Source organism: Streptomyces sp. SS1-1 (assembly GCF_008973465.1).
GTDB lineage: Bacteria > Actinomycetota > Actinomycetes > Streptomycetales > Streptomycetaceae > Streptomyces.
This window is the reverse complement of the sequence record NZ_WBXN01000004.1, coordinates 2892501-2950171: the sequence shown is the minus strand read 5'-3', so window position 1 is coordinate 2950171 and position 57671 is coordinate 2892501. Positions and strand designations below refer to the sequence as shown.

Annotated in this window: 49 protein-coding genes and 1 pseudogene (2 of these 50 cut by a window edge); 29 read left to right on the top strand and 21 right to left on the bottom strand. The window is 72.2% G+C overall.

The window, feature by feature from the left end; genetic code table 11:
- Both F8R89_RS14550 and F8R89_RS14545 read right to left on the bottom strand, forming a co-directional pair.
- Window positions 1–255, bottom strand: partial view of an RICIN domain-containing protein gene (locus tag F8R89_RS14550; protein WP_151784378.1) — the start only. Its footprint begins 1326 nt before the window's first position; only the first 255 of its 1581 coding nucleotides appear in the window; it begins with the start codon at window positions 253–255; the stop codon falls past the left edge of the window.
- Window positions 256–489: 234 nt separating this feature from the next.
- Window positions 490–1452: an RNA polymerase sigma factor SigF gene (locus F8R89_RS14545; RefSeq protein WP_192806127.1), complete on the bottom strand. Its 963-nt coding sequence runs from the start codon at window positions 1450–1452 to the stop codon at window positions 490–492.
- A gap of 239 nt (window positions 1453–1691) precedes the next feature.
- On the opposite strand from F8R89_RS14545, the gene F8R89_RS14540 reads away from it, so the two are divergent.
- The 3 genes and pseudogenes from F8R89_RS14540 to F8R89_RS36710 all read left to right on the top strand — a co-directional run.
- Window positions 1692–2078: an STAS domain-containing protein gene (locus F8R89_RS14540; protein ID WP_151784376.1), complete on the top strand. Its 387-nt coding sequence runs from the start codon at window positions 1692–1694 to the stop codon at window positions 2076–2078.
- A 232-nt stretch (window positions 2079–2310) separates the two neighbouring features.
- Window positions 2311–2892 (top strand): ATP-binding protein, encoded by a 582-nt coding sequence (locus F8R89_RS14535; RefSeq protein WP_151784375.1) that lies wholly within the window; start codon window positions 2311–2313, stop codon window positions 2890–2892.
- A 129-nt stretch (window positions 2893–3021) separates the two neighbouring features.
- A pseudogene (locus F8R89_RS36710) lies at window positions 3022–3395 on the top strand (peptidase); the annotation flags it as partial.
- 68 nt (window positions 3396–3463) lie between these two features.
- Here F8R89_RS36710 and F8R89_RS14525 read toward each other — a convergent pair.
- Complete coding sequence (locus tag F8R89_RS14525; RefSeq protein ID WP_151784374.1) at window positions 3464–4960, bottom strand: oligopeptide:H+ symporter; 1497 nt, start codon at window positions 4958–4960, stop codon at window positions 3464–3466.
- A 495-nt stretch (window positions 4961–5455) separates the two neighbouring features.
- On the opposite strand from F8R89_RS14525, the gene F8R89_RS14520 reads away from it, so the two are divergent.
- Both F8R89_RS14520 and F8R89_RS14515 read left to right on the top strand, forming a co-directional pair.
- Window positions 5456–6133 (top strand): response regulator transcription factor, encoded by a 678-nt coding sequence (locus tag F8R89_RS14520; protein ID WP_055624243.1) that lies wholly within the window; start codon window positions 5456–5458, stop codon window positions 6131–6133.
- A gap of 48 nt (window positions 6134–6181) precedes the next feature.
- Complete coding sequence (locus F8R89_RS14515) at window positions 6182–7456, top strand: ATP-binding protein (RefSeq protein ID WP_151784373.1); 1275 nt, start codon at window positions 6182–6184, stop codon at window positions 7454–7456.
- A 21-nt stretch (window positions 7457–7477) separates the two neighbouring features.
- On the opposite strand, the gene F8R89_RS14510 is transcribed toward F8R89_RS14515, so the two are convergent.
- On the bottom strand, window positions 7478–8029 hold the full coding sequence (locus F8R89_RS14510) for a GtrA family protein (RefSeq protein WP_151784372.1): 552 nt from the start codon (window positions 8027–8029) through the stop codon (window positions 7478–7480).
- Between the two features lie 152 nt (window positions 8030–8181).
- On the opposite strand from F8R89_RS14510, the gene F8R89_RS14505 reads away from it, so the two are divergent.
- The 4 genes from F8R89_RS14505 to F8R89_RS14490 all read left to right on the top strand — a co-directional run bounded on the left by F8R89_RS14505 (window position 8182) and on the right by F8R89_RS14490 (window position 12279).
- Complete coding sequence (locus F8R89_RS14505; RefSeq protein WP_151784371.1) at window positions 8182–9321, top strand: 5-(carboxyamino)imidazole ribonucleotide synthase; 1140 nt, start codon at window positions 8182–8184, stop codon at window positions 9319–9321.
- Window positions 9318–9845 (top strand): 5-(carboxyamino)imidazole ribonucleotide mutase, encoded by a 528-nt coding sequence (purE, locus tag F8R89_RS14500; RefSeq protein WP_151784370.1) that lies wholly within the window; start codon window positions 9318–9320, stop codon window positions 9843–9845. The genes F8R89_RS14505 and purE overlap by 4 nt, the downstream gene beginning before the upstream one ends.
- A 5-nt stretch (window positions 9846–9850) precedes the next feature.
- Window positions 9851–11035, top strand: coding sequence for a dipeptidase (locus F8R89_RS14495; protein ID WP_192806126.1), 1185 nt, complete (start codon window positions 9851–9853; stop codon window positions 11033–11035).
- Between the two features lie 131 nt (window positions 11036–11166).
- The gene (locus tag F8R89_RS14490; RefSeq protein WP_151784368.1) at window positions 11167–12279 is read left to right on the top strand and encodes a dipeptidase; all 1113 of its coding nucleotides are present in this window, start codon (window positions 11167–11169) and stop codon (window positions 12277–12279) included.
- Window positions 12280–12291: 12 nt separating this feature from the next.
- Here the strand turns inward: F8R89_RS14490 and F8R89_RS14485 are convergent, their stop codons facing one another.
- Together F8R89_RS14485 and F8R89_RS14480 are read right to left on the bottom strand one after the other, a co-directional pair.
- Entirely contained in the window at window positions 12292–12678 is a 387-nt protein-coding gene (locus F8R89_RS14485; protein ID WP_151784367.1) for a VOC family protein, read from the bottom strand.
- Window positions 12679–12692: 14 nt separating this feature from the next.
- Complete coding sequence (locus F8R89_RS14480) at window positions 12693–13052, bottom strand: VOC family protein (RefSeq protein ID WP_151784366.1); 360 nt, start codon at window positions 13050–13052, stop codon at window positions 12693–12695.
- A 126-nt stretch (window positions 13053–13178) separates the two neighbouring features.
- Here F8R89_RS14480 and F8R89_RS14475 point away from each other — a divergent pair, with 126 nt between their 5' ends.
- Window positions 13179–13679, top strand: coding sequence for a CGNR zinc finger domain-containing protein (locus F8R89_RS14475; protein WP_151784365.1), 501 nt, complete (start codon window positions 13179–13181; stop codon window positions 13677–13679).
- 140 nt (window positions 13680–13819) lie between these two features.
- Here F8R89_RS14475 and F8R89_RS14470 read toward each other — a convergent pair whose 3' ends face one another.
- Window positions 13820–15163 carry a UDP-glucose dehydrogenase family protein gene (locus F8R89_RS14470; RefSeq protein ID WP_151784364.1) on the bottom strand — a complete coding sequence of 448 codons (1344 nt, stop codon included), beginning with the start codon at window positions 15161–15163 and terminating at the stop codon, window positions 13820–13822.
- 191 nt (window positions 15164–15354) lie between these two features.
- On the opposite strand from F8R89_RS14470, the gene F8R89_RS14465 reads away from it, so the two are divergent.
- Both F8R89_RS14465 and F8R89_RS14460 read left to right on the top strand, forming a co-directional pair.
- A complete protein-coding gene (locus tag F8R89_RS14465) occupies window positions 15355–16512 on the top strand; it encodes an acyl-CoA dehydrogenase (protein WP_151784363.1) in 1158 nt (385 codons plus the stop codon).
- A gap of 217 nt (window positions 16513–16729) precedes the next feature.
- Window positions 16730–17092 carry a four-helix bundle copper-binding protein gene (locus F8R89_RS14460; RefSeq protein ID WP_151784362.1) on the top strand — a complete coding sequence of 121 codons (363 nt, stop codon included), beginning with the start codon at window positions 16730–16732 and terminating at the stop codon, window positions 17090–17092.
- A gap of 65 nt (window positions 17093–17157) precedes the next feature.
- Here F8R89_RS14460 and F8R89_RS14455 read toward each other — a convergent pair whose 3' ends face one another.
- A complete protein-coding gene (locus F8R89_RS14455; RefSeq protein WP_151784361.1) occupies window positions 17158–18426 on the bottom strand; it encodes an LCP family protein in 1269 nt (422 codons plus the stop codon).
- Window positions 18427–18545: 119 nt separating this feature from the next.
- On the opposite strand from F8R89_RS14455, the gene F8R89_RS14450 reads away from it, so the two are divergent.
- Window positions 18546–19103, top strand: coding sequence for an acyl-CoA thioesterase (locus F8R89_RS14450; RefSeq protein ID WP_151784360.1), 558 nt, complete (start codon window positions 18546–18548; stop codon window positions 19101–19103).
- A gap of 42 nt (window positions 19104–19145) precedes the next feature.
- On the opposite strand, the gene F8R89_RS14445 is transcribed toward F8R89_RS14450, so the two are convergent.
- Window positions 19146–20597 (bottom strand): LCP family protein, encoded by a 1452-nt coding sequence (locus tag F8R89_RS14445; protein WP_151784359.1) that lies wholly within the window; start codon window positions 20595–20597, stop codon window positions 19146–19148.
- A 144-nt stretch (window positions 20598–20741) separates the two neighbouring features.
- Between F8R89_RS14445 and F8R89_RS14440 the strand changes: the two genes are divergently transcribed.
- Window positions 20742–21779, top strand: coding sequence for a glycosyltransferase family 2 protein (locus F8R89_RS14440; protein ID WP_151784358.1), 1038 nt, complete (start codon window positions 20742–20744; stop codon window positions 21777–21779).
- A gap of 57 nt (window positions 21780–21836) precedes the next feature.
- On the opposite strand, the gene F8R89_RS14435 is transcribed toward F8R89_RS14440, so the two are convergent.
- From F8R89_RS14435 to F8R89_RS14415, 5 genes are all read right to left on the bottom strand, one after another.
- Complete coding sequence (locus tag F8R89_RS14435; protein WP_151784357.1) at window positions 21837–22304, bottom strand: hypothetical protein; 468 nt, start codon at window positions 22302–22304, stop codon at window positions 21837–21839.
- 212 nt (window positions 22305–22516) lie between these two features.
- Window positions 22517–24121: an LCP family protein gene (locus F8R89_RS14430; protein ID WP_192806365.1), complete on the bottom strand. Its 1605-nt coding sequence runs from the start codon at window positions 24119–24121 to the stop codon at window positions 22517–22519.
- Between the two features lie 325 nt (window positions 24122–24446).
- Entirely contained in the window at window positions 24447–26201 is a 1755-nt protein-coding gene (locus F8R89_RS14425) for an LCP family protein (RefSeq protein ID WP_151784356.1), read from the bottom strand.
- A 225-nt stretch (window positions 26202–26426) separates the two neighbouring features.
- A complete protein-coding gene (locus tag F8R89_RS14420; protein ID WP_151784355.1) occupies window positions 26427–27566 on the bottom strand; it encodes an LCP family protein in 1140 nt (379 codons plus the stop codon).
- A 163-nt stretch (window positions 27567–27729) separates the two neighbouring features.
- The gene (locus F8R89_RS14415) at window positions 27730–28485 is read right to left on the bottom strand and encodes a TIGR03089 family protein (RefSeq protein WP_151784354.1); all 756 of its coding nucleotides are present in this window, start codon (window positions 28483–28485) and stop codon (window positions 27730–27732) included.
- Between the two features lie 140 nt (window positions 28486–28625).
- Here F8R89_RS14415 and F8R89_RS14410 point away from each other — a divergent pair, with 140 nt between their 5' ends.
- Both F8R89_RS14410 and F8R89_RS14405 read left to right on the top strand, forming a co-directional pair.
- Window positions 28626–30386, top strand: coding sequence for an N-acetylmuramoyl-L-alanine amidase (locus F8R89_RS14410; RefSeq protein ID WP_151784353.1), 1761 nt, complete (start codon window positions 28626–28628; stop codon window positions 30384–30386).
- Window positions 30387–30641: 255 nt separating this feature from the next.
- Window positions 30642–31724 carry a sugar phosphate nucleotidyltransferase gene (locus F8R89_RS14405; protein WP_151784352.1) on the top strand — a complete coding sequence of 361 codons (1083 nt, stop codon included), beginning with the start codon at window positions 30642–30644 and terminating at the stop codon, window positions 31722–31724.
- A 116-nt stretch (window positions 31725–31840) separates the two neighbouring features.
- Here the strand turns inward: F8R89_RS14405 and F8R89_RS14400 are convergent, their stop codons facing one another.
- The 4 genes from F8R89_RS14400 to F8R89_RS14385 form a co-directional block, all read right to left on the bottom strand.
- The gene (locus tag F8R89_RS14400; protein ID WP_151784351.1) at window positions 31841–32842 is read right to left on the bottom strand and encodes a DNA-3-methyladenine glycosylase family protein; all 1002 of its coding nucleotides are present in this window, start codon (window positions 32840–32842) and stop codon (window positions 31841–31843) included.
- Between the two features lie 73 nt (window positions 32843–32915).
- Complete coding sequence (locus tag F8R89_RS14395; RefSeq protein ID WP_151784350.1) at window positions 32916–34226, bottom strand: coenzyme F420-0:L-glutamate ligase; 1311 nt, start codon at window positions 34224–34226, stop codon at window positions 32916–32918.
- Window positions 34223–35182 (bottom strand): 2-phospho-L-lactate transferase, encoded by a 960-nt coding sequence (gene cofD, locus F8R89_RS14390; protein ID WP_151784349.1) that lies wholly within the window; start codon window positions 35180–35182, stop codon window positions 34223–34225. The genes F8R89_RS14395 and cofD overlap by 4 nt, the downstream gene beginning before the upstream one ends.
- Before the next feature lie 33 nt (window positions 35183–35215).
- Window positions 35216–35737: a cysteine dioxygenase gene (locus F8R89_RS14385; RefSeq protein WP_151784348.1), complete on the bottom strand. Its 522-nt coding sequence runs from the start codon at window positions 35735–35737 to the stop codon at window positions 35216–35218.
- Between the two features lie 650 nt (window positions 35738–36387).
- Between F8R89_RS14385 and F8R89_RS14375 the strand changes: the two genes are divergently transcribed.
- The 3 genes from F8R89_RS14375 (at window position 36388) to F8R89_RS14365 (ending at window position 42244) form a co-directional block, all read left to right on the top strand.
- Window positions 36388–36651 carry a WhiB family transcriptional regulator gene (locus F8R89_RS14375; protein ID WP_003975777.1) on the top strand — a complete coding sequence of 88 codons (264 nt, stop codon included), beginning with the start codon at window positions 36388–36390 and terminating at the stop codon, window positions 36649–36651.
- Between the two features lie 242 nt (window positions 36652–36893).
- A complete protein-coding gene (locus F8R89_RS14370; protein ID WP_151784347.1) occupies window positions 36894–40709 on the top strand; it encodes a glycosyltransferase family 2 protein in 3816 nt (1271 codons plus the stop codon).
- The gene (locus F8R89_RS14365; protein WP_151784346.1) at window positions 40706–42244 is read left to right on the top strand and encodes a DUF5719 family protein; all 1539 of its coding nucleotides are present in this window, start codon (window positions 40706–40708) and stop codon (window positions 42242–42244) included. The genes F8R89_RS14370 and F8R89_RS14365 overlap by 4 nt, the downstream gene beginning before the upstream one ends.
- 42 nt (window positions 42245–42286) lie before the next feature.
- On the opposite strand, the gene F8R89_RS14360 is transcribed toward F8R89_RS14365, so the two are convergent.
- Window positions 42287–42727, bottom strand: a complete 441-nt coding sequence (locus tag F8R89_RS14360; RefSeq protein WP_151784345.1) for a metallopeptidase family protein — start codon at window positions 42725–42727, stop codon at window positions 42287–42289.
- Window positions 42728–43019: 292 nt separating this feature from the next.
- On the opposite strand from F8R89_RS14360, the gene F8R89_RS14355 reads away from it, so the two are divergent.
- From F8R89_RS14355 to F8R89_RS14325, 7 genes are all read left to right on the top strand, one after another.
- A complete protein-coding gene (locus tag F8R89_RS14355) occupies window positions 43020–43448 on the top strand; it encodes a DUF3499 domain-containing protein (RefSeq protein WP_079033994.1) in 429 nt (142 codons plus the stop codon).
- Between the two features lie 168 nt (window positions 43449–43616).
- A complete protein-coding gene (locus F8R89_RS14350) occupies window positions 43617–45233 on the top strand; it encodes an L-lactate permease (RefSeq protein WP_151784344.1) in 1617 nt (538 codons plus the stop codon).
- A gap of 114 nt (window positions 45234–45347) precedes the next feature.
- Window positions 45348–46712, top strand: a complete 1365-nt coding sequence (locus tag F8R89_RS14345) for a phosphomannomutase/phosphoglucomutase (protein WP_151784343.1) — start codon at window positions 45348–45350, stop codon at window positions 46710–46712.
- Window positions 46713–46844: 132 nt separating this feature from the next.
- Window positions 46845–47015 (top strand): Trm112 family protein, encoded by a 171-nt coding sequence (locus F8R89_RS14340; RefSeq protein ID WP_078883827.1) that lies wholly within the window; start codon window positions 46845–46847, stop codon window positions 47013–47015.
- A gap of 134 nt (window positions 47016–47149) precedes the next feature.
- Window positions 47150–48277: an SIS domain-containing protein gene (locus F8R89_RS14335; protein ID WP_151784342.1), complete on the top strand. Its 1128-nt coding sequence runs from the start codon at window positions 47150–47152 to the stop codon at window positions 48275–48277.
- Between the two features lie 163 nt (window positions 48278–48440).
- Complete coding sequence (gene manA / locus F8R89_RS14330) at window positions 48441–49592, top strand: mannose-6-phosphate isomerase, class I (protein ID WP_151784341.1); 1152 nt, start codon at window positions 48441–48443, stop codon at window positions 49590–49592.
- Between the two features lie 170 nt (window positions 49593–49762).
- Window positions 49763–50743 carry a cation diffusion facilitator family transporter gene (locus tag F8R89_RS14325; protein ID WP_151784340.1) on the top strand — a complete coding sequence of 327 codons (981 nt, stop codon included), beginning with the start codon at window positions 49763–49765 and terminating at the stop codon, window positions 50741–50743.
- Between the two features lie 79 nt (window positions 50744–50822).
- Here F8R89_RS14325 and F8R89_RS14320 read toward each other — a convergent pair whose 3' ends face one another.
- Window positions 50823–52928 (bottom strand): fructose-specific PTS transporter subunit EIIC, encoded by a 2106-nt coding sequence (locus F8R89_RS14320; protein WP_318841299.1) that lies wholly within the window; start codon window positions 52926–52928, stop codon window positions 50823–50825.
- A gap of 437 nt (window positions 52929–53365) precedes the next feature.
- Between F8R89_RS14320 and ahcY the strand changes: the two genes are divergently transcribed.
- Both ahcY and F8R89_RS14305 read left to right on the top strand, forming a co-directional pair.
- Window positions 53366–54823 carry an adenosylhomocysteinase gene (gene ahcY, locus F8R89_RS14310; RefSeq protein WP_151784337.1) on the top strand — a complete coding sequence of 486 codons (1458 nt, stop codon included), beginning with the start codon at window positions 53366–53368 and terminating at the stop codon, window positions 54821–54823.
- A 188-nt stretch (window positions 54824–55011) separates the two neighbouring features.
- On the top strand, window positions 55012–55626 hold the full coding sequence (locus F8R89_RS14305) for a hypothetical protein (protein ID WP_151784336.1): 615 nt from the start codon (window positions 55012–55014) through the stop codon (window positions 55624–55626).
- A 20-nt stretch (window positions 55627–55646) separates the two neighbouring features.
- Here F8R89_RS14305 and F8R89_RS14300 read toward each other — a convergent pair whose 3' ends face one another.
- Window positions 55647–56570 (bottom strand): RDD family protein, encoded by a 924-nt coding sequence (locus F8R89_RS14300; protein ID WP_151784335.1) that lies wholly within the window; start codon window positions 56568–56570, stop codon window positions 55647–55649.
- Between the two features lie 129 nt (window positions 56571–56699).
- On the opposite strand from F8R89_RS14300, the gene F8R89_RS14295 reads away from it, so the two are divergent.
- Window positions 56700–57671: the 5' portion of a stage II sporulation protein M gene (locus tag F8R89_RS14295; RefSeq protein WP_151784334.1), read on the top strand. Its footprint extends 36 nt past the window's final position; only the first 972 of its 1008 coding nucleotides appear in the window; its start codon is at window positions 56700–56702; the stop codon falls past the right edge of the window.

The following is a 57671-nucleotide window of genomic DNA, read 5'->3' as shown; positions in this document are numbered from 1 at the left end:
GCCGCGCGCCACCCGCCGGGCCGCCGACGTGACGGCCCCGGCGGCGAGTTGACGGGCCAGGGCGTCGTCGGGCGCGCACAGCCGGGCGTAGGCGAGGACGCGCGGGAGGTGGCGGGCGCGCAGCTCCTGGAGGGCGGGGTACGCCGTGGTCGTCTGACCGCGCAGCAGCTCGGTCAGCCGGGCGTCGGAGGTGTCCGCGTGGAGCCGGGGACCGGTGTCCTCACGGTCGTGGCCTGTGCCGTCGGCCCCAGTCATCCCGCCGCCTCCTCGCAGCCGTGCGACCCGCGCGGAGCACGGGCTACCGGCGGGTATGACGGCTCATAGTGGAGGAAGGGAGGCCCTGGGGAAAGGGTTTCTGCGGGTAACCCCCGCAGTCGCCACGGGACCCCCACAGCGGCACTGTGCCCGGTGCCCGGCCGATCCGTTTCGGCGGGGCACCGGGCACAGTCCCGGGGGTCCGGAGGCGTGTCGTCGCCCTCCGACGGCCCGTCACTCCTCGATCGTCAGGCCCTTTCTGAGCCGGACCAGGGTGCGCGACAGCAGACGCGAGACATGCATCTGGGAGATGCCGAGCTCCTCGCCGATCTCCGACTGGGTCATGCCGGCGACGAACCGCAGGGACAGGATCTTGCGGTCGCGGGGCGGGAGTTCGGCGATGAGCGGCTTGAGGGAGGCGACGTACTCGATGCCCTCGATGCCGTTGTCCTCGTAGCCGATCCGGTCGGCCAGCGCGCCCTCGGCGTCGTCCTCCTCGGGCTGGGCGTCCAGCGAGGAGGCGGTGTAGGCGTTCGACGCGGCCATGCCCTCGACGACCTCGTCACGGGTGAGGCCGAGACGCTCGGCGAGCTCGGCCACCGTGGGGGCGCGGTCGAGCTTCTGGGCGAGTTCGTCGCCGGCCTTGGCCAGGTCGAGCCGGAGTTCCTGGAGGCGGCGCGGCACGCGCACGGACCACGAGGTGTCCCGGAAGAAACGCTTGATCTCGCCGATGATGGTCGGCATCGCGAAGGTGGGGAACTCCACTCCGCGGCTGAGCTCGAAACGGTCGATCGCCTTGATCAGGCCGATCGTGCCGACCTGGATGATGTCCTCCATCGGCTCGCTGCGCGAGCGGAAGCGGGAGGCGGCGAACTTGACCAGGGCGAGGTTGAGTTCGACGAGCGTGTTGCGGACGTACGCGTGGTCGTGGGTGCCTTCCTCCAGCGACTCCAGCCGCTCGAAGAGGGTCTTCGACAAGGCCCGCGCGTCCACCGGCCCCACCTCGTCGTACGGCGGGATCTCCGGAAGCCCGGCGAGTACGTCGTCGTGGGCGAAGTCCTGAGCGAAGTCCTGGCCGAGGGCCAGTTCGGCGGATACGCCGCCGCGCTCGATGGGATCCAGATGTTCCGGTCGGGATGCCGACGTCGCGACGGGGGTATGCGATGCGTCGAGCCGGGGTGACATGATGTCCTCCATCGTTCTCGGCATATGGCTGCCGAAGCCTTTGCGTGCACTGCGGTGTGCGGCGCCTCCAAAGCCGGCCGAGTCGGTTGCGTGTCTCTACTAGCCCTATCGGCTTTCCAGAGCCCACCGCAAGTGCGTTCTGTTCTGAAATGTCCGTTTGTGGGTGGATGTTCGGGTGTTGGAGGGCGTAGGGAAGGCGTAGTGTTCGACAGCGTCAGTCAGCAGCCACGACGTCGGGAGTGAGAGACGGCATGGACCGCGGGACGGTCGGCAGCGCACAGTCTGGCCGACTTCTGGTGGAGGTTCGCGAAGAGGGCTCCAGCGCCGTCGTGACCCCGGTGGGTGAGTTGGACCACCACACCGCAGACTTGTTGCGTGAGCCACTCGAGGAGTGCCTCACGAAGGGTTTCAGCCGACTGGTGGTCGACTGTTCCCGGCTGGAGTTCTGCGACTCGACAGGGCTGAACGTGCTGCTCGGGGCGCGTCTGAAGGCGGAGGCCGCCGGTGGCGGGGTCCATCTGGCCGGAATGCAGCCCGTCGTCGCGCGCGTGTTCGAGATCACGGGCGCGGAGGCCGTCTTCACGGTCCACGACAGCCTCGTGGACGCCCTGTCCGACGGGACCGCCGGCTCCGGCTGACCCCTCGTGCCGCCTTCGCAACGGACGTCACATCATTCGGCCGAAGAGAAGGGGTGTTCCCCCGCCCGGGTCGGGCAGGAGACATCCTGGAACCGTCGGCTGTGACGTCGGCCACCGGCGAGGGCCCGTGACCGGCGCACCCGGCACGGATCGTGTACTGGTGTACCGACTCCACGTACAGACCGTTGAAGAGTTGAACGATGAACTGGTGAATCGGTGAGGTGAAGCGCTGATGAGCACCACCCGGCCTTTCTCGCCGGGCGACCGCGGCCCAGAGCCCAGCGGCGCTTCCGGGGTGTCCGGGGCCGCCGCTCCGGCGCCGGACGGCCCCACGGGGGGCTCACCGGCCGCGGGGGCCTCCGGGGCGTCCCTGGCGCCCGTGGAGCCCGCGCAGCCGTCCGCGGCGCGTCAGGTCCGCACGCTGGACTTCGCGGACCAGAGCGGTGTCGTCCCGCTCGCCCGTGACTTCGCCCGTCAGGCGCTGTACGCGTGGGGCTGGCTGCCGGCGGCCTCCGCGGACCGGCGGGCCGCCGCCGAGGACGTCCTGCTGGTGGTCTCCGAGCTGGTCACCAACGCCTGCCTGCACGCCGAGGGGCCCGACGAGCTGCTGATCGCCTACGACAACAAGGTGATCCGGGTCGAGGTGTCCGACAAGGGCACCGGTCAGCCCGCCCCCCGTACACCGCACCGCGCGGGCCGCCCCGGCGGTCACGGCATGTTCATCGTGCAGCGCCTGTGCCTGGACTGGGGCGTCGTCCGCACGCCCGGGCAGGCAGGGAAGACCGTGTGGGCGGAGCTGGGCGCACCGTCCTGATCCGTCCGGCCGCGGGAAGAATCGGTTTTCCCGTGGCCGTTCCTCTGCGGGGCCCCGCCCCCTCCGATCCCCTCCCCATCGCCACGACTCCGGCGTGCGCCGTGTCTTCCGGCGATCTGATACGCCGTCTGGCAGAAGGGCGTCTCGTCCGGCCCGGTCGAGCTCGGCAAGGGCGCGATGAGCCCGAGCGCCACCTCCGGATCGGCGGCGCCGGCAGCGGCACCCTGAACGTGACCGGCCCGGCCGACCAGGAAGCGATACCGGCCGACACCCCCATCGGAGTCAGCGACCTGACGGGCATTCACACCCCGGAAGACCGGCAGGCTCACCTTCACCGCGGGCGTGCTCACCATCAAGGCGCTCGGCACGACGACCACCTGCACGCCGACCGACGACCCCGGGCCGTCGCTCCCCTCGACGTGACGGCGTCGGGCGGCGGGGGAGCGGGCGGCACCTCCACCGCCGGCGGCGAGCAGGCGGACGGGCTCCCGCGCACCGGCCCGGGGAACGCCGGAGGGCCACCGCACGCCATGCGTGCGGTGGCCCTCCGGGCGGACTCGGGGGACGGACGTCAGTTGACGCTGCCCATGAGCTCCTTGACCTTCCTGCGGTACATCCAGACCGCGAACCCGGCGATCACGGCGAGCGTGGCCTCCAGGGTGACGATGCCCGTCTTGTTCAGGTCGACGCCCGCGATGGAGAGCAGACCGGTGGTGGCGTCACCCGCGGTGACGGCCAGGAACCAGACACCCATCATCTGGGAGGCGTACTTGGCCGGAGCCATCTTCGTGGTGACCGACAGGCCGACCGGGGACACCATCAGCTCGCCGACGGTCTGCACGAAGTAGATCGCCGCCAGCCACAGCGCGGCCGCCTTGTGGCCGCCGTCGGCGATCGACAGCGGGGCCAGGAAGAGGAAGAAGGACGCGCCCACCAGGATCAGGCCCATGGCGAACTTCACCGCGGTGCTCGGCTCCTTGCCCCGCTTGGCCAGCGCGAGCCACGCCCAGGCGAAGACCGGCGCCAGCGCCATGATCATGACCGGGTTGACCGACTGGTACCAGGAGACCGGGAACTCCCAGCCGAAGACCGAGTTGTCGGCGGAGGACTCGGCGAACAGGGAGACGGTCGAGCCACCCTGGTCGTAGATCATCCAGAACACGGCGGCGGCGACGAAGAACCAGATGTACGCGGTCAGCTTCGACTGCTCGCCGCGGTCGAGCTGCTTGTCGCGCTTCATCCGGCCGATGACCAGGACGGGGATGATCAGACCGGCGATGGTGATCGGGACCAGCAGCCAGTTCAGTGTGTAGACACCGGAGAAGCCGACGATCGCGTAGAACACCGCGGCCACGGCGGCCCAGAGGAACGCCTTGCGCAGCGTCGCGGCCTTCTGCTCGGCGGTCAGCGGCGTGGGGACGACGTCCGACTGCGGGCTCAGGTGGCGGCCGCCCAGCAGGAACTGGGCCAGACCCAGCGCCATGCCCAGCGCGGCGAGCGCGAAGCCCAGGTGCCAGTTGACGCTCTCACCGATGGTGCCGATGACCAGCGGGGCGGCGAAGGCGCCCAGGTTGATCCCGATGTAGAAGATCGTGAATCCACCGTCGCGGCGCGGGTCCTCGGGGCCCTTGTAGAGGTGGCCGACCATCGTCGAGATGTTGGCCTTCAGCAGACCGGAGCCGATCGCCACCAGGCCGAGGCCCGCGAAGAAGCTGCCGGACCAGGGCAGGGCCAGCGTCAGGTGGCCGAGCATGATGACGGCACCGGCCACGGCCACCGTCTTGCGCGGGCCGAGTACGCGGTCGGCGAACCAGCCGCCGGGCAGGGCGAGCAGGTAGACGAGCGAGAGGTAGACCGAGTAGATCGCCGTGGCCGTGGTGGCACTGAGGCCGAGGCCGGCCGGAGCGACGAGGTACAGCGGGAGCAGAGCCCTCATGCCGTAGTAGGAGAAACGCTCCCACATCTCGGTCATGAAGAGAGTGGCCAGTCCGCGGGGGTGGCCGAAGAAGGTGCTTTCGGAACCGGGGATTCCGGTGGGGGCCGAGTCCTTCGTCAGGCTGGACGCCATGGTCGTTCCTTGCTGTCGGGACGCGCATGCGACATGGAGCGGTCACGCGCCCGGTGGGGGGCGGCCGGCACCGGCGGACGAAACCGTCGCCCCCACGCCCTTGGGGAGTCCGTCCGGATGAGGAGCGGAAGACGGCGACCGTCGGGATCCACGCCCCCGCCATCGGAGGCCCGGCCACAGGTCATTGCTGCACGGGACCGGGAACGGTCCCTACGCAAGAGAGACCCCCGGCGTCAAGTGGCCGGAGGTCCCCGCAGTGCTACAGGCGTAGATTCACCATACGTCACGACACCGCCCCATATGGAAGGGTTTGAGACGCGAATCACAGGTTTACGTGCAACCGTGCACATGCATTCGAAGGCCCTTCCAGGGTCGCACCTTCCATGCATGGTCTGTACCAGCCCCCGAAGAAGGTAAGAAGAGCGCTGGAGGACGGTAAGAGCCACGGGTCCGATCCCACCCCGGCGCCCGACGCGGGCGGACTACCATCAGCTCATGACCCGAGTACTGCTCGCCGAGGACGACGCGTCCATTTCGGAGCCGCTGGCCCGCGCACTGCGCCGGGAAGGGTACGAGGTCGAGGTCCGCGAGGACGGGCCCACCGCCCTCGACGCCGGGATGCAGGGCGGTATCGACCTCGTCGTGCTCGACCTCGGGCTGCCCGGCATGGACGGCCTCGAGGTGGCCCGCCGGCTGCGGGCCGACGGTCACGCCGTGCCCATCCTGATCCTGACCGCGCGCGCCGACGAGGTCGACACCGTCGTGGGACTGGACGCGGGCGCCGACGACTACGTCACCAAGCCGTTCCGGCTCGCCGAACTGCTCGCGCGCGTCCGGGCCCTGCTGCGGCGCGGCTCCGCCGAGCCCCAGCAGCCGCCCGCCACGCACGGCGTGCGGATCGACGTCGAGTCGCACCGGGCCTGGATGGGCGACGAGGAACTCCAGCTCACCGCCAAGGAGTTCGACCTGCTGCGGGTGCTGGTACGCGACGCCGGCCGGGTGGTCACCCGCGACCAGCTGATGCGCGAGGTCTGGGACACCACCTGGTGGTCCTCGACCAAGACCCTCGACATGCACATCTCCTGGCTGCGTAAGAAGTTGGGCGACGACGCGGCGAACCCCCGCTACATCGCGACCGTGCGGGGCGTCGGCTTCCGCTTCGAGAAGAGCTGAGCCACGGGCCCGTACCGGTTCCCGAGCCCGACAGGTGAGTAACACGCCATGCGCCGCCGACTGATCCAGTCCACCCTCGCCGTCGTCCTCGTCGTGATCGCCGTGTTCGGGGTGTCCCTGGTGATCGTCGAGACCCGGACGATCACCAACACCGCGCAGGAGCGGGTGGACACCGAGGCGGTGCGGCTCGCCAGCATCGTCGACAGCCGGCTGCTCGGCGACGAGACCGTCGACGCCGACGTGCTGCGCGATCAGATCCAGGGCGACCGCTACGCCGAGATCCGCATCCCCGGCAAGCCCGTGATCGAGGTCGGCGACCGGCCCGACGGGGACGTCATCAGCGCCCGTCAGCGGGGCGAGGAGGGCGAGTCGGTCACCGTCCAGGAGCCCCGCTCCTCCGTGACCCGCGAGGTCGGCCGGACGCTGATGATCATCGCCGCGGTGGCGCTGCTCGCGGTGATCGCGGCCGTCCTGCTCGCGGTGCGCCAGGCCAACCGGCTGGCCTCACCGCTCACCGACCTCGCCGAGACCGCGGAACGGCTCGGCTCGGGCGACCCCCGCCCCCGCCACAAGCGCTACGGCGTCCCCGAGCTGGACCGGGTCGCCGACGTGCTGGACTCCTCCGCCGAGCGCATCGCGCGGATGCTGACGGCGGAGCGGCGCCTGGCCGCCGACGCCTCGCACCAACTGCGCACCCCGCTGACCGCGCTGTCCATGCGGCTGGAGGAGATCACCCTCACCGACGACCCCGACACGGTGAAGGAGGAGGCGACCATCGCGCTGACGCAGGTGGAGCGCCTGACGGACGTCGTGGAGCGGCTGCTGACCAACTCCCGCGACCCCCGCAGCGGCTCCGCGGTCACCTTCGACCTCGACGAGGTGATCCAGCAGCAGCTCGCGGAGTGGCGCCCGGCCTACCGCAGCGCGGGCCGGGCCATCGTCAGCTCGGGCAAACGGCATCTGACGGCGGTCGGCACCCCGGGCGCGGTCGCACAGGTGCTGGCCGCCCTGATCGAGAACTCGCTGATGCACGGCGGGGGCACGGTGGCGCTGCGCACCCGCGTCACCGGCAACCAGGCGGTCATCGAGGTCACGGACGAGGGGCCGGGCATCCCGGAGGACCTGGGGGCCCGCATCTTCGAGCGCGCCATCAGCGGCCGCAACTCCACCGGGATCGGCCTGGCGGTGGCCCGCGACCTCGCCGAGGCGGACGGGGGACGGCTGGAGATGCTGCAGACGAACCCGCCGGTGTTCGCCCTGTTCCTGTCCCGCACGGCCCCGCCGAAGAAGTCGTCCGGGGACGGCGAGCGCACGGTCCGCTAGACGGGCCGGTGGGCCGGTGGGTCAGCTGACGTGCTGGCGGGCGGGCTTGTCCGGGCCCGGGCGGGACTCCAGGAACGCTTCCTCGCCGGCCACGGGATCCTTCTGCACCGGCAGCGCGCGGAACACCCAGGTGCGGTAGGACCAGAAGCGGAACAGGGTCGCGATGCCGATGCCGAGGAACTTGAAGATGTTGCTCTGCAGCGGGCTGTCCCAGCCGAACCCGTAGGTCGCCGTGTAGAGCACCCCGTTCTCGATGACCAGGCCCGCCGCGCTGAACAGCAGGAAGAGGGTCATCTCCTTGGTACGGCGGCTCTTGTCGCGGTCACGGTAGGTGAAGTACCGGAAGCCGATGTAGTTGAAGACGATGGCGACGATCGTCGCGATGACGCTCGCCCGCACCACCTGCAGATCGGTGACCTGCCGTACGAGGTTGAACACGAGCAGGTTGACCAGCAGCCCCGCCCCGCCCACCGCGCCGAACTTGGCGACCTCGCGGGTCAGCCGGGTCAGGCGCTGCCGCACCGTACCGGGCGCCGCCGGCGCCTCCTGAAGCCCCGAGGAACCACGTTCCATGGTCGTGAAGGCTCCTGTCGGTCGGTGGTCGTCAACTCAGCCATGCTAACCACCCCCCTCGGTGATCGCCCGCGCGTGACATCCCGGGTCGGGAAGAGCCCTGGAAAAGTCCGGTAAGAGGGGTGCCCCGGCGCGGCCGATACCCTAGGGGCGTGACGTTCCCGGTAGTCGGCATGGTCGGCGGGGGTCAGCTCGCTCGTATGACACACGAGGCGGGCATCCCGCTCGGCATCAGGTTCAAGCTCCTCAGTGACACTCCTCAGGATTCCGCGGCGCAGGTCGTCGGTGATGTCGTCGTAGGCGACTACCGCGACCTCGACACGCTGCGCGCGTTCGCGCAGGGGTGCGATGTGATCACCTTCGATCACGAACACGTACCCACCGAGCACCTCAGGGCCCTGGAGGCGGACGGCATCCCCGTGCGCCCCGGCCCCGACGCGCTCGTGCACGCCCAGGACAAGGGCGTGATGCGGGCGAGGCTCGATGCGATCGGGGTGCCCTGCCCCCGGCACCGCATCGTGAGCGACCCGCAGGACGTCGCCGCGTTCGCCGCCGAGGGGGACGGCTTCCCCGTCGTCCTGAAGACGGTCCGCGGCGGCTACGACGGCAAGGGCGTCTGGGTCGTCGACTCCGTCGAGGAGGCCGCCGAGCCGTTCCGCGCCGGCGTCCCGGTCCTCGCCGAGGAGAAGGTCGACTACGTCCGCGAGCTCGCCGCCAACGTCGTGCGCTCCCCGCACGGCCAGGCCGTCGCCTACCCGGTCGTCGAGTCGCGGCAGGTCGACGGCGTCTGCGACACCGTGATCGCCCCGGCCCCCCACCTGGACGAGGCGCTCGCGCTGCGGGCCGAGGAGATGGCGCTGCGGATCGCGAAGGAGCTCGGTGTCGTCGGGCACCTCGCCGTGGAGCTGTTCGAGACCCGCGACGGCCGCATCCTCGTCAACGAGCTCGCGATGCGCCCGCACAACTCCGGCCACTGGAGCCAGGACGGCGCCATCACCAGCCAGTTCGCCAACCATGTCCGGGCCGTCCTCGACCTCCCGCTCGGCGACCCGCGCCCCCGCGCGACGTGGACCGTCATGGTCAACGTCCTCGGCGGCGACTACCCGGACATGTACTCCGCGTACCTGCACTGCATGGCCCGCGACCCCCAGCTCAAGATCCACATGTACGGCAAGGACGTGAAGCCCGGCCGCAAGGTCGGACACGTGAACACCTACGGCGACGACCTCGACGACGTGCTGGAGCGCGCCCGTCACGCTGCCGGCTATCTGAGAGGCACGATCACCGAATGAGCCCTGTTGTTGGCATCGTCATGGGGTCGGACAGCGACTGGCCCGTCATGGAGGCCGCCGCCAAGGCCCTCGACGAGTTCGAGATCGCCTACGAGGTCGACGTCGTCTCCGCGCACCGCATGCCCCGCGAGATGATCACGTACGGCGAGCAGGCGGCCGAGCGCGGCCTGAAGGTGATCATCGCCGGTGCCGGCGGCGCCGCCCATCTGCCGGGCATGCTCGCCTCCGTGACCCCGCTGCCCGTCATCGGCGTCCCCGTCCCGCTGAAGTACCTCGACGGCATGGACTCCCTGCTGTCCATCGTGCAGATGCCGGCCGGTGTGCCCGTCGCGACCGTCTCCGTCGCCGGCGCCCGCAACGCCGGTCTGCTCGCCGCCCGCATCCTCGCCACGCACGACGAGGAGCTGCTGCAGCGGATGAGCGAGTTCCAGCAGGAGCTGAACGACCAGGCGACCGAGAAGGGCAAGCGGCTGCGGGCCAAGGTCGAGGGCGCGGCCGGCTTCGGCTTCGGCTCCGGGAAGTGACGCCGGTGACCTCCCTGGAGACCGCCCGGGACCTGCTGCGCGAGTTCCCGGTCGTCGACGGCCACAACGACCTGCCGTGGGCGCTGCGCGAGCAGGTCCGCTACGACATACCGGCCCGCGACATCGCCGCCGACCAGAGCGCCCACCTGCACACCGACATCCCGCGGCTGCGCGCCGGCGGGGTGGGCGCCCAGTTCTGGTCGGTGTACGTCCGCTCGGACTTCGCCGGCGACCAGGCGGTCAGCGCCACCCTGGAGCAGATCGACTGCGTACGGCAGCTCCTCGCGCGCTACCCGGACGACCTGCGCCCGGCCCTGACGGCCGCCGACATGGAGGCGGCCCGCGCCGAGGGCCGTATCGCCTCCCTGATGGGCGCCGAGGGCGGCCACTCGATCGCGGAGTCCCTGGCCACGCTGCGGGCGCTGTACGCCCTCGGCGTCCGCTACATGACGCTCACGCACAACGACAACATCGCGTGGGCCGACTCGGCGACCGACGAGCCCGGCGTGGGCGGCCTGTCCGCCTTCGGGCGCGAGGTCGTGCGGGAGATGAACCGCGAGGGCATGCTGGTCGACCTCTCGCACGTGGCGGCCACGACGATGCGCGACGCGCTCGACACCACCGCCGCCCCGGTGATCTTCTCCCACTCCTCGTCCCGCGCGGTCTGCGACCACCCGCGCAACATCCCCGACGACGTGCTGGAACGCCTCCCCGCCAACGGTGGCGTCGCCATGGTCACGTTCGTGCCCAAGTTCGTCCTCCAGGCGGCCGTCGACTGGACCGCCGCCGCCGACGAGAACATGCGGGCGCACGGCTTCCACCACCTCGACACCACCGCCGAGGCGATGAAGGTGCACCGCGCCTTCGAGGAGAGCAACCCGCGCCCGGTCGCCACCGTGGCCACGGTCGCCGACCACCTCGACCACATGCGCGAGGTCGCCGGCATCGACCACCTCGGCATCGGCGGCGACTACGACGGCACCGCGTTCACGCCCGACGGCCTGAACGACGTCACCGGCTACCCGAACCTGATCGCCGAGCTGCTGGACCGCGGCTGGTCGAGGACCGACCTGGCCAAGCTGACCTGGCGCAACGCCGTCCGGGTGCTCGGCGCCGCCGAGGACGTCGCCCGCGACCTCCAGGCCACCCGCGGACCGTCCAACGCCACCCTCGCGGAGCTGGACGCCTGACCAGGAGGGTGGGCGGGGCCGCCGCGCCCCGCCCACCCCCGAACGCGCCACTCACCGAGAAGCCCCCGCGCCCCCGTGCGACGGTGAACCGTACCGCTGATCAGCACCGCCGATCCCGTACGGAGACCGCCATGGCAGAGCTCAAGTACGACGCCGGGGCCGAGGCCGGCGCGACGGACGACCTGCCCGCGCCGGCCGTCGGGGAACCCACCGCCCCCGTCCCGGACCCCGCGGCGGCCGACCTGCTCCAACGGGCCCGCGCCCTGCTCGACGCCCACCCCGTCGCCGACGGCTGCAGCGGCCTGTCCCGGGCGCTGCGCCCGCTGTCCTGGTTCGACCTGGAACTCGGTGAGAGCGCCGTCGGCACCGATGTGCCGCGCCTGCGCGAGGGCCGCGTCGGCGCGCTGTTCTGGGCGCTGCACCTGCCGGAAGGGACGACCGGCGACCGGGCCCTCGGCGCCACCCTGGACCAGCTCGACCTCGTCAGGACCGTCGTCCGCGGCCACCCGGACGGCCTGCGCCTGGCCTGCGACCCCGGGCCGGTCACCGATGTCCACCACACCGGCCGGATCGCCGTCCTGCCCGGACCCGCCGCGGCCGTCGCCCTCGGCGACTCCCTCGGCATCCTGCGCTCCCTGCACGGCCTCGGGCTGCGCGCCCTCACCCTCACCGGGGTGTCCTGGGCCGGCGAGGCGGGGCTCACCCGGTTCGGCGAGGAGGTCCTGCGCGAGATGAACCGGCTCGGGGTGCTGGCCGACCTCTCCGGCGCCGACCCCGACACTGTCCGCCGGGCCTGCGCGGTCTCCAAGGCACCCGTGCTGTGCACGCGCTCCGCGGCCCGTGCCCTGCGCCCGCACCCCGCCAACCTCTCCGACGACCTGCTGGCCGCGCTCGGCGCCGCCAAGGGGCTGTGCATGGTGCCGCTCACCGCCGAGCAGACCGGCCCGTCCGTCCGGGACGTCGCCGACCACCTCGACCACGTACGCGCGCTGGCCGGGGCGGACTGCGTCGGCCTGTCCGGCACCTACGACACCGGCACCGCCCACCCCCGGGACCTGGCCGATGTCTCCGGCTACCCGCGACTCGTGGCCGAGCTGCTGCGCCGCGACTGGTCCGAGGCCGACATCGCCCTGCTGACCTGGGGGAACGTCCAGCGGGTGCTGCGTGAGGCCGACTTCGCCGCCCGTGAGGCGCAGCGCCGCCGGCAACCCTCGACGGCCACGATCACCGACCTGGACGGCTGAGCGCCGCCCGGCTCAGCCCTCGTCGATCCGGCACAGGCAGAACGGATGGCCCACCGGGTCGGCGTACACCCGGAAGCCCTCCTCGTCCTGCGCCTGGAGCAGCCGCGCGCCCAGCTTCAGCACCTTCCCCTCCGCCAGGTCGACCTCCTCCCAGGTGGACCCGGCGTCGAAGTCGAGGTGGAACTGCTGGGAGTCGTGGTCGGCCTGCGGCCAGTCCGGCGGGGCGTACCCGGGCGCCCGCTGGAAGGCCAGCCGGGGCCCGTCCGGGAGCCGCAGCACGACCCAGTCCGGGTCCTCGTCCTGCGGGGTGCCGCCGCCGACGCCCGCGTAGAAGCGGGCCAGGGCGCGCGGGTCGGGGCAGTCGACGACGACGGAACGCAGACGCGCCGCGGGTGCCATGGAGGTCCTCCTCGTCAGCAGGCGCAGAGGCAGAACGGGTGCCCCGCCGGATCCGCGTAAACCCGGAAGGTCCGCTCGCGGTCGTCGGCCTCCAGCGGCGTCGCGCCCAGCTCCAGCACCGCCTTCTCGGCCGTGTCGAGGTCCTCGACGGTCAGGTCCAGATGGAACTGCTGCGACTGCTCCGGCGAGGGCCAGCGCGGCGGTACCCAGCCGGGCGCGGCCTGGAAGGCCAGCGTCGGCCCGCCGGGCACCTTCACGTCCACCCAGTCGCCCTCGTCCACGATCGTGCCGTCCAGCACCTTGGCGTAGAACTCGGCGAGCGCACGCGGGTCGGGACAGTCCAGGACGACGGAGCCCACTTCGGCGATGGCCATGACTTCCTCCTCGAAGCGACGGGAGTTACCGGCAGAGCGGGTCAACCGGTAACCGCGTTACCTCATGCTCCCGTACAGGAGGTAACGTCGCAAGGGGATATGCGAGAAGCGGAGACAGCGGCAGCCATGAGTGACAGATCGCCCGCGCCCGGCGCCCTGGAACTGGTCCAGGCCCTGGTCAACACGGTGGACCTGGAGTCCGGCGCGGACGCGCTCGACACGGCCGAGGGCCGGGCCCGCCTCGGGCTGACGGAGACGGACCTGGCCGCCGCGCGCGAACTGCGGGAATCCCTGCGCGCGGCCCTGCTCGCCCACGCCGGGCACCCGCCGCACCGCACGGTCACCCCGCTCGGCGACCTGCTCGCCGCCGCCCCCCTCGTCGTCGCCGTCGACCCCGCCGACGGCTCGGCCCGGCTCACCCCCACCGGCGGCGCGCCCTTGCTCTCCCGGGTCGCCGCCGCCGTCGCCCAGGGCCTCGTCGAGGGCACCTGGACGCGCCTGAAGGCCTGCGAGGCGGCCGACTGCCACTGGGCGTACTACGACCGCAGCCCCGCCGGCCGTGGCCGCTGGTGCTCGATGCAGGTGTGCGGGGCACGCGCCAAGATGCGCCGCTACCGAGCGAAATGAGCCACCGGACGCACCTTTTGACAAGGTTGTTGAAGATTCATTCGGCAATGCGCGGTGGTGTGCGGCAGAATGCGAAGGACGCCGTTTCGGCCGACTGAGCCTCGGCCGAAACGGCGTCCTTCGTACGTCGGAGGAAAAGGCTAGGCCGTCGGCCGGCCCATCGCCCGGTACGTCCAGCCCGCGCCCCGCCACAGCTCCGGGTCCAGGGCGTTGCGGCCGTCCAGGATCAGGCGCTCCGCCGCCACCTCGCCCAGCTCCCGCGGGTCCAGCTCACGGAACTCCCGCCACTCCGTCAGGTGCAGCACCACGTCAGCGCCCCGCACCGCCTCGATGGCGGTGTCCGCGTACCCGAGCGTTGGGAACAGCCGGCGGGCGTTCGCCATGCCCTTCGGGTCGTACACCGTGACCTGGCCGCCCTGCAGATGGATCTGCCCGGCCACGTTCAGCGCCGGCGAGTCGCGCACGTCGTCCGAGTCCGGCTTGAACGTGGCACCCAGCACGGCGACCCGCTTACCCAGGAACGGCCCGCCGCCCAGCGCCTGGCGCGCCAGCTCCACCATCTGACCGCGCTGACGCATGTTGATCGAGTCGATCTCACGCAGGAACGTCAGCGCCTGGTCCGCGCCCAGCTCGCCCGCCCGCGCCATGAACGCCCGGATGTCCTTCGGCAGGCAGCCGCCGCCGAACCCGATCCCCGCCCGCAGGAACTTCTTGCCGATGCGGTCGTCGTGCCCGATGGCCTCCGCCAGCTTCGCGACATCGCCGCCGGCCGCCTCGCACACCTCGGCCATCGCGTTGATGAAGGAGATCTTCGTGGCGAGGAACGAGTTCGCCGACGTCTTCACCAGCTCGGCCGTCGGGAAGTCCGTGACCACGAACGGGGAGCCGTCCGCGATCGGCGTCGCGTACACCTCGCGCAGCAGCTTCTCCGCGCGCTCGCTGCGCACGCCCACCACGATCCGGTCCGGGTGCAGCGTGTCCCGCACGGCGAAGCCCTCCCGCAGGAACTCCGGGTTCCAGGCCAGCTCCACCTCGTCGCCGCCGGGCGCCAGCTCGCGCAGCCGCGCCGCGAGGCGGTCCGCGCTGCCCACTGGCACCGTCGACTTGCCGACGACCAGGCACGGCCGGCTCAGATGCTTGGCGAGCGACTCGACCGCCGCGTCGACGTAACTCATGTCGCAGGCGTACTCACCGTGCTTCTGCGGCGTGTTCACGCAGACGAAGTGCACGTCGCCGAACTCGGCGGCCTCCGCCCAGTCCATCGTGAACCGCAGCCGCCCCGTCGAGCCCTCGATCCCGGCGACGTGCTTGCGCAGCAGGTCCTCCAGGCCCGGCTCGAACATCGGCACCTCGCCGCGGCCCAGCATCTCGATCTTCTCGGGCACCACGTCCAGCCCCAGCACCTCGAACCCGAGCTCGGCCATGGCCGCGGCGTGCGTGGCGCCGAGATAGCCGGTGCCGATCACGGTGATCTTGAGGGCCATGAGGGGACTCCGTAAGTGAGGACGGGCGATGCGCGCCCGAGCATAGTCAACGGGCCCGGCGGGCAGATTCCCCGCTGTCGCCAAGCTCACGTATCAGTCCCGTGGGGCGACCTCTAAAATTTGAGTTACTTAACGGTAATTAGCGTCGGCATCACCCTTGCCACACGAGCGTCCTTGGAGCGTGAGAGACCTTGGCCGGATCGGCTGACTTCGACCTGTACCGCCCGACCGAGGAGCACGACATGCTCCGCGACGCGATCCGCTCGCTGGCCGAGGCGAAGATCGCGCCGCACGCCACGGCGGTGGACGAGGAGGCGCGCTTCCCGCAGGAGGCGCACGACGCCCTCGTGGCCAACGACCTGCACGCCGTGCACGTCCCCGAGGAGTACGGCGGCGCGGGCGCCGACGCCCTCGCCACGGTCATCGTGATCGAGGAGGTGGCCCGCGTCTGCGCGTCCTCCTCCCTCATCCCCGCCGTGAACAAGCTCGGCTCGCTGCCGGTCATCCTCTCCGGCTCCGAGGAGCTGAAGAAGAAGTACATGGCCCCGCTCGCCAAGGGCGACGGCATGTTCTCCTACTGCCTCTCCGAGCCCGACGCGGGCTCCGACGCGGCCGGCATGAAGACCAAGGCCGTCCGCGACGGCGACCACTGGGTCCTCAACGGCGTGAAGCGCTGGATCACCAACGCCGGCGTCTCCGAGTTCTACACGGTCATGGCCGTCACCGACCCGACCAAGCGCTCCAAGGGCATCTCCGCCTTCGTGGTCGAGAAGGGCGACGAGGGCGTCTCCTTCGGTGCCCCCGAGAAGAAGCTCGGCATCAAGGGCTCCCCGACCCGCGAGGTCTACCTGGACAACGTCCGCATCCCCGCGGACCGCATGATCGGCGAGGAGGGCACCGGCTTCGCCACCGCGATGAAGACGCTGGACCACACCCGCATCACCATCGCCGCCCAGGCCCTCGGCATCGCCCAGGGCGCCCTCGACTACGCCAAGGGCTACGTCCAGGAGCGCAAGCAGTTCGGCAAGCCGATCGCCGACTTCCAGGGCATCCAGTTCATGCTCGCCGACATGGCCATGAAGATCTCGGCCGCCCGCGCCCTGACCTACCAGGCCGCCGCCGCCTCCGAGCGCGGCGACGCCGACCTCACCTACCTCGGCGCCGCGGCCAAGTGCTTCGCCTCCGACGCCGCCATGGAGGTCACCACCGACGCCGTCCAGCTCCTCGGCGGCTACGGCTACACCCGCGACTACCCGGTGGAGCGCATGATGCGCGACGCGAAGATCACGCAAATCTACGAGGGCACGAACCAGGTCCAGCGGATCGTGATGGCGCGCAACCTGCCGTAACGTCACGCGACTTGACGAGGAAGGGCGTCCGGGTGCTCCGGGCGCCCTTCACTCGTTCGGGCCCGCGACGGCGGGTCGGGCGAAATCCGGGAGTGTGCACTGTGTGCTACTTCTGTGGGGAAATGGTGGCGAACGCCCGATGGCGGCCCGCTCCGGGCGGGCGTAGGACGGAAGGGCACGGGGCCCGCCCCGGGCTCCCGCGTCCCCAGGAGGAGTCATGACCCAGCCCGGAACCATGCCCGCGATGACCAAGGAGATGCAGGACTGCGTCGACGCCTGCATGACGTGCCACACCGTCTGCGAGGAGACCATGAGCTCCGTCATGCAGATGGGTGGCCAGGCCCAGATGCAGGTCATGCGGGCGCTGATGGACTGCGCCGAGACGACCCGTATGTGCGCCGACATGATGATGCGCCGCTCGCCGATGTCGGCGGAGATGTGCGCGATGTGCGCCAAGGCGTGCGAGATGTGCGCGGAGGCGTGTATGTCCATGCCGGACGATCCGCAGATGATGCGCTGCGCCGAGGCGTGTCGCCGCTGCGCCGCGACCTGTCGCGCGATGGCGGGCGCCACGATGTGACACCGCCCGGCAGACGGACGAGGGCACCCCGCCCGGGGTGCCCTCGCTCGCTCGTGTGCGGCCGCCTACTTGCCGGAGACGGTCACCGTCTCGTCGTTCTTCAGCTCCTCCACCAGCTTCTTCACCTTCGCGGTGTCCCACTGGAGGTTGCCGTTGCCGGTGCTGCCCGAGATCGGCATGTTCATCGACGTGCCGTCGCCGCCGCTGACGTCCTTCATCGCCCAGAACATGGAGGCCAGGTCCCACAGGCCCATGTCCTCGTCGACGATCAGCGAGTCCAGGCCGGCGCCCATCGTCGGGTAGAGCTTGAAGGGGTTCAGGACGGTGCCCGGGGTCGCCACCTGGTTCGCCAGGGCCGACAGGAACTTCTGCTGGTTCTTGGTGCGGTCCAGGTCGGAGCCGGGCAGCGCGTACCGGGTGCGGACGAAGGCCAGGGACTCCTCGCCGTTCAGGGTCTGCTTGCCCTTCTTGAAGTCGGCGCCGGACTTCTTGTCCTTGATGTCCCGGGGGATGTCGATCTCGACGCCGCCGACCGAGTCCACGATGTTCGCGAAGCCGGCGAAGCCGATCTCGACGTAATGGTCGATGTGCAGCCCGGTGTTGGCCTCGACGGTGCGCACGAGCAGTTCCGGGCCGTCCTCCGCGTAGGCGGCGTTCAGCTTCGTCTGCCGCCCGGTGCCCTGGTAGAGCTTCCCGGACTCCGAGCCCTTGTACGACGGGATCGTGATGTTCGAGTCACGGGGCAGCGAGACCAGCGTGGGGCTGCCGCCTCCGGTGTGCAGGATCATCATCGAGTCCGTGCGCTTGCCCTCGGCGGACCCGGTGTGCAGGTTCTTCTTCTGCTCGTCGGTCATGCCCTCACGGCTGTCGGAACCGACGATCAGGTAGTTGGTGCCCTCGCCCGCCTCCGGCCGGTCGATGACCTTGGACAGGTCGACCTCGCGGTTCAGCTTGGAGTCGGCCCAGAAGTAGGTGGCGACGCTCGTCACGACCAGCAGCGTGACCAGGGTGATCGCGGTCACCTTGATCCGGCGCCGCCAGTTCGGCGCGGGCCGGCCGCCGGGCCCGGAGCCGTCGTGGCCGCCGCCTCCGCCGCCGTACACCTGGCCGGTGTTGTAGCCGCTGTCGTACCCGTCGCCGTGGCCGCCGTGCCCCTGGCCGTCGACGTACGACGGCTGCCGGGGCACACCGCCGTAGCCCTGCCCGGGCGGCGCGCCCTGGCCGCGGCGGACCTGCCGCATCACACGGGCGCTCTCCGGCCGCGCGTTCGCGCTGCCGCGTCCGTAACCGTTGCCGCGGTCGTCGTCGGGCCATGCCTGGGGCCAGTCATTCATGCGCCCAAGTGTGCAGGGCAGGACGGGGTCCCCCACAAGGTTCGAAGGAAAATAGAGGCACGGCTGTTGCGAACCCAACACAAAGTCCGCGATTCCCACCTCGGCATAAGGTGGAGGCCATGACAGACCAGGCCACCACCGCGGAAGCGGACAGCGCGGAGATCCCGGGCAAGCCGATCTCCGCGTCCCGCACCACCCTCAGCCACATCATGACCCACAACGACACCAACCTTCTGGGCACCGTGCACGGCGGTGTGATCATGAAACTGGTGGACGACGCGGCGGGAGCGGTGGCCGGACGGCACAGCGGCGGTCCCGCCGTCACCGCCTCCATGGACGAGATGGCCTTCCTGGAGCCGGTCCGCGTGGGCGACCTCGTCCATGTGAAGGCCCAGGTCAACTGGACCGGCCGGACCTCGATGGAGGTCGGCGTACGGGTCCTGGCCGAGCGCTGGAACGAGTCGGCGCCGCCCACCCAGGTCGGCTCCGCCTATCTGGTCTTCGCCGCGGTGGACGCCGACGGCAAGCCGCGCCGGGTCCCGCCGGTGATACCGGAGACCGACCGTGACCGGCGCCGCAACCAGGAGGCGCAGATCCGCCGCACCCACCGCCTGGCCCGCCGCCGCGCGATCATGGAGCTGCGCGCCCAGCGGGCGGCGGAGGGCTTCGACGACTGAGCTCGACAGGGCGGACGGGGTTGACGGGGCGGACGGGCCCTGTCAGGCGCAGCCGGCCTCGTCGCCCCGCAGCACCACCGTCTCCCGGGTGGGGTCCTCGGCGCGCACCTTGCGGACCGCGCCGAAGTCCGTCCCCACGATCACCTTGAGGGTGGGGCCGAGCCCCTTGACCGCGCGCAGCTCGCTGCCGGGCAGGGCGGCGGCGAGCGACTTCGCCGAGCGGTCCCAGCCGGGGTCATGGGCGACGACCGTCCGCTTCACCGAGCGGTCGGCCGCGTCCACCGGCTGTCCCGTCGTACGGAACCCGACGGCCGCGAGCGCCGCGTCGGCGCGCTTGCCGAGGCCGGTGCGGTGGGTGCCGTTCTCCACCTGGACGCGGATCTGCTGCGGGGCGACGTCGACGGTGACGGCCTTGCGCTTCGTGCGGTGGGCGGCCAGCGGGCGGTCCTCGCGCAGGGCGCGGAACAGCCGCTCGGCGCGTGCCGTGTCCCACTTCACGGTGGAGCCGAGGCCCTTCACCAGATAGCCGAGCTGCCCGATCGGGACGGTCGCGAACTCCGACGAGGACGGGGAGAAGTTCCGCATCGCGCGTCCCAGGTCCAGCAGCTCGCCGGTGCCGAAGCCCTTGTCGGCCCGGACCGAGCCGAGCACGGCCCGGGTCACGTCCCGGAAGCGGATGGGGTTCAGCAGGATGCCGGACGACGTCGCCCGTTCGATCAGGGCCGCCATGAAGCGCTGCTGGCGCTGGACCCGGCCCAGGTCGGCGTCGCCGTCGATGTGCCGGGCGCGGACGAACTGCAGGGCCTCGCCGCCCATCAGCTTGTGGTCGCCGGCGGGCAGGTCCAGGCCGGTGTAGGAGTCCTTCAGCGGGGCGGAGGTGCAGATCGGCACACCGCCGAGCACGTCGACCGTCTTCATGAAGCTGGTGAAGTCGACCTCCAGATAGTGGTCGATCTTGACGTGCGTCATGTGCTCGACGGTGCGGACGGTCAGCCGGGGGCCGCCCTCCGCGTACGCCGCGTTGATCTTGATGGCGTGGGCGGGCCGTCCGTCGGCGGCGGGCACCTCGGCGTAGGAGTCGCGCGGCAGGCTCACGACGCTCGCCCGCTCCCGGTCCTCCGAGATGTGCACCAGCATGATCGTGTCGGTGCAGTGGCAGGGCGCGCCGCCCAGCCGGTACTTGCGCCGCTCCTGCGGGGTGATGCGGTCGCGGCCGTCGGTGCCGACCAGCAGGACGTTCATGCCGTGGCCGCCCTGCGGCCGGTTCTTCATGTCCCGGAACGGGTCCACCCGCGCGATCCTGGCGTCCAGGCTGGTCACCACCGCGTGCCCGATCCCGGCGGAGGCCAGGACGACGACGGAGAGCGTGGTCACCGCCCGCATGGCCCAGCGCGGCCGCCTGCGCCGGACGGGCGCGACCGGCCGTGCCCCGCCGCGGGAAGGCTGCGGGCTGCGCTGCGGGGAGCCGGAGGAGCGTCGGGGCGGCGTGGGCATGAAGGGATACCTCCGCTGGGGGCGTGCCCCTGGGGGCCGTACGTGGGATCCGTGAGCACCGTAGGCCCATACGATCTGCTGCCCGGTGCACCGGACACGGCGGGGCGCACCCGTGTCCCCCGTTCGCGGTAACGTGAGCCCCCTATGAACGCCAATCCCGACGTGCAGCTCCCCGCCGTGTCCGTCATCATGCCCGTCCTCAACGAGGAGCGGCATCTGCGCGGAGCCGTCCAAGCGATCCTCGCGCAGGAGTACGCCGGCGAGATGGAGGTCGTGATCGCCCTCGGTCCGTCCACGGACCGTACGGACGAGATCGCCGCCGAGCTCGTGGCCGAAGACCCGCGCGTTCACACCGTCCCGAACCCGACCGGCCGGACGCCCGCCGCCCTGAACGCGGCGATCAAGGCGTCCCGCCACCCGATCGTCGTCCGTGTCGACGGGCACGGCATGCTCTCGCCGAACTACATCGCGACCGCGGTGCGGCTCCTGGAGGAGACCGGCGCGCAGAACGTCGGCGGCATCATGCACGCCGAGGGCGAGAACGCCTGGGAGCAGGCCGTCGCCGCCGCGATGACGTCGAAGATCGGTGTCGGCAACGCCGCCTTCCACACGGGCGGCGAGGCGCAGGCCGCCGAGACCGTGTACCTGGGTGTCTTCCGGCGCGAGGCGTTGGAGCAGCAGGGCGGCTACAACGAGGAGTTCATCCGCGCCCAGGACTGGGAGCTGAACTTCCGCATCCGCGAGGCGGGCGGCCTGATCTGGTTCTCGCCGGAGCTGAAGGTGTCGTACCGGCCCCGGCCGAGCGTGAAGGCGCTCGCCAAGCAGTACAAGGACTACGGCCGCTGGCGTCATGTCGTCGCCCGGTACCACGCCGGTTCCATCAACCTGCGCTATCTGGCGCCGCCGACGGCGGTGTGCGCGATCGCGGCGGGTCTGGTCCTCGGCGTCGCGGTGACGCCGTGGGCGCTGGTCGTGCCCGGCGGCTACCTCGCGGCCATCGCCGCGGGCTCGGTCCCGGCCGGCAAGGGGCTGCCGCTGAAGGCCCGGCTGCAGATCCCGGTCGCCCTGGCCACCATGCACATGTCCTGGGGCTACGGCTTCCTGACGAGCCCGCGCTCGCTGGCCCGCAAGGTCATCGCCTCGCGCCGCCCGGCGGTCCGCGGCGTCGAAGCGGCCTCCTGACACGACGAGCGGGGGTCGCCGCGGCGCGCCGCGGCGACCCCCGTCCTCACGCGGCCGTCAGCCGCAGTGGAAGTACCCCGACACCGGGACGTGGTCCTGCAGGAAGTTGGCGCCGCCGTTGGGGCGCCACATGTCCAGCTCGAAGTTGATGCAGGTGTTCTTGCCGTTGACCTTCACGGGCCCGGCCTCGTAGCTGAAGTTGCCGTTGTCGTTGTCGTGCCCGCCGGCCTTGGTCCACAGGTCCAGGTTCATCCGGGAGCTGACGCCGTAGTAGGAGCCCGCCTTGACGGACCGCGCGCAGTTGTAGGTGCCGTCCCAGTACAGGTAGGTCGTGGCGACGAGCGGGTGCGCACTCGTCGTGTAGTCGTAGTGCTTGATCTGGTCGATCAGGGTGCCGCTGCAGCCGGCCTGCGCCGCGGCCTGTGCCGCGGGGGCGGTGGCCAGGGGGACCCCGACGCCCAGTCCGAGGACCATGGCCCCGGTGGTGATCCAGCGGGTGGCTCTGAACTTCACGCTCTTGTGCATCAGTTGCAGACCTCTCACGTGCGCGACGGATCGGACCCGCCCCCGCGGGCTTTGTGGGCCCTGCGTGAACGGCTTCAAGATCGTGGCATGTTCTGGTCATTCAGTGATCGTTCGTGTTCGTCTATGACTGAAGATCGTCGTCGGTTGGCCATAAAGAAACGGGATCGCCCTCGCGTCGAGGGCGATCCCGCAGGGGGCACGGCGTCCGGTGACTACCAGCGGTAGGGCGCGTACACCTCCATGCACGCGTCCTCGTCCGAGCCGTTGATGGCGTCCGAGTCCTCCGGCAGGCTGCCCGCCGACGGCTTGGACTGCTTCGGATACGCGGTGCCGGTGCGCCAGTCGGCGCCCACGACGACCGTGACGCCCGAGACGTCGGTGGACCGGCGCACCGAACTCTCCGGAATGCCCAGCGCCTTGGCGACCTGCACCGCGTCGCCCTTCAGTTCCTCGCTCGGGTACCGCACCACCGTGTGCTCGACGGAGACCGCCGGTGAGGAGTCCTGCAGTGCCTGGGTGAAGCCCTTGTCCACCAGGTGCCGGGCGATCGCGTGCGCCCGCCCGGAGACGGGCGCGAGGGTGGCCGTCCTGGTCCCGTTCACCACCGAGACGCCGATCCCCTCGGGGGCGGACGTCGGGGCGCTGGTGGCCTCCTTCTCCGCGTCGCCGTCCTTGCCCTTGTCCTTCGCCTTGCCGTTCTTGTCGAACGGCACGTCCTCGCGGACCATCTGCCACATCTTGGCGGCGCTCGCGGCCGGGACGAGGTGGTTGGCGTTCTGCGGGTCCTGGACGTTGGGCATCGTCGTCATCGTGATCCGGTCCGTGGGCACGGACTTGAGCTGCATGCCGAGGTCGTACAGCTTCTTCACGGTGCCGATCTCCTCGGAGACCGTCAGCGACTTCGTGGCCGCCTCGGCCAGGTTCATCAGGCGCCCGGTGTCCGTGAAGACGTTCTGCTTCTTCAGCGTGCGGATCATCGAGTTCATGTACATGTGCTGGGCGCGCGCCCGCAGCGGGTCACTGCCCCACGCGTGCCGGGTGCGCAGCCACTGCAGCGCCTGCTTGCCCTCGACGTCCTTGCGGCCGGCCTTCATCTTCAGGCCGGAACCGCCGGGCACCCCCGGCAGCGGGCGGTCCCACACGTTCTGCTTCACACAGACCTCGACGCCGCCGATGGCGTCCGCCATGCTCACCACGCCGGCGAAGTCGATCGTCATCCAGTGGTCGATGTAGACCCCGGTGAGGTTCTGCCAGGTGGCCAGGGTGCAGCCGGCGCCGCCGCGGGCCAGGGTCGTGTTGATGATGTCGTTCGTCGCCGGGTAGGTGTCGCCCGTCTCGGGGTCGGTGCACTTGGGGATGTCGACCCGGGTGTCCCGCGGGATGCTCACCACCGCGGCGCTCTCCCGGTCCGCGGACAGATGGATGAGCATCTGCACGTCGCCCAGCGGGGGGTTGCCCCGGTTGTCGCGGCTGCCGCCCAACGCGACGTTCGCGTCGGAGTTACGGCTGTCCGAGCCGATCAGCAGGATGTTCAGCGGTGTCTGGCCGGCGGCGTTGGGCTCGGCCTTCTTCGCCTTGGAGTCGCCGCTGCTGCGCTCGCCCTTCTCGATGTTGCCGTTCAGATGCCGGTAGTACAGATACCCGGCACCCGCGGTCCCGAGTATGACGACCGCCAGGATCGTCGCCGACCAGCGCAGCGCACGCCGCTTGCGGCGCCCCTTGCCGGGCCCCCGGCCGTCGTCGCCCGCCCCGCCGTGCCGCCCGCCGCCGTCCTGGCCGGCCGGTGTGTCCTGGCCGGACTGCCGGGTGAGCGACATCGTGTCGTCCACAGCGGGGACCTCCCCCCGCACACCGCTCTGCGCCAACTCTCTGCCCTTCCCCACCCTCGGCCCGCGTACGGTCGCTCCGCGCAGGACCTCCCTGTCCGCGGCGGAGCGAACTCCGTATCAAGCCAACCTGTCCGACACCGGTCCGCGCTCTGTCAGACCACCGGGGGTCCGATCCGGGTTCGCCATGTGCCGGCAAAAAATCCGCGTCCGGCACGGCCGCACGGCGTGCCGGGCGACGCCGACCGGCACGACCACGTCCTGTGTCAGACCAACGAGAGCCCGGCACAGTTGCGTTCCCGGCCGGAAACGGTGCCTACTTCGCGCACTCCACCTTGTCCGCGGTGGACTTCTCCACGTCGGGCGCCTTGTCCGGAGCCGTCAGGGGCACCCCCGCCCCCTTGAAGTCCTTGCCCAGCGTCAGCGTCATCGTGGGCAGGCCCTGCGCGTTGTCGACGCTCTTGCCGGGCTTCATCGCCGCGCCGGACAGCCCCATGATGGCGGCGAGCCGGCGTGCCTGGTCCGCCTGGTCCGGCGCGTACTCCAGCGTCGTCTTCGAGAGCGTGTCGGGAGCGTTGCCCGCGTTCTCCGACTTGGTCACGTTCTCCTCGGTCTGCAGCCAGGACAGGGTCTCCTGCGCGCTGCCCGCCGGGGCCCCGCCGTTGAAGATCCGGACCCGCACCTCGGAGGCGTCGGACTTGGAGCCCTTGAGCCGGGCCGCCACCGCGGAGGCCTCCTTCTTCTTCTGCTGCTTGATGTCGGTGAAGGAGACGTCGTTCTGGATGGCCTGGAAGACCTCCGGCGCCTTCGTCGGGTTGAGGACGACGGTCACCTTGACCTTCTCGGCCGGGTTGTCGAGCACCGGGATCGTGGTGAAGGTCAGGTTCTTGACGTTGAGCTTGCCCAGCTCCAGACCGAGGTCCTTCAGCTTGTCGATGCTGTCGAGCTGGGAGTCGACGGTGAGCGCCTTGGTGCCGGCCTCGGCCAGCGTGAACATCTTCGTGGGGCTCTTGAGCGTGTCGTTCGACTTCAGCTTGCGCATCAGCGCGCTGAGGAACTGCTGCTGCAGCCCGATCCGGCTCAGGTCGCCGCCCAGGCCGACGGAGTGCCGGGTGCGGACGAAGGCGAGGGCCTGCTCGCCCTCGATGACGTGCTTGCCCTTCGGCAGCTTCAGATGCGAGTCCGGGTCGTCGATGTCCTTGCCCAGGCACACCTCGACGCCGCCGACGGCCGACGTCAGCGTCTTCACCGCGTTGAAGTCGGCGACCATGAAGTTGTCCGGCTTGATCCCGGTCAGCTCCGTCACCGTGCGCATGGTGCAGCTGGGCGTACGGCCCGCCTGGCCGAGGCTCTTGTTGAAGCGGGTGTTGGTCTCGCCCTGGATGACCTTCTGGCTGCCGTCCTCCTGCTCCGTGGGGCAGTCGGGGATGTCGACGATCAGGTCGCGCGGGATGCTCAGCGCGGTCGCGTTCGACCGGTCCTTGGAGACGTGCAGCAGGATCGTGGTGTCGGCGTGGCCCGCGCTGCCGGAGTCGCCGTACTTGTCGTTGCCCGCGCCGGTGCGCTTGTCCGTGCCGATGAGCAGGATGTTGATGGCCTTGTCCTTGCTGAAGCCACCGGTGCTCGCGCCGTCGTCGGAGACGGACTGGATGTTGTCGTTGAGGTGCTCGACATAGAGGTAGGCCCCGGCCGCCGCGGCGACCACGACGAACGCCATCACGCCACCGGTCCACAGCACGGCCTTCTTGGCCCGGCTCTTCTTCTTGACCGGGCGGCGCGAACGGCGCCCCGGCGGCTCCTCGGGCTCCCCCCGGCGCCTGCGCTGCGCCGGTACCTCACGGCCCGGGGCCGGCCGCTGCTCCGGGGCGGCCGCGCGGTCACGGACGGCACCCCCCGGGCGCCCGGCGCCACCGGGTCCGCCCGCACGGGGACCGGGCCTGCGCGGCCCGGGAACCGGCGATTGCGGTCCGGAAGGAGTCAGTCGCAGTTCGTATTCACCGGTGTTCGGATTGAGCACCCACTGGTCTGCGGGATCGATGTCATCCGCCCGCCCACGGCCTTGCGCGTCCACGGTTGTCTGAATCCTCCGTCGGGGCCACGCGGCGCCTACCCCCTCCAAGGCGCTCGGGTCTCTCGGTCGAACAGTGCGCGAGCCCAAGTACGGCAGGGTGCGCCAGATCGCACACACTATCCGCCCAGTTCAGCGTCGAGCGAGAACGGTGACAAATTCCACGTCCCTACAACTGGGCAATTCCGCCCAATCCCCTGGACGGGTCCCCTTGACTTGGGAAGCGCTTTACTCGCAGCCGTTCTCGGCGGCCGTGTTCCCGCGGAACGTGGGGGCCGGGGAGGCGGAAACCCCGTGCCCCGATTCGCCCCGTGAACCCTGGGATTTCCCGCGGGAATCCGCGACCGCCACCGGCCGGTCGAGGCGCAGCCGCTCGAAGAGCCGCTGCGCCGCGGGTTCCACCAACTGGTCACGATTGGCGTTGTAGACGTAGGACTCGCGCGGGACCGTCAGGAATTGGACGCGTTCGGTGGGGATGTCGCGCACCCCGCGGACGAGGTCGTACAAACCGCGCAGACTGGCCAGCGCCGGGTCGGTGGTGAGGGACGACGTCGCCGCGTCGAGGACCGGATAGAGCCGTACCGGGTTCAGCAGGACGTCGTTGCTCTGCACCTTGTGCACGAGGGCCGCGAGGAAGCGCTGCTGGCGCTCCATGCGATCGGTGTCGCTGCCGTTGCCGAGGGACTTGCGGGCACGGACGTAGCCGAGGGCCTGCTCGCCGTCGAGCGTCACCTTCCCGGCCGGTAGCCGGAGCCTGGCCGCCTTGTCGTGGATGGGCTTCGCCAGGCAGATCTCCACGCCGTCGACGGCGTCCACCATCTCCTTGAAGCCGTGGAAGTCCACGACCATGTGGTGGTCCACCCGGATGTTGGTCATCCGCTCCACCGTGCGGATCGTGCACGCCGAACCGCCCACCTGGAAGGCGTGGTTGAACATCGCGAACATGGGGCGGCTGCGCCCGCCGCCCTCGCGCCGGCAGCCGGGGACGTCGACCATCAGGTCACGGGGTATGGACACGGCGGTCGCGCTGCGGTGGTCGGCGGACAGGTGGAGCAGGATCGTCGTGTCGGACCGTTCGCTGCCCGAGTCGCGCCCGTAGCGCCGGTTGCCGTCGCCGGCCCGTGAGTCCGAGCCGATGACGAGGATGTTCTGCGCCCCGCGCACGGCCGCGCTCGGCCGTTCCTTCTCGTACCGGGCGAGTTCGGCGGCGGCGGCCTCGTCCGGGGTGATGTTCCCGTCGAGCTTGGCGTATACCAGCCAGCCGGTCCCGGCGGCGGCGACGAGCAGCAGTCCGGCCCCGACGGCCCCCCGCCGCACCCATGTCCTCCGGGCCGAGGCCCCCCGGCGCGAGCGTGCGGTCTCGGTCACGGCTGGGTCCACCCCTCATGACATGGCGCGTGCGGTGTGGGCTGCTCCTACGACCATGGCGCCGATGCCGTCCGGGGGGCGGATGGTGCTGCGCCGAACGGGTGACGGGGGCGGGGTGCCGGGACGCCTCGGCGGGCGGTGACGCACGGGGACGGGGACGGCCTCAGCGGGCGGTCGCCGTCACCCGTTCCGCGTCGATGCGCTTCGCGAGGGCCTCCTCGTCCAGCGACCCGGCGTTACGGCACAGCACGACCGAGCCGCCCGTCGCCAGCGCCCCGAACAGCCCGGCGGCGAGCCCCTCCCAGGTGTCGTACGGCAGCGTGGACAGGATGCGCGAGCCCGGTCCGGTCAGGCCGAGCCCCGGCGCCTCGGCGCGGGCCCGCTCCACCACCTCGGCGGCGCTGAACTCGCGCCCGGCGACGATCAGCGCCGGCTCCTCGGGGTCGACCGGCGCGAACGGCGCGAAGCGGTCGCCCTGACCCGGCACCTCCACCGCGTAGTCGAGGAAGCCCTCCGGGGGCTGCGGGAAACGGCCGCCGAGCGGCCGCAGCGCCAGCGCCACCCGCTCGCCCCGGCAGGCCCGCGCCGCCTCCAGGGTGTCCGGGCCGCTCACCACCACGTCGGCCGCCGCCGGGTCACCGCCCACGTCCGCGACCGCGCCCACCGAGGAGCAGGCCAGCAGCCACACGGCCGTCTGCCAGTGCGCGGGCAGCAGCAGGGTGACCCGGTCGCCCGGACCGGCGTTCAGACCGCCCTGGAGCAGGTTCGCTGTCTTGGCCACCCAATTGGCGAAGGTGGCCACGGACAATTCGACACGCTCCCCGGTGGCGTCGTCGTAGAAGGTCACCAGGGGACGTCCGGGATCCGCGGCGAGCGCGGAACGCAGCAGGTCGGCGGGGGTGCGATCGGTGGCGTTCACCCGGGAAAGGGTACGCGGGCGCCCGGACCCGCACCCCCCGGCGGCACCAACGCGCCGCCACCGGTTCGGCGGAACACCCGCCGACGCCCCGTCAAGTCCTCGATGGACAGGTTTGTATGACTATGTTCAACATCAGGGGTATGCGTGGATTCCTTGCTTCCTCGATCGGTGTCACGTGCGCGGCCGCTCTCGCTCTCCCGCTCACCCCACCCGCCGTCGCCGCGACCGGGAGACCGGTGCCCGGCGCGGAAGCGGCCACGAGCGCGGCCCTGACGGCCGGCCCGGCGGCGCGCCGGGAGAACGCCGGGCCGAGCGCCGCCGGCAGCACTCAGTCCCTGCCCCTCACCCCCCTTACCCGCGACCGTGCGGCGGACGGCCCCGCCGAACAGGGGCTGTCCCGCCGGACCGTCCGTCCCTTCTCCCTCGTCGGCGTCGTCTGGGACGACCCGGCCGCCGAACTCCACGGCCGTGTCCAGGTCCGCACCCGCGACGCGGCGACCGGCGTCTGGTCCGGCTGGCAGGACGTCGAGACCCACAACGCCGACCACGGGGCCGACCCGGACACCGCGGAGGGCGCCCCCGGACGGCTGCGCGGCTCGACGGCCCCGCTGTGGGTCGGAGCGTCGAACGGCGTCGAACTGCGGGTCACCCCGGAAGGCGGCAACCCCGAACCGGACAAGCCCGCGACGACCGGCGAGGGCACGAAGCCTGGGAAGAACTCGGCGTCCGGTGACAGTACGAAGCCCGGCAAGGCCTCGGCGTCCGGTGACAGTACGAAGCCCGGGAAGACCTCGGCGTCCGGTGACAGTACGAAGCCCGGGAAGACGCCGGCGACCGGCGAGGGCGCGAAGCCTGGGAAGAACTCGGCGTCCGGCGAAGGCGCGAAGCCCGGCAAGACCCCGGCGACCGGTGACAGTACGAAGCCGGAGAAGACGCCGGCGACCGGCGAGGGCACGAAGCCTGGGAAGACCCCGGCGACCGCCGACGCCACCGCGCCCACCCCCGCGCCCACCCCCGCCTCCGCGCCCGCCGCCACGACGGCCCTGCCCACCGGTCTGCGCCTGGAACTCGTCGACCCCGGCGAGGCCGCCGCCCCCGAGGACGAGACGCTCGCCGCGGCCCGCCCCGGCGCCCTGCAGCCGGAGACCGCCGAGGCCGTCGCCGCCTCCACCGCCAACGCCGAACTCGCCGCCGCGGGCGCCACCGAGATCCCCGCCCTCGGCAAGGCCGAGACCGAACGGGAGCTGCTGACCCTGCGCGGCAGCGAACTGACGGCGGCCCAGAAGGCGAAGCCGTACATCGGGCCTCGGCCGAGCATCGTCACGCGGCGCGGCTGGGGGGCGAACGAGCGGTGGCGGGAGAGCCGGTTCGTCTACACGAGCAAGGTGAAGGCGGCCTTCGTCCACCACACCGCCACGGGCAACAAGTACACCTGCGCGCAGGCCCCTTCGGTCATCCGCGGTATCTACCGCTACCACGTCGTGAGCATGGGCTGGCGCGACATCGGCTACAACTTCCTCGTCGACAAGTGCGGGCGGATCTACGAGGGCCGGGCCGGAGGCGTGGCGAAGGCCGTCCTGGGCGCCCACACCCTCGGGTTCAACACGAACAGCATGGGCATCGCCGTCCTCGGCACCTACGGCTCGAAGAAGCCGTCCGCGTCCGCCGTGAAGGCGGTCGCCCGCCTCACCGCCTGGAAGCTCGGTCTCTACGGCGCCAATCCGCGCGGAAAGACATATCTGACGTCCGGCGGTGGCAATCTCTACCGAAAGGGAAAGAACGTACGACTGAATGTGATCTCCGGCCACCGGGACGGCTTCTCCACGGAGTGCCCGGGGCTCCAGCTCTACCGCAAGCTCGGCTCGACCCGCACCACGTCCGCCCGCTACCAGGGCCGCTGACCGCGGGAGGAGCCAACGGCGAAGGACGTCCAGGGAACCCGTCACGACCGGTGGAGGTCTGACAGGGGGCCCTGGACGTCGTCCGGTCGAAGGGGGACTCATGGGGGGCCATGGGGTCGCATTCACCGCCGTCGGGGGACGAGGGGCGGGACACGAGGCACCGCACTGCCGTCGAGGGCACCGCACAACGGTCTGCATACACTGGCCGGCCGAAAGACAGTTCGGGCCGGTCCCGGCAGGAAGCAGAGACGACAGGTGACAGAAGCGATCCTCCTGGTCGGCGGCAAGGGCACTCGGCTGCGTCCGCTCACCGTGCACACGCCGAAGCCCATGGTCCCGGCGGCCGGGGTCCCGTTCCTCACGCACCAGCTGGCGAGAGCGAGAGCGGCGGGCGTCGACCACATCGTGCTGGCGACGTCCTATCTGGCCGAGGTCTTCGAGCCCCACTTCGGTGACGGCTCGTCGCTCGGACTGCGACTGGAGTACGTGACGGAGGAGGAGCCCCTCGGCACCGGCGGTGCGATCCGCAACGTCGCCTCCCGGCTGAGCTCCGCCCCCGACGACCCGGTCCTCATCTTCAACGGCGACATCCTGACCGGCCTGGACATCCCCGCCCTGGTCCGTACGCACGAGACCACGGGCGCGGACGTCTCCCTGCACCTGACGAGGGTCACCGACCCCCGGGCGTACGGCCTGGTCCCCACCGACGGCACCGGCCGGGTCACGGCGTTCCTGGAGAAGCCGCAGACCCCCGAGGAGATCGTCACCGACCAGATCAACGCGGGCGCCTATGTGTTCCGCCGCTCGGTCATCGACACCATCCCGGCGGGCCGCCCCGTCTCCGTGGAGCGCGAGACCTTCCCCGAGCTGCTGTCGGCCGGCGCCCACCTCCAGGGCATGGTCGACTCCACGTACTGGCTCGACCTGGGCACGCCCGCCGCCTTCGTGCGCGGCTCCGCGGACCTCGTCCTCGGCCGGGCCCCGTCGCCCGCGGTGCCGGGCCGCTGCGGAGACCGGCTGATCCTGCCCACGGCCACGGTGGCGGCCGACGCCAAGCTGACCGGCGGCACGGTGGTCGGCGAGGGCGCGTTCGTCGCCGAGGGCGCCCGCGTCTTCGGCAGCACGATCCTGCCCGGCGCCGTCATCGAGCCCGGCGCGGTCATCACCGACTCGCTGATCGGCACCCGCGCCCGGGTGGGCGAGCGCGCGGTCCTCACCGGCACGGTCATCGGGGACGGCGCGGTGGTCGGCGCCGACAACGAACTGCGCGAGGGGGCGCGGATCTGGTGCGACGCCCGCATCCCTGCGGGCGCGGTGCGCTTCTCGTCGGACGTCTAGTGCTGTGACCGGGAAGGTTCGCCGCGAGCCGGTGAACTTTTCCGGTCACAGCACTAGCGGTGCGCTTCTCGTCGGACGACGTGCAGCGGGGCGGCGGGCGCTGGTGACGCCCGCCGTCACCAGCGCCCGATGTCCACCCGGGGCATCTTCGGCATCCGCCGCGCCGGCACCCGCCCGCTGAGCAGGATCAGCCGGGCCGCCCGGTGCCGCTGCCCCGCGTACGGCTCCAGCAGCTCCAGCATCACGGCGTCGTCCGCGTCCCGGTCCCCGGCCAGCGCGAACCCCACGATCCCCGGAAGGTGCACGTCCCCCACGGTCACCGCGTCCGGAGCGCCATGACTGCGCTGCACGACCTCCGCCGACGTCCACGGCCCGATCCCCGGCACCAGCTCCAGCCGGGCCTGCGCCTCGGCCGGCGGCATCCGGACCGCCTCCTCCATCCGGGCGGCGACCCGCACGGCCCGCAGGACCGTCGACGCCCGCTTGTCGTCCACGCCCGCCCGGTGCCACTCCCAGGACGGGATCAGCGCCCAGGTCCGCGGGTGGGGCATCACACACATCCGCTCGGGCGTGGGCCCCGGCGCCGGCTCGCCGTACGCGCGCACCAGCAGCCGCCACGCCCGGTACGCCTCGTCGGTCGTGACCTTCTGCTCCAGGATCGACGGGATCAGCGACTCCATCACCAGACCGGTGCGGGTCAGCCGCAGTCCGGGCCGTCGGTGCCGGGCCTGGGCGACCACCCGGTGCCGGGGCACGAAGACGGACGGGTCGTCGGCGGCGCCGAGCATCTCCGGCAGCTGCTCCAGCAGCCACTCGGCACCCGGCCCCCACGCCTCGCCCCGTACCTCGGCCCCGCGCGCGGTGACCCGCAGCGTGCCCGGCCCGGCCGGAGTGAGCGCGGTCCGCCACACGGCGCCGTCCGGTGTCGCCCGGAACGTCGGGTCGCCCGGCCCGCGCCGCAGCGGACCCAGCACCAGCCCGAGGTCGAGCGGCCCGTCCGGCGTCCAGGTCCGCACGCGCGCGGGCGCCGCCGCCTGACGCGGCACCCCCGCGGGCACGGCGACCTGCCCGCCGCGCACGGTCGTACGCGTGGGCCGCTGGGGGAATCGTCCTGCCACGGTGTCCTCGGGGTGGGGGAGGGGCGTGCGCCGAAAGGGGCGCCCTACGAGCGTAGGCGCTCGGCGGGGCGCCTCAGCGCACCTCGATGAAGGACGACGCCTCCCGCTCCGGGCGGGGCCGCGGCTCCTGCGCCGGATGCCCGACCGCCACGGCGCCCATCGGGTCCCAGTCCGCGGGCAGTCCGAGCGTCTCGCGCACGACGTCACGGCAGAACATGGTCGACGACACCCAGGCCGAGCCGAGCCGCTCCCCGGCCAGCGCCACCAGGAAGTTCTGCACACCGGCGCCGGCCGCGACGACGAACATCTCCCGCTCGGCGGAGTCCCGGCGCGGGTCGCCGTACGTGTGGGCGCCGTCCATCACCAGGCACGGCACCACCAGGTACGGGGCGTGGCGCAGCACGTCGCCGCGCCGTACCCGCTTGGCGATGGACTCCTCGCTCTTGCCGTCCCGGCGCAGATCGGCGATCCACGCCTCCTTCATGGCGTCCAGCAGCCGGGTGCGCGCGCCGGCGGACTCCAGCAGCACGAACCGCCAGGGCGTCGTGTGGTGCGGCGCGGGCGCGGTGACGGCCGCGGCGACCGCGCGGCGCACGGCCCCCGGGTCGACGGGCTCGTCCGTGAACGCCCGCACGGTACGGCGCTGGGTGACCGCCTCGCGGACGGCCTCCGACGTGCCGAGCCGGAACATGTCGTCGCGCGCCTCGCGCACCAGGGCCCGCGCGCCCGTCCCGTCGTCCCCGGTCACCGTGTGCGCGAGGCCGCGCACCACCGCGACGGGCAGCCCCGCGGCCTTGCCCTTCACCAGGTCGCCGGCGGCGGCGAGTTCGTCGGCGGTCGCCACGACGGTCGCGCTCAGCGGGTTGCCGTGGGCGTCCTCGCCGCCGCGCAGGTCGTCGAGGACCCGCACACCGGCGGCGCCGATCGCCACGTCCGTGAGCCCCGTCCGCCAGGGCCGCCCGAAGGTGTCCGTGACGAGGACGCCGACGTCGACGCCGAGCGCGTCGCGCAGCCCGGCGCGGATCGCGCGCGCGGAGGCGTCCGCGTCCTCGGGGAGTAGCAGCACGGTCCCGGGCCGGGTGTTGGAGGCGTCGACCCCGGCGGCCGCCATGACCAGGCCCTGCCGGTTCTCCACGATGCGCAGGGGGCCGCGGCGCGCCACGACCCGGACGGTCTCCGCGTCGATCGCGGCCTCCCGGTCGGCGGCCTCGACGATCCGGCCCTCGGCCTTGGACACGATCTTCGACGTGACCAGCAGGACGTCCCCGTCAGCGAGGTCCGGCTCGGCGGCGGCGATCAGCTTGGCGAGGTCGTCGCCCGGCCGGACCTCGGGCATCCCCGGCACGGCCCAGACGCGGAACCCCTCGGCGGACGGCCCGCTCACGCGCCCCGCACCTCCTCGGCCAGCGTCAGCGCCTCCCGGGCCATCTGCGCGGCCGCGTCCTCGTCGGTCATCATCAGCGGTACGGCCCGGCAGCGGATCCCGGCCGCCTCGACCCGCTCCACGGCCTTCTCGTCCACGGTGTCGACGAGCCAGCCGTCCAGCAGCCCCGAGCCGTAGTGCTCGGCGACCGCCGCGGCCGTCGACTCCACGCCGACCGCCGCGAGGACCTTGTCGGCCATTCCGCGCACGGGCGCGCCCCCGACGATGGGGGAGAGGCCGACGACCGGCACGCCCGCGTCGGCGATGGCCTCGCGGATGCCGGGCACGGCCAGGATGGTGCCGACCGAGACGACCGGGTTGGACGGCGGGAACAGCACGACGTCCGCCTCCCCGATCGCCTCCAGGACGCCGGGCGCCGGCTTGGCCTGCTCGGCGCCGACCGGGACGATCGCCTCGGCGGGCACCGAGGCGCGCAGCCGCACCCAGTACTCCTGGAAGTGGACGGCCTTGCGCTCGCCGTCGATCTCGACGGCGACATGCGTCTCGACGCGGTCGTCGGTCATGGGGATCAGCCGCACGCCGGGCTGCCAGCGGTCGCACAGCGCCTGCGTGACGGCGCTGAGCGGATAGCCGGCGCCGATCATCTGCGTCCGCACGATGTGCGTGGCGAAGTCCCGGTCGCCGAGGCCGAACCACTCCGGGCCCACCCCGTAGGCGGCGAGCTCCTCCTTCAGATGGAAGGTCTCGTCGGCCCGGCCCCAGCCCTGCTCCTCGTTGATGCCGCCGCCGAGCGTGTACATCACCGTGTCGAGGTCCGGGCAGACCTTCAGCCCGAAGAGGTGGATGTCGTCCCCGGTGTTGCCGATGACCGTGATGTCCGCGTCCGGCGCGGCCCGCTTCAGACCACGCAGGAACCGGGCACCGCCGATGCCGCCTGCCAGAACCACAATGCGCATGGCCCAAGTCTGGCAGGCGGGTACGACAACGCGTCAGGCGGTCACCGGGCGCGCCTCGCAGGCGGCGGGCGCCGGGGCGGCCCGGAGCTGGGAGCGCGGGACCATCGGCATCTCGGTCAGGCCCGGGTAGTAGACGTGCAGGCTGACCGCGGGCTCCAGCGCGTCGTTCACGACGTCGTGGGTGTAGCCGGGTGCGAAGACGCGCTCGTCACCGGGGCGCAGGGCGCGCGTGCCGCGTTCGGTGTGCTCGGTCAGGGTGCCCTCCAGCACCGTGAGCACGCCGGAGGACGGGCCGTGGTCGTGCGGGCCGCTGCCCTGCCCGGGCACCCAGGACAGCAGCCACACCTCGTAGCCGGGGCCGGTGCGCAGCCGGTGGTACCAGCGCGTCGTCGCGTCGTACTGGACGAGGTGTTCCCACTGCGACCGGTCGGCGGCGAGGGAGCGGGCCAGGCCGACGAACTCCGCCACGGTGGACGGGTGCTCGCGCGGGGCCTGGAGGAGGTGCGGGACTTCGAGGATGTCGCCGGCGATCTGGAGGTCGCTGTCGCTGTTCATGGGTGCGGTGGTTCCTCGGTGAAAGAAGGTCAGAGGGAACGACAGCCGCGTCGCGTGGGGGACGCGGCCTTCAGCCGGAGCGGGATGGGCTCAACAGCTGGGACAGCAACAGCAGCAGAACGCGCGGGCGGCACCGAGGGACCCGGCGGTGCGGGTCGAGGTGAGTGCCGGGTTCGCGAGCATGCCCCCAAGGACAGCGGTTCACGCCTCCACTGTCAACTCGACGCCCGGTGATGTGGCACAGCTTTCACCCCATCCGGTTCATCTGTCTGGCGAAAGGTTTGTGCACCGGGTTGCCGGGACACATGGCGCACATCCGGGCGCACGGGCGTCGTTGTGATCCTGTGATCGGACTGTGATCCGGTTCGCATCCGCGCGTGTGTGCAACGAGATCGAACGGCTGGACGTCTCTACCCGTACAAGCTCTGCGCGGGACGGCGTTCCCGTTCGGGCCCTGTTCGGTTGTCAAGGTTTAGGACGATTTGAACACTTTCCGCTAGGCCTTGGTTCCGCAGAGTGAATAAGGGGCCCAATAGCAGATCTCGGCTTGACTCGCCCGGAGCAGCACACTTGTAATTTCACTCGTGTCGTTCAGCCGAAATCGGTAACGGCTACATCACGGGGACGCGAAAGACGGACGAGGGGCGCACATGACCGAGCTGGTGCAGCAACTGCTGGTCGACGACGCGGACGAGGAGCTCGGCTGGCAGGAGCGCGCACTGTGCGCCCAGACCGACCCCGAGTCCTTCTTCCCCGAGAAGGGCGGCTCGACCCGGGAGGCCAAGAAGGTCTGCCTCGCCTGCGAGGTCCGCTCCGAGTGCCTCGAGTACGCCCTCGCCAACGACGAGCGCTTCGGGATCTGGGGCGGCCTGTCCGAGCGCGAGCGGCGCCGGCTGAAGAAGGCGGCCGTCTGACCGCACGTCCGTCACGCCCCCTGCCTGCCGTGCGGCGGGGCGGGCCGGCGCGAAACCGTACGTACCTCCGCATCTCCCACGTCTCGAACAGATCTCGAACGGCCCGTCGCGGGTGGGTTGTCCACAGGCGGCGGGCCGCTGTGATGCCCAGCCAGTAGTGTGGGCGCTCGTCCGAGACGTCCCGCTGTCCCCCGGGGACACAGGCGTCCACCGCAGTCCATCGAACCGGGGCCTGTACCTCGATGTCCGTGCACAGCCACACGGCAGCCCAGCACGACGCCGCTGCCACACCTGAGTTCCCGCGTCATGTGGTGACCGCGGTCCTCGTCTCCCACGACGGCGCCCGCTGGCTGCCCGACGCGCTCGCCGGGCTGCTGGGCCAGGAGCGCCCCGTCCAGTCCGCCGTCGCCGCGGACACCGGCAGCGCCGACCACTCCGCGCAGCTGCTCAGCGACGCCCTCGGCGACGAGCGCGTCCTGCACCTCGCGAGGCGCACCGGCTTCGGCCAGGCCGTCGAGGAGGCCAACCGCACGGCCCCCGTCCTCACCCCGGACGACCTCACCTATCTCAAGCGGCCCAGCGGCTGGGACCCCGTCACGCGCACCTGGCGCGACGACACCTACGACCTGCCCGAACTCCCCCACGGGGAGCCGGTCCAGTGGCTGTGGCTCCTGCACGACGACTGCGCGCCCGAACCCGACGCCCTGGCCCAGCTGCTGCGCGTCGTGGAGAACGAGATGGAGCTGGGCCGCGACGACGTCGCCGTCGTCGGCCCGAAGCTGCGCGGCTGGTACGACCGCCGGGCGCTCCTTGAGGTCGGCGTCACCATCGCCAACTCCGGCCGCCGCTGGACCGGTCTGGACCGCCGCGAGCAGGACCAGGGGCAGCACGACCACGTGCGCCCGGTCCTGTCCGTCTCCACCGCCGGCATGCTGATCCGGCGTGACGTCTTCGAGGAGCTCGGCGGCTTCGACCGGCACCTGCCCCTCATGCGGGACGACGTCGACCTGTGCTGGCGCGCCACCGCCGCCGGCCACCGCGTCCTCATCGCCCCCGAGGCCGTCGTCCGGCACGCCGAGGCCGCCTCCCGCGAGCGCCGCGCCGTCGACTGCGTGGGCCGCACCGCCGCCTCCCCGCACAAGGTCGACAAGGCCGGCGCCGTCTACACCCTCCTCGTCAACACCCGTGGCGCCGCGCTGCCCTGGGTGCTGCTGCGCCTCGTCCTCGGCACCGTGCTGCGCACCCTCGCCTACCTCGTGGGCAAGGTCCCCGGCCAGGCCCTCGACGAGATCCGCGGCCTCATGGGCACCCTGCTGCGCCCCGAGCGGATCATCGCCGGCCGGCGACGGCGCGGCGCACCCGCCATCGACAAGGGCGAGCTGCGCGCCCTGTTCCCGCCGCCCGGCGCGACCGTGCGGGCCACCGTCGAACAGGTCGCGAGCAGCGTCGTCGGCCGCTCCGACCCCGAAGCGGCCTCCGGCGCGGGCCGCCACGGCAGCGCGATCGAGTCCGGACCCGGCGGCGACGACGCCGACTTCCTGGAGATCGAGCAGTTCGCGCGCCTCAAGCGCATCGCCCGCAAACCCGCCCCGGTGCTCTTCCTCGTCCTGCTGCTCGTCTCGCTGATCGCCTGCCGTGAACTCCTCGGCGGCGGCGCGCTCGCGGGCGGCGCCCTGCTGCCCGCCCCGGCCGACGCCGGCGAGCTGTGGTCGCACTACGTGGACGCCTGGCACCCCGTCGGCGCCGGCGGCACCGCGTCCGCCCCGCCGTACCTCGCGATCGTCGCGACGCTCGCCTCCCTGCTGCTCGGCTCCACCGGGCTCGCCGTCACCGTCCTGCTCGTCGGCTCGGTGCCGCTGGCCGGGCTCACCGCGTACTTCGCCTCCCGCCCGCTCGTCGAGTCCCGGCTGCTGCGCGCGTGGGCCGCCGTCGTCTACGCCTTCCTGCCCGCCGCCACCGGCGCCCTCGCCGGCGGCCGGATCGGCACCGCCGTCCTCGCCGTGCTGCTGCCGCTGATCGCACGCGCCGGCATCGCGGCCAGCGGCCTGGCGCACCCCTCCGGCACCCGCGGAAGCTGGCGCGCCACCTGGGCCTACGCCCTGCTGCTGACCATCACCACCGCCTTCACCCCGATCGTGTGGCCGATCGCGCTGATCCTCGGCCTCGCCCTCCTCGCGGTGCGGCGCACCGACATCACCGCCTACGGGCTGCGCTTCCTCGCCCAGGTCGGCGTGCCCCTGCTGGTGCTCGCCCCCTGGTCGCTGTCGCTGCTGCCGTTCGGCTTCTTCCAGGAGGCCGGCCTGGACTTCGGCCCGTCGGCCGCGTCCGCCCTCGACCTGCTCAACGCCAGCCCCGGCGGCCCCGGCACGGTCGACGGGCTGATGCTCGCCGGGATCGTGCTGGCCGCGCTGGCCGCCCTGCTGCGCTCCGAGCGGCAGCCGGCCATCCGGACGGCATGGGCGGTCGCGCTGCTCGGCCTCGTCTTCGCGGTCCTGTCCAACCGCTCGGCCTGGGCCGGGCCCGCCACCCTCGTGTACGGCCTCGCCCTGCTGGCCGCCGCCCTGCTCGGCGCCGACGGGGCACGCGCCCGCGTGGCCGAGCAGAGCTTCGGCTGGCGTCAGCCGGTCGCCGCGCTGGTCGCCTTCGCCGCCGCGGCGGGCCCCTTCCTGCTCGCCGCCGGCTGGATGATCCGCGGCGCCGACGGACCGCTGGAGCGCCGCGACCCCGTGCAGGTGCCCGCGTTCGTCGCCGAGGAGAGCGGCACCCGCGACCAGGCCCGCACCCTCGTCCTCGACAGCGACTCCACGGCCCGCGTCGGATACGTTCTGGTCCGCGGCTCCGGCGCCCGCCTCGGCGACGCCGAACTCGCCCTGGCCGACGGGGAGAACACCCGGCTGGACAAGATCGTGGCGAACCTCGTCGCCGGTTCCGGGGCCGATCAGGCCGACCAGCTCGGCGCGTTCGCCGTGCGCTACGTCCTCGTCCGCAAGGGCGCGCCGCGCGAGGTCGCGCGCGTCCTGGACGCCACGCCCGGTCTGTCGCGGCTCAGCCAGCAGAAGGGCAGCGCGCTCTGGCGGATCGACCGGCAGGTGTCCCGCGCGGCGATCGTCGCCGGGTCCGGGTCCGGATCCGCGGCCGCGGCCGTCGCGCCGCAGCCCGTCGCCGCCGGACCGGTGGACATCCACACCACGATCAAGGCCGGTGCCGAGGGCCGCGTCCTGCGCCTCGCCGACACCGCCGACGACGGCTGGACGGCCACCCTGGACGGCCGGCCGCTCACGCCGACGACCGTCGACGGCTGGGCGCAGGGCTTCGAACTGCCCGCCGACGGCGGCACCCTGGACGTCACCTACGACGACCCGTTCACCCACACCGCCTGGCTGTGGGCACAGGGACTCCTCGCCGTCGTCCTCGTCGTGATGGCCCTCCCGGGCCGGCGCCGCGACATCGACGACGACCTGCCCGAGGAGGAGCCCGTCCCCGCCGAGGCCATGGCCGGCGATGGCCGGCGGGCCCGCAGGCTGCGCGCCCAGGCGGAGGCCGAGGCCGCCGCGGCAGCTCCGGGGACGGACGCCCCGGAGGCCGGCGCCCCCGAGGTCGGCGCCCCTGAGGCCGGTGGGTTCGACCCCGGTGCCTTCGACGCCGACGGCTTCCCGCTCCCGCCCGGACAGCCGCCCGCCCCGGCGGACATCCCGCAGCAGGGCTCCTACGGCGAGTGGGACACCCCCGGCCACCAGAGCCCGGGCCCCGAGTACGGCGGCTACCAGGGCGACCAGTACCAGGACGGCGACCAGTACCAGGACGCCCGGCAGTACCAGGACGGTCAGCAGCAGTACCAGGACGCCCAGCAGTACGCGGGCGGCGGTTACGACCAGCAGTACCAGGGCGATCCCTACCAGGGCGGCCAGTACGACCCGTACGCGTACGGCGGGCAGGACCAGACCGGGGCCTACGACGCCTCCTACGGCCAGACCTACCAGCAGGGCTACGACCCCGCGTACGACCCGGCGCGGCAGGATCCGCACGGCAACGAGCGTTCCGACGGGAGCCAGCAGTGAACCGCACCACCCTGTCCCTGATCGCCGGTGCCACCGCCCTCGCCGCCGTCACCGGGTTCGCCGCCGTCACCGCCCCGGACACCTCCGGGACCGGCACCGCCGCCACGGCCGCCGAACTGCCCGTGGAGCGCACGAGCCTGACCTGCCCCACGCCGAGCCTCTCGGACCTGGCGGAGACGACGTACACGTCGTTCACGCCGGTCACCAGGGGGACCGGCGGCGAGGGCAGGGCCGAACTGCGCCCGGCCGCCACCGAGTCGACGGACGGCAAGACCGGCAAGGACGGCAAGACCGGCAAGAAGACCTCGGACAAGGGCGGCAAGGACAAGGCCGGCACCGCCGCCAAGCCGGTCCTGGCGGCCAAGGAGCCGGGCAAGCCGGTCACCGTGGACGACTCCGGCTCCGAGTCGCCGGCCCTGGTCGGCACCGCCGACGGCAAGTTCGCCCCCGGCTGGACCGTGCAGCAGACCACCGAGGTCGCCGCCGGCACCGGCCGTGGTCTGCTCGGCGTCACCTGCACGGCACCGGACACCGACTTCTGGTTCCCGGGCGCCAGCACGGCGGCCGACCGCACGGACTACGTGCACCTGGTGAACCCGGACGACTCCGCCGCCGTCGTCGACATCGAGCTGTACGGCCGGGACGGCGCCCTGGAGACCACCGCGGGCGAGGGCATCACCGTCGCGCCGCACTCCGACGACCCGGTCCTGCTGTCCACGCTCACCACCGAGAAGCAGGACAACATGACCGTGCACGTGAGCGTGCGCAGCGGCCGTGTCGGCGCCTCGGTGCAGGCCCTGGACGACAAGCTGGGCGGCGACTGGCTGAGCGCGTCCGTCGACCCCGGCGGGAGCGTCGTGATACCCGGCATCCCGAAGGACGCGACGGCGGTGCGGCTGATCGCGTTCGCGCCGGGTGACGCGGACGCGGACCTGAAGGTGCGGCTCTCCTCGCCCTCCGGCCAGATCACCCCGGCCGGGCACGAGACGCTGCATCTGAAGGCGGGCATGACCGGCGCGGTGGACCTCGGCGACGTCATGCGCGGCGAGCCGGGCTCGCTGGTGCTGACCCCGACGGACCGCTCGGTGCCGGTGGTCGCCGCCGTGCGCGTGGTGCGCGGCAAGGGCGCCGGGCAGGAGACGGCGTTCATACCGGCGACCCGGCCGGTCGGCACGCGGGCGACCGTCGTGGACAACCGGGCGAAGGGCACGACCCTGTCGCTGACGGCACCGTTCGGCGCGGCGAAGGTCAAGGTCACCGCGTCCGCCGGCAGCGAGGGCGGCACGGCGGCCTCGAAGTCGTTCACGATCAAGGCGGGGACGACCCAGCAGATCGAGGCACCCGTGCCGAGCGGCGTGAAGGGCACCTACGCCCTGACGGTGGAGTCGGTGTCCGGCGGCGAGGTCCACGGGGCACGGACGCTCACGGAGGGGAAGGACGGGGTGTCCGCCTTCACCGTGCAGACCCTGTCCGACGACCGCGGCCTGGTGGCCGTCCCGGACGCCGAACAGGACCTCTCGGTCCTCCAGAAGTAGGCGCTCCGCAAGGAGACGCTCCAGCGAGGCGACGGCCCCGGGTCAGTCCTCCCCGTACCGGGGATCGACCGTCTCCGGGGTCAGTCCCAGCACCTCGGCGACCTGTTCCACGACCACCTCGTGCACCAGGGCCGCGCGCTCGTCCCGGCCCTTGGTGCGGATCTCCACCGGCCTGCGGTAGACGACCACCCGGGCCGGCCGTCCGTCGCGGGCGGCGACGGTGCCGCCGAGCGGGACCGCCTCGTCGTTCCAGCTGCCGTCCAGGCGCGGCACCTCGAGGACGAGGAAATCGATGTCGGCGAGCTGCGGCCAGCGGCGTTCCAGGCGCTCCACGGAGTCCTGGACCAGGTCGGCGAACGCGTCGGCGCGGCTGGCGGCCAGGGGGACCTGGGGTGGTGCGATCGGGCCGCGCATGCCCCGTCCGTGGCGATCACGGCGGCGGGGCCCGGGGCCGACGGCACGGGGCGGTACGGGGGTGTCCATCACTGACGAAGCGTAGTCCCCGTGGCCGCCGCCCGCCGGATCTCCGTGCGCCCGTCGGGGCGGTGTGCGCCGGGCCGTACGGCATGTCGGCAGATGACCATTCCAGCCAAGCTTGGGCTCGTTTCCGTATCTCTCCGAGACCGGTGAGGTCGTGGTAATTGACGTGGTTTGTGGTGAGTGGTGACCGCTTCCGGTCGGAGCCCGCTTCCGGGCGTCTCCTGTCTCCGCAGGTCACAGAGGTGGGGCGAACGGGGCGTGTGGGGTGTTTCACACCACGACACGGTGGGGTGACCTGGGGGAGAGTCGTCGCGGCCCGCTCAAGAGTGCGGTACCGTCCAACGTCGTGAGCCCTGTACGTCGCTGTTCGCGCACCGCTTGCGGCCGTCCCGCCGTAGCGACGCTGACGTACGTCTACGCCGACTCGACCGCGGTCCTCGGCCCGCTCGCCACCTACGCCGAACCCCACTGCTACGACCTGTGCGCCGAGCACTCCGAGCGCCTGACCGCCCCCCGTGGGTGGGAGGTCGTACGGCTGCTGGACGGTTCCGCTCCGGCCCGCCCGAGCGGGGACGACCTGGAAGCGCTCGCCAACGCCGTGCGCGAGGCCGCCCGCCCGCAGGAGCGCGCCGCCGGGGCCGGTGGCGGCGGGGGGCGTGGGGCCGACCCGATGGAAGTCGCGCGGCGAGGTCACCTGCGCGTGCTGCGGTCGCCCGACAACTGACGTCCGGTCCTTCGGCCGCACCTCTTCGCGACTTCCCCTGCACAGCCTCCCCGCGATCTCCTCGTCGCGAGTGCCGCACACCCATTGACGCCAGCTTGTCGCGGACACGACCATTCCTACGCCGGAACGAGAAATCGCTTTCCGTATGGCGGAATCCGGGGAGGCGTCGTGTACGTGCAGGAACTCGAGCCCGTCGGAGGCTCACTCGGTCTGTCCGCCCTGGTGGCGGCCCTTCCGCTGGTGATCGTCCTCGTCCTCCTCGGCGCGGTCCGCATGAAGGCGCACCTGGCCGGGCTCCTCGGGCTGCTGAGCGCCGTCCTGGTCGCCTGGCTCGCCTACGGCATGCCGCTCGACCAGACGCTCTCCAGCGCCGCCCAGGGCGCCGTCTTCGGCCTCTTCCCTATCCTGTGGATCGTCGTCAACGCCCTGTGGGTGTACCGGATGACGGTCCGCACCCGGCACTTCGACATCCTGCGGCGGTCCTTCGGGCGGCTCTCCGACGACCCGCGCATCCAGGCGCTCGTCGTCGCCTTCTGCTTCGGCGCCCTGCTGGAGGCCCTCGCCGGGTTCGGGGCGCCCGTCGCCATCTGCTCGGTCATGCTCGTGGCGCTCGGCTTCGACCCGGTACGGGCGGCGGTCGTCGCGCTCGTCGCCAACACCGCGCCCGTGGCCTTCGGCGCGATGGGCACCCCCGTGGTCACGCTGGCCCAGGTCACCGGGCTGCCGCTGGACGACGTCGCGTCCGTGGTGGGCCGTCAGACACCGCTGCTGGCCCTGGTGGTGCCGCTCGTGCTGGTCGGCCTGGTGGACGGCAGGCGCGGCCTGCGAGAGACCTGGGTGCCCGCCCTCGCCTGCGGAGTCGCCTTCGCCGTCGCCCAGTTCGCCGCCTCCAACTACGTCTCCGCCCAACTCGCCGACATCGGCGCCGCCCTGGTCGGTGCCGCCGCCCTGGTCGCCGTACCGCACGCGCGTGTGCCCGCAGGCGAGGCCGTACGCGCGTCCGTGCTCACCGGGACGCGCAACGAGGAACTGGACGAGGACGACCCGCGCGCGGAGGTCGTCCGCGCCTACGCCCCCTACGCGCTGATCGTGGTGATCTTCTCCGTCGCCCAGATCCCGCCGGTCAAGGACTGCCTGGCCCGCGCGACCCAGACCTACGACTGGCCCTTCCTCGACGTCGCCGACCCCGGCGGCGCCCCGGTCGGCGCCAACGTCTTCAGCTGGCCGATCGTCTCCACCGGCGGCACCCTCGTGCTGCTCGCCGGCCTGTGCACGGCGGCCGTGCTCGGCGTGCACGCGCGCGTGGCCGTCGAGGAGTGGCTGGCGACCGTCCACGAGCTGCGGTACGCCATCCTCACCGTCACGTCCGTGCTGGCCCTCGCCTACGTCATGAACCTCTCCGGACAGGCCGCCACCATCGGTCACTTCGTCGCCGCGGCCGGCGCCGGACTCGCCTTCCTGTCACCGGTGCTGGGCTGGTTCGGGGTGGCCGTCTCGGGCTCCGACACCTCCGCCAACGCCCTGTTCGGCGCGCTGCAGGTCACCGCTGCCGGGCAGTCGGGGCTGTCGCCGGAACTCCTCGCCGCGGCGAACAGTTCGGGCGGTGTGCTCGGCAAGATGATCTCCCCGCAGAACCTCACCATCGCGTGCGCGGCCGTCGGTCTCGCGGGCCGCGAGGGCGACCTGCTGCGCAAGGTCCTGCCGTGGAGCCTCGGACTGCTGCTGGTGATGTGTCTGATCGTGGTCGGCCAGAGTTCACCCGTGCTCGGCTGGATGCTCCCCTGACCTCCTGACCGACGGCCGGGTTACGGCTGTGGGTCCACTCGGGACCGGCACACCCCGCTGTCGGTGGGGACGGGTAGTTTGGGGCCCCGGTGAGGACTTTCAGGAGGGTTGCCCGTGGCTGCTGATCTGTCGCAGATCGTCAAGGCGTACGACGTGCGCGGAGTGGTCCCGGACCAGTGGGACGAGCCGCTGGCCGAGCTGTTCGGCGCGGCCTTCGCGCGGGTGACCGGCGCGAGCGCGATCGTGACCGGCCACGACATGCGGCCCTCGTCGCCCGGTCTGTCCGCCGCCTTCGCGCGCGGAGCGGCCCGGCTGGGCGTGGACGTCACCGAGATCGGCCTGTGCTCCACCGACCAGCTGTACTACGCCTCGGGCGCGCTGGACCTGCCCGGCGCCATGTTCACCGCCTCGCACAACCCGGCGCGGTACAACGGCATCAAGATGTGCCGCGCCGGCGCCGCCCCCGTCGGCCAGGACACCGGCCTCGCCGACATCCGCGCCCTCGTCGAGGAGTGGACCGACTCGGGCGCCCCCGCCCCGGCCGCCACGACCGGCACGGTCACGCGCCGGGACACCCTGGAGGACTACGCGGCGCACCTGCGCTCCCTCGTCGACCTCACCGCGATCCGCCCCCTGAAGGTCGTCGTCGACGCGGGCAACGGCATGGGCGGCCACACCGTGCCGACCGTCTTCGCGGGCCTCCCGCTCGACGTCGTCCCGATGTACTTCGAGCTGGACGGCACCTTCCCGAACCACGAGGCGAACCCGCTGGACCCGGCGAACATCGTCGACCTGCAGCAGCGGGTCCGCGAGGAGGGCGCCGACCTCGGCATCGCCTTCGACGGCGACGCCGACCGCTGCTTCGTCGTCGACGAGCGCGGCGAGCCCGTCTCACCGTCCGCCGTCACCGCCCTCGTCGCCGCCCGCGAACTCGCCCGGTACGGCGGGCAGGGCACGGTCATCCACAACCTGATCACCTCCTGGTCCGTCCCCGAGGTCGTCCGCGAGCACGGCGGCACGCCCGTCCGCACCCGCGTCGGGCACTCCTTCATCAAGGCCGAGATGGCGGCGTCCGGCGCGATCTTCGGCGGCGAGCACTCCGCGCACTACTACTTCAAGGACTTCTGGAACGCCGACACCGGCATGCTGGCCGCCCTCCACGTCCTCGCGGCGCTCGGCGGCCAGGACGGCACCCTGTCCGGGCTCGTCGCCCAGTACGACCGCTACGCCGGCTCCGGCGAGATCAACTCCACCGTCGCCGACCAGGCGGACCGCCTCGCCGCCATCCGGGCCGCCTACGAGGGACAGGACGGCGTCACGCTGGACGACCTCGACGGCCTGACGGTGACGTCCGCGGACTGGTGGTTCAACGTCCGCCCGTCCAACACCGAGCCCCTCCTGCGGCTCAACGCCGAGGCCCGTGACCAGGCCACGATGGCCAAGGTGCGGGACGAGGCCCTGGCCATCATCAGAGCCTGACCCCCGCGCGCGGGGCGGCCCCGGCCGCCCCGCAGGGCAGCGCCCGCGAGCCGCCCCCACCGGCGGTACGCTGACCAGGCACATCCGCACACGCCCACGCACCACCGACACCCGCCCCAGAAGGGACCCGCCATGCCGCTGGAAGCCGGCCTCCTGGAGATCCTCGCCTGCCCGGCCTGCCACGCCCCCCTGGAGGAGCAGGACACCGAGCTGGTCTGCACCGGACAGGACTGCGGTCTGGCGTACCCCGTCCGCGACGGCATCCCCGTCCTCCTCGTCGACGAGGCCCGCCGCCCCGCGTAGCACCACCCCGCGGCCGTCGCCGGGTCCTTCGGACCCCCGGCGGCAGCGGACGAAGACTCCCGCACGAAGCACCGCACCGACGCACCGGCACGACAGAGCCGCCAGAAGACCCGGCGATCGGAGGCCTTCCGCCCATGCTCGACGAATCGCTGCTCGACGCGCCGGAAGCGCTCGCGGAGGCCGATCGCCGTGCCCTGCTGCGCGGCGCGGCCGAGGCCGGCGCCCGCGTCCGCACCGCCGCCCGGCACGCCGCCGAGGCAGGTGTCCACGACCTCAAGCCCGACGGCCGCCCCCGCGCCCTCCTGATCGCGGGCCCCGGCGCCGCCGCCATCTGCGTCGCCGACCTCCTCGGCACACTCGCCGGTGCCACCAGCCCCGTCACCCGCCTCGCGCCCACCGGCGTCGCCCCCGCGGGCGGCGCCCTGCGCTGGGAGCTGCCGGGCTGGGCCGGCTCCGTCGACCTGCTGCTGATCGCCACCCCCGACGGCAGCGAACCCGGCCTGTCGCTGCTCGCCGAGCAGGCCTACCGCCGCGGCTGCACCGTCGTCGCCGTGTCCCCCGCCGGCTCCCCGCTCGCCGAGGCCGTGCCCAACAGCCACGGCCTGTTCGTGCCGATGGCGACGGCGCCGTACGAGTCGGACACCCCGCTCGCCGCCTCCTCGCCCGGCGTGCTGTGGGCGCTGCTGACCCCCCTCCTCGCGCTGCTCGACCGGACCGGGATCGTCGCGGCCCCGCCCGACGTCGTGCAGAAGGTCGCCGACCGCCTCGACCTGGTCGCCGAGCGCTGCGGGCCCGCCGTCGCCACGTACAGCAACCCGGCCAAGACGCTCGCCGCCGAACTCGCCGACGCGCTGCCGCTGGTGTGGACGGAAGGCGTGTCCGCGGGCCCGGCCGGCCGCCGGTTCGCCGCCGCGCTCGCCGAGCTCTCCGGCCACCCGTCCCTCGTCGCCGAACTGCCCGAGGCCCTCTCCGCGCACAGCGCCCTGCTCGCCGGCCGGCTCGCGGCCAGCGCCGACCCCGACGACTTCTTCCGGGACCGCGTCGAGGAGCCCGCGGCGCTGCACGCGCGCGTGGTGCTGCTGCGCGACCGGCCGATCGGCGGCCTCACCGCCGCGCCCGCCGCCCGCGACCTGGCCCTCAGCCACGACACCCCGATCAGCGAGCTCGAACCGGAACCCGGCGACGAGCTGGAGACCCTCGCGGAACTGATCGCCGTCACGGATTTCGCCGCCGTCTACCTGGCGCTCGCCTCGGGCGCCTAGACCTGTCCCCGGGGTGCACGGGGCGGCCGTAGGCGCGCGCACCACCACACGGAGGCCCTGAGCGCGCTTGTGTCCCACCCTTCGCGCCCACCCCTTCGTGTCCCACCGAAGACCCGCGCTCGTACGCGCCGGCACGCACGCACAGAGAGCAGGCAGAACCCGCATGGACCGCCTCGACAACACCGTCCGCCCCTACGCCTGGGGTTCCATCACCGCCCTCCCGGCGCTCCTCGGCGTCGAGCCGACCGGCGAACCGCAGGCGGAGATGTGGATGGGCGCCCACCCCGGCGCCCCCTCGCGCACAGCGCGCGGCACTCTCGTCGAGGTCATCGAGGCCGACCCCGAGCGTGAACTGGGCGCGGCGACCGTCGCCAAGTTCGGCCCCCGCCTGCCCTTCCTCCTCAAGCTCCTCGCCGCCGCCGCCCCGCTCTCCCTCCAGGTCCACCCCGACCTCGCCCAGGCGAAGCAGGGGTACGAGGACGAGGAGCGCCGCGGCATCCCCGTGGACGCCGGCCACCGCAACTACAAGGACGCCAACCACAAACCCGAACTGATCTGCGCGCTCACCGAGTTCGACGGCCTGTGCGGCTTCCGCGACCCGCTCCGGGCGGCCGCCCTGCTGGACGCCCTCGGCGTCGACTCCCTCAAGCCGTACGTCGACCTGCTGCACGCCCGCCCCGAGGAGGCGGCCCTGCGCGAGGTGCTGACCGCCGTCCTCACCGCCGACCGCGACGCCATGGCCCACACCGTCGCCGAGGCCGCGGCCGCCTGCGACCGCCTCGGCGGCGAGTACGCCCCGTACGCCGGCATCGCCCACCACTACCCCGGCGACCCCGGCGTCATCGCCGCCATGCTCCTCAACCACGTCCGGCTGCAGCCCGGCGAGGCCCTGTTCCTCGGCGCCGGCATCCCGCACGCCTACCTGAACGGGCTCGGCGTCGAGATCATGGCCAACTCCGACAACGTCCTGCGCTGCGGCCTCACCCCGAAGCACGTCGACGTCCCCGAACTCCTGCGCATCGTCCGCTTCGAGGCGGGCGACCCCGGAGTGCTGCGCCCCGAGGCCGCGCCGGACGGCGAAGAGGTCTACGAGACCCCGATCGACGAGTTCCGGCTCTCCCGGTACGTCCTGGCGGAGGGCACCACCGCCCACGACCTCACCCGCGCGACCCCGCAGATCCTGCTCTGCACGTCGGGTTCCGTCCGCGCCGGGGAACACGACCTGACGCCGGGCCAGTCGGTCTTCGTCCCGGCGGGCGAAAAGGCCGAAGTGTCCGGTGTCGGCACGTTGTTCCGGGCCACGGTCGTCGCCTGACCGAGGGCATCCGGCGACCCGGCGGACCAGGTGCCGGCCCGGCTGCGACAATGGCCCACCGGCAAAGGCCGGGCAAAGCCGAGCGGGGGCAGTGCGCCCTCTCCGACGACGCCCGGACGACGTAGGCACGAAGGCTCGAAGGCTCCGAAGGCGAAGGGACAACGCGACACATGAGCGCGTCAGGCGGTACCAAGGCGATCGTGGCGGCACTCGGCGCCAACCTCGCGATCGCTGCATCGAAGTTCGTGGCGTTCGCGTTCAGCGGCTCGTCGTCGATGCTCGCCGAAGGCGTGCACTCGCTCGCCGACTCCGGCAACCAGGCCCTGCTGCTCGTCGGCGGCAAGAAGGCCCAGCGCGAGGCGACCCCGCAACACCCCTTCGGCTACGGCCGCGAGCGTTACATCTACGCCTTCCTCGTCTCGATCATCCTGTTCTCGGTCGGCGGCATGTTCGCCCTCTACGAGGGCTACGAGAAGATCAAGCATCCCCACGAGATCGAGCACTGGTACTGGCCGGTCGGCGTCCTCGTCTTCGCGATCATCGCCGAGGGCTTCTCCTTCCGGACGGCCATCAAGGAGTCCAACACCACGCGCGCCGAGAAGTCCTGGAAGGAGTTCATCCGCCACGCGAAGGCGCCCGAGCTGCCCGTCGTCCTGCTGGAGGACTTCGGCGCGCTGGTCGGTCTGGTCCTCGCCCTGGGCGGCGTCGGCCTCGCCCTGCTCACCGGCGACGGCGTCTGGGACGGCGTCGGCACCCTCTGCATCGGCGTCCTGCTCGTCCTGATCGCGGTCGTCCTGGCCATCGAGACCAAGTCGCTGCTGCTCGGCGAGTCCGCGGGCGCCGAGGAGACCAAGCGCATCGAGGCCGCCATCGTCGACGGCGACACCGTCACCGGCATCATCCACATGCGCACGCTCCACCTCGGCCCCGAGGAACTCCTCGTCGCCGCCAAGATCGCCGTCCAGCACGACGACACGGCCCGCGAGGTCGCCACCGCGATCAACGCCGCCGAGGCCCGGATCCGCGAGGCCGTCCCGATCGCCCGCGTCATCTACCTCGAGCCCGACATCTACAGCGAGACCGAGGCGGCCAAGGGCGCCGACCCCGAGGCGACCCCGGGCGGCCCCGCCCCGCACGACACGGACCACTGACACCACCCGCTCACCCGAGGGGCCCGCCGGAACACCTCCGGCGGGCCCCTCGGCACATGCCCTCCGCGCGGGACAGCCCTTAGCCGACCTCGCGCAGCACCTCCACGACGGCCGCCTCGTCCGGCGCGGCCAGCAGCCGCTCCCGGAACCCCGCGTCCGTCAGCCTCCGCGACAGCAGCGCCAGGATGCGCAGATGCTCGTCACCGGCGGCCGCCTCCGGTACGGCGATCATGAACACCAGCCGGGCCCTCGTACCGTCCGGGGAGTCCCACTCGACGCCCTCGGCGGACCGGGCGAAACCGACGACCGGCGCGCTCACCGCGTCCGTCTTGGCGTGCGGGACCGCGATCTCCTCACCGAGCCCGGTCGTCCCCTGCTCCTCCCGCCGCAGCGCGGTCGCCACCAGCTCGTCCTCGTCCACGACCCGGCCGCTGCGCGCCAGCAGGGCCGCCATCTCCCGGATCGCGTCCGCCTTGTCCGTGGCGTCCAGCCGGACCCGCACCGTCCGCTCGGTCAGATACCCGGAGAGCACCTCCCCGGCGCCACCCGCGGACGACTCGACGAGGGCGGACGACTCGACGGGGGCGGACGACTCGGCCGGAGCGGACGCGGCGCCCGCCGGCTCCACCGGCCGCTCCACGGCGCCACCGGCGCCCCCGGCCCCCGCACCCACCGGCACGGGCTCCGGTACGGCCGCACCCGCCCCGGCCGGCACCATCGCGCCCCGCCGCCCGCGCTCACTCACGTCGACGAGCGCGACCGTCGTCAACGCGGTCACCACCGACCCGATCACCACGGCCACGAAGAACATCGGCACCCCGCTCATCGCGCCCAGCACGGCCACGATCGGCCCGCCGTGCGGCACCGCGTCCTCGACCCCGGCCACCCCGGCGATCGCACCGGCGACCGCGCCGCCCAGCATGTTCGCCGGGATCACCTGCGCGGGCCGTGCCGCCGCGAACGGGATCGCGCCCTCGGAGATGCCGAAGCAGCCCATGAACAGCGCGGCGAACCCGGTCTCCCGCTCCTGCTCGGAGTACAGACGCCGCCGCAGCAGCGTGGCCAGCCCCTGGCCCAGCGGCATCACCGGGATCGCGGCCGCGCACATGCCCATGACGGTCTGGTTGCCGGTCGCGATGAGCCCGGCGCCGAACAGGAACGCCGTCTTGTTCACCGGCCCGCCCATGTCGAACGCGATCATCAGGCCGAGAATCGCGCCGAGCAGTACCGCGCTGGTCCCCGCCATCTCGCTGAGCCAGTCGGTCAGGTGCTCGAACACCCAGGAGATCGGCTTGCCGATGACGTGGACGAAGAACAGCCCGAGCGCCGTGGTCGCCACGATCGGGATCACGATGATCGGCATGATGGGCTGCGCGAACTTCGGGACTCTGACCTTCTTGATCCACCGCACCAGATACCCGGCGAGGAACCCGGTCACGATGGCCCCGATGAACCCGGCGCCCGCCTTGGAGTCGTACAACTCCCCGGTGTCGGCGATCCAGCCGCCGATCATGCCGGGCACGAGCGCGGGCCGGTCGCCGATGGCGTAGGCGATGTAGCCGGACAGGATCGGCACCATCAGCGTGAAGCCGATGACGCCGATGTTGTTCACGTCCATCCAGAAGGAGTCCTCCGGGATGACGAGGCCGCCCGACGGGTCCGTGTGCCCTCCCAGCGACAGCGATATCGCGATCAGCAGCCCTCCGACCACGACGAACGGGATCATGTAGCTGACGCCGTTCATCAGTGCCTTGTACCCGGCGCCGCGCTCCCGTCCGTCGGCGGACGCGGGAGCGGTGGGGGCGGTGGGGTCGCCTTCGGCCGTGTGCACGGGCGCGGACAGCACCCGGTCGATGAGTTGCTCAGGGTGCCGGATGCCCTCCGCCACCCCCACGGTCAGCACCCGCTTGCCCGCGAACCGGCTCAGGTCCACGTCCTTGTCGGCGGCGACGATCACGCCGTCCGCCAGTGCGACATCGTTGTCATCGAGGACGTTCTCCGCGCCGATGGAGCCCTGCGTCTCCACCTTCATATCGATGCCGCGGCTCTCGGCGGCCTGCGCGAGCTTCTCGGCCGCCATGTACGTGTGGGCGATGCCGGTCGGGCACGCGGTCACGGCGAGCAACCTCACACTGCGCTGCTCGCCACCGCCGCCCGTGGGGGGAGGGCCGGCTGGACTGGTCACGTCGATCTCCTTAACGCCATGTCCCGTGCCGCACCGTCCCGGATGCCGCACGGACCGATCGGGGGCTCCCGACCTGCGGGGCATCCTGCACCGCCGCCCGGCCGACTCGAAAGGGACGGCCGCCCCCCAGCACGCTCCCGCCCCCGGCCTCCGCGCGGCCTTCACCCCTTCTGCGCAGCCGCCCCGGGATGGCGCGAACCGTTCGGAGGCGGGCTGGGGATCGCGGGGCATCCCGGTGTAGCTTGGAACGGAGCCAGACGTCGCTGCTGATGGCGGTCGGGCGGTCCCACCGCGGACCGGCCGAGGGAGAGAGGGCCTCCGACGACTGCGCTGCGCGCATGCGGGCATGCCTGTGCCCTCTTCGGGGCACACCGGTGTCCGCCGCCGCGCAGAACAGCCGTACCCACCCTCGTCCCGATACCGAGGAGCAGCTCGTAATGACGACTGTCGACAACCGACAGGACTTCAAGGTCGCCGACCTCTCCCTGGCCGCGTTCGGCCGCAAGGAGATCACCCTCGCCGAGCACGAGATGCCCGGCCTGATGGCGATCCGCAAGGAGTACGCCGAGGCCCAGCCGCTGGCCGGCGCCCGCATCACCGGCTCGCTGCACATGACCGTGCAGACGGCCGTCCTGATCGAGACCCTGGCCGCGCTCGGCGCCCAGGTCCGCTGGGCCTCCTGCAACATCTTCTCCACCCAGGACCACGCCGCCGCCGCGATCGCCGTCGGCCCGAACGGCACGCCGGACAACCCGCAGGGCATCCCCGTCTTCGCCTGGAAGGGCGAGACGCTGGAGGAGTACTGGTGGTGCACCGAGCAGGCGCTGACCTGGCCGGACAGCCCCACCGGCGGCCCGAACATGATCCTGGACGACGGCGGTGACGCCACCCTCCTCGTCCACAAGGGCGTCGAGTACGAGAAGGACGGCAAGGTCCCGGACGTCGACACCGCCGAGTCCGACGAGCACCGCGTCATCCTCGAGCTCCTGCACCGCACCATCACGGACGGCTCGCAGAAGTGGACCCAGCTGGCCTCCGAGATCCGCGGTGTCACCGAGGAGACCACGACCGGCGTCCACCGCCTGTACGAGATGCAGCGCGACGGGGTCCTCCTGTTCCCGGCGATCAACGTGAACGACGCCGTCACCAAGTCGAAGTTCGACAACAAGTACGGCTGCCGCCACTCCCTCATCGACGGCATCAACCGCGCCACCGACGTCCTGATCGGCGGCAAGACCGCCGTCGTCTGCGGCTACGGCGACGTGGGCAAGGGCTGCGCCGAGTCCCTGCGCGGCCAGGGCGCCCGCGTGATCGTCACCGAGATCGACCCGATCTGCGCGCTGCAGGCGGCGATGGACGGCTACCAGGTCACGACCCTCGACGAGGTCATCGACAAGGCCGACATCTTCATCACCACGACCGGCAACAAGGACATCATCATGGCCTCGGACATGGCCAAGATGAAGCACCAGGCGATCGTCGGCAACATCGGCCACTTCGACAACGAGATCGACATGGCCGGCCTCGCCAAGGTCCCCGGCATCGTCAAGGACGAGGTCAAGCCCCAGGTCCACACCTGGACCTTCCCGGACGGCAAGGTGATCATCGTGCTGTCCGAGGGCCGCCTGCTGAACCTGGGCAACGCCACCGGCCACCCGTCCTTCGTGATGTCCAACTCATTCGCGGACCAGACCCTGGCCCAGATCGAGCTGTTCACCAAGCCCGACGAGTACCCGACCGGCGTCTACACGCTGCCCAAGCACCTCGACGAGAAGGTCGCCCGTCTCCACCTGGACGCGCTCGGCGTGAAGCTCACCAAGCTCCGCCCCGAGCAGGCCGCGTACATCGGCGTCGAGGTCGACGGCCCCTTCAAGCCGGACCACTACCGCTACTGAGCCGAGCGCACCGCTCCCTCGGCAGCAGCCGATCCACCGAGGCAGGCCCCCGCACCCCCGTGCCGGGGGCCTGCCCCTTTGGCCCGTACGCCCCTCGCGCGTACGACACTCGGCCCGCGCGGCCGGACCAGCCCGTCACGACCGGACCGCTCGCGAGACCGGACCGCCCGTCAAGCCCCAGGACCCCGATGCCCCGCGGCCGCTATTCGCTCCTCGATCCGCACGATCACACCCCCTTCGCCCACGAACACTTCCAGTGCGCCCCCGGGCCCTCCGGCTGGCGCTACGTCGCCCGGCGCACCACCCCCGCCGGCCAGGACAACGGCTCCGTCGACCTCACCCTCGACGCACTCGGCCGCCCCCTCCGCCTGGAACTCCACGCCGGGGACTGGCAGGTCCGCGGCGCGGCCCTCGAAGGCGTCACCTGGGTCCGCACCGACCCCACCGGAACCGAGGCCACCGAAGGCAACGTGCCCGCCCACGCCTTCACCGGGACGTCCCCCGCGTTCCTCGTCGCCACCACCCGTCTGCTGCGCCTCACCCCCTCCGCCTCCGCGACCCGCGTACGCCTGCTGGCCCTCACGGACCCGGTCCTCGCCCCCCGCACCGTGGACCAGTCCTGGGCACTGGTGAACAGCGAAACACACGCCACTGACAACGGCCCCCTGACCGTGGACGCGTACGAGGTCACCGCCCTGGACACCGGCGAACGGCACACCGTGCACATCGCCGGCGACGTGGTCCTCGCGGCCCCCGGCATCGAGCTGGAGGACCTGGACTCCCCGCCGTCGACGTTCAGTTGACGGAGCCCCGGGGGAGGAGCCTAGGCAGGCGGAACGAACCCGGTCGACGGCCGGGCATCACCGGACCGATCCTCAGCGGGCGGGTCTTGAGATACCGGGCGATAGGGCTCCGCGGGCTCCGGCCGATAGGGCGCGGTCTCCTGGGGCACGGGCATCGTGCCGGGAATGACGCCCGGGTGGTCACCGGCCGGAGGCGTTGCGGCGAAGGCGCGGCGGGCCTCCCGCGTCTGCCGCTCGTGCAGCACCGCGGCGAGGTAGGCGGCGGGCGGCACACCCGGCGGCACCGGCGCGCCCGTACGGCCCGCCACCTCCGCCGCGAGCCGCTGCGCCATGCTCCAGCCCACCTGCGGATCCAGCGTCTGCATCCGCGTGAGGTACTGACGCACGGAGAGCCACAGCCCGTCCGGCACGGCCGATAGGTCGAGCGCCGAGAACCGCCCCGCCAGCCACGGCGGGGGAGGCGGGACGAACCCGGTCGGCGCCGCGGGCACCCGCTCCCGTACGACGAGCGTCCCGGCGAAGACGTCACCGAGCCGCCGCCCGCGCGCGGAGACGAGCGACGCGATGACCGCGACCACGCCGAGCGTCAGCAGAATCTCGATGACACCGATGAGCCCCCGTACCAGGGCGTGCCGGAACCGGATCGGCCCCCCGTCGTCCCGCACCACCCGCAACCCGCAGGCCAGCTTCCCCAGCGAACGCCCATGACTGAGCGTCTCGACCGCGATCGGCCCGCCGACCAGCAGCAACACGAACAGCCCGACCGACAGCGCGGCCTGCGCCGCCTCATCCAGCGACGCTGTCGCGGCCACCACACCGATGGTCACGACGATGTACGCGACCACGGCCACCACCAGATCCAGCAGCACGGCCAGGGCCCTGCTGGGCAGCTTCGCGGGGCGCAGCTCCAGCGCCACCGCCTCGCCCGTCACCAGCTCACTCACGCCGACCGTCCTTCCCTGACCTGCCCCTTGAGCGGCCAGTCTGCCAAGCTGAGGGCGCGTCGCGCCGCAGTACGACAAGCTGACGTCCACCAGGAACCGCCGACGAACAGCCGGGGAGCAGGAAAGCAGATGGACCTCGACGTCTTCGTCACCGCCCACCGGGCGGAGTGGGACCGCCTCGACACCCTGCTGGGCCGCCGACGCCGGCTCACGGGCGCCGAGGCCGACGAACTCGTCGTCCTCTACCAGCGCGCGGCCACCCACCTGTCCCTGATCCAGTCGAGCGCCCCGGACCCGCAGCTGACCGGCCGCCTCAGCCAGCTCGTGGCCCGCGCGCGCAGCGCCGTCACCGGCACCCGCCGCGCGTCCTGGCGCGACGTGACCCGCTTCTTCGCGCACAGCTTCCCCGCCGCGGTCTACCGCTGCCGCCACTGGTGGGTGCCGACCGCGCTCCTGTCCACGCTGGTCGCGGTCCTCCTGGGGTGGTGGATCGGCACCCACCCCGAAGTACAGGCCACCATCGCGGCCCCGAGCCAGCTCCGGGAACTGACCCGCCCCGGCGGCCAGTACGAGACGTACTACTCCAGCCATCCGGCGGCGTCGTTCGCCGCCCAGGTCTGGACGAACAACGCGTGGGCGGCCGCGCTCTGCCTGATCCTCGGCGTCTTCCTCGGCCTGCCTGTGCTCTGGATCCTCTTCCAGAACATGCTCAACCTCGGCGTGGGCATCGGCCTGATGTCGTCGGCAGGCCGCCTGGACACCTTCCTCGGCCTGATCCTCCCGCACGGCCTGCTGGAGCTCACGGCGGTCTTCGTCGCCGCCGGCACCGGCCTGCGCCTCGGCTGGACCCTGATCGACCCGGGTCCGCGTACGAGGCGCTCCGCCTTGGCGGAGGAGGGCCGGGCCGCCCTGGGCATGGCGATAGGCCTCGCGCTGGTCCTTTTCGTGTCCGGCGCCATCGAAGGCTTCGTCACACCCTCCGGCCTGCCCACCTGGGCGCGCATCACCATCGGCGTCCTCGCCGAGCTGGCGTTCCTCGTCTACGTCTATGTCGTCGGCGGGCGTGCCGCGCGTGAGGGCGATACGGGTGACGTCGAGCAG

Coding starts and splice junctions, on each gene's coding strand:
- F8R89_RS14335 (WP_151784342.1), top strand. CDS start 47,150: ATGCTCGACGAATCGCTGCTCGACGCGCCGGAAGCGCTCGCGGAGGCC.
- F8R89_RS14375 (WP_003975777.1), top strand. CDS start 36,388: ATGACCGAGCTGGTGCAGCAACTGCTGGTCGACGACGCGGACGAGGAG.
- F8R89_RS14520 (WP_055624243.1), top strand. CDS start 5,456: ATGACCCGAGTACTGCTCGCCGAGGACGACGCGTCCATTTCGGAGCCG.
- F8R89_RS14340 (WP_078883827.1), top strand. CDS start 46,845: ATGCCGCTGGAAGCCGGCCTCCTGGAGATCCTCGCCTGCCCGGCCTGC.
- ahcY (WP_151784337.1), top strand. CDS start 53,366: ATGACGACTGTCGACAACCGACAGGACTTCAAGGTCGCCGACCTCTCC.
- F8R89_RS14535 (WP_151784375.1), top strand. CDS start 2,311: ATGAGCACCACCCGGCCTTTCTCGCCGGGCGACCGCGGCCCAGAGCCC.
- F8R89_RS14480 (WP_151784366.1), bottom strand. CDS start 13,052: ATGGCCATCGCCGAAGTGGGCTCCGTCGTCCTGGACTGTCCCGACCCG.
- F8R89_RS14515 (WP_151784373.1), top strand. CDS start 6,182: ATGCGCCGCCGACTGATCCAGTCCACCCTCGCCGTCGTCCTCGTCGTG.
- F8R89_RS14410 (WP_151784353.1), top strand. CDS start 28,626: ATGCGTGGATTCCTTGCTTCCTCGATCGGTGTCACGTGCGCGGCCGCT.
- F8R89_RS14450 (WP_151784360.1), top strand. CDS start 18,546: ATGACAGACCAGGCCACCACCGCGGAAGCGGACAGCGCGGAGATCCCG.
- F8R89_RS14325 (WP_151784340.1), top strand. CDS start 49,763: ATGAGCGCGTCAGGCGGTACCAAGGCGATCGTGGCGGCACTCGGCGCC.
- F8R89_RS14305 (WP_151784336.1), top strand. CDS start 55,012: ATGCCCCGCGGCCGCTATTCGCTCCTCGATCCGCACGATCACACCCCC.
- F8R89_RS14485 (WP_151784367.1), bottom strand. CDS start 12,678: ATGGCACCCGCGGCGCGTCTGCGTTCCGTCGTCGTCGACTGCCCCGAC.
- F8R89_RS14510 (WP_151784372.1), bottom strand. CDS start 8,029: ATGGAACGTGGTTCCTCGGGGCTTCAGGAGGCGCCGGCGGCGCCCGGT.
- F8R89_RS14470 (WP_151784364.1), bottom strand. CDS start 15,163: ATGGCCCTCAAGATCACCGTGATCGGCACCGGCTATCTCGGCGCCACG.
- F8R89_RS14360 (WP_151784345.1), bottom strand. CDS start 42,727: ATGGACACCCCCGTACCGCCCCGTGCCGTCGGCCCCGGGCCCCGCCGC.
- F8R89_RS14460 (WP_151784362.1), top strand. CDS start 16,730: ATGACCCAGCCCGGAACCATGCCCGCGATGACCAAGGAGATGCAGGAC.
- F8R89_RS14475 (WP_151784365.1), top strand. CDS start 13,179: ATGAGTGACAGATCGCCCGCGCCCGGCGCCCTGGAACTGGTCCAGGCC.
- manA (WP_151784341.1), top strand. CDS start 48,441: ATGGACCGCCTCGACAACACCGTCCGCCCCTACGCCTGGGGTTCCATC.
- F8R89_RS14490 (WP_151784368.1), top strand. CDS start 11,167: ATGGCAGAGCTCAAGTACGACGCCGGGGCCGAGGCCGGCGCGACGGAC.
- F8R89_RS14385 (WP_151784348.1), bottom strand. CDS start 35,737: ATGAACAGCGACAGCGACCTCCAGATCGCCGGCGACATCCTCGAAGTC.
- F8R89_RS14545 (WP_192806127.1), bottom strand. CDS start 1,452: ATGGAGGACATCATGTCACCCCGGCTCGACGCATCGCATACCCCCGTC.
- F8R89_RS14370 (WP_151784347.1), top strand. CDS start 36,894: ATGTCCGTGCACAGCCACACGGCAGCCCAGCACGACGCCGCTGCCACA.
- F8R89_RS14435 (WP_151784357.1), bottom strand. CDS start 22,304: ATGCACAAGAGCGTGAAGTTCAGAGCCACCCGCTGGATCACCACCGGG.
- F8R89_RS14440 (WP_151784358.1), top strand. CDS start 20,742: ATGAACGCCAATCCCGACGTGCAGCTCCCCGCCGTGTCCGTCATCATG.
- F8R89_RS14445 (WP_151784359.1), bottom strand. CDS start 20,597: ATGCCCACGCCGCCCCGACGCTCCTCCGGCTCCCCGCAGCGCAGCCCG.
- F8R89_RS14525 (WP_151784374.1), bottom strand. CDS start 4,960: ATGGCGTCCAGCCTGACGAAGGACTCGGCCCCCACCGGAATCCCCGGT.
- F8R89_RS14430 (WP_192806365.1), bottom strand. CDS start 24,121: ATGTCGCTCACCCGGCAGTCCGGCCAGGACACACCGGCCGGCCAGGAC.
- cofD (WP_151784349.1), bottom strand. CDS start 35,182: ATGCGCATTGTGGTTCTGGCAGGCGGCATCGGCGGTGCCCGGTTCCTG.
- purE (WP_151784370.1), top strand. CDS start 9,318: ATGAGCCCTGTTGTTGGCATCGTCATGGGGTCGGACAGCGACTGGCCC.
- F8R89_RS14455 (WP_151784361.1), bottom strand. CDS start 18,426: ATGAATGACTGGCCCCAGGCATGGCCCGACGACGACCGCGGCAACGGT.
- F8R89_RS14540 (WP_151784376.1), top strand. CDS start 1,692: ATGGACCGCGGGACGGTCGGCAGCGCACAGTCTGGCCGACTTCTGGTG.